Source organism: Rhizobiaceae bacterium (assembly GCA_023953835.1).
Classification (GTDB): Bacteria; Pseudomonadota; Alphaproteobacteria; order Rhizobiales; family Rhizobiaceae; genus Mesorhizobium_G.
Genome location: JAMLJB010000001.1, coordinates 3,413,964 through 3,471,634, shown reverse-complemented (window position 1 = coordinate 3,471,634; position 57,671 = coordinate 3,413,964). Strand labels below are relative to the sequence as shown.

General features: G+C 61.7%; 48 protein-coding genes, 2 tRNA genes and 2 pseudogenes (2 of these 52 cut by a window edge). 37 read left to right on the top strand and 15 right to left on the bottom strand.

Features of this window, described 5'->3' with window-relative positions; all coding sequences use genetic code 11:
- The 3 genes in view from M9924_16315 to M9924_16305 are tightly spaced (at most 26 nt apart) and all read left to right on the top strand, a layout consistent with a single transcriptional unit that may run on beyond the window.
- Positions 1-746 carry the 3' portion of a glycosyltransferase family 2 protein gene (locus M9924_16315; GenBank protein ID MCO5065960.1) on the top strand. The gene continues 496 nt to the left of window position 1, outside the view, so only the last 746 of its 1,242 coding nucleotides appear in the window; its start codon lies off the left edge, out of view; its stop codon occupies positions 744-746.
- A gap of 26 nt (positions 747-772) precedes the next feature.
- On the top strand, positions 773-2,071 hold the full coding sequence (locus M9924_16310) for an O-antigen ligase family protein (protein ID MCO5065959.1): 1,299 nt from the start codon (positions 773-775) through the stop codon (positions 2,069-2,071).
- A 1-nt stretch (position 2,072) separates the two neighbouring features.
- Positions 2,073-3,089: a glycosyltransferase gene (locus tag M9924_16305; protein MCO5065958.1), complete on the top strand. Its 1,017-nt coding sequence runs from the start codon at positions 2,073-2,075 to the stop codon at positions 3,087-3,089.
- 5 nt (positions 3,090-3,094) lie between these two features.
- Here the strand turns inward: M9924_16305 and M9924_16300 are convergent, their stop codons facing one another.
- Together M9924_16300 and M9924_16295 are read right to left on the bottom strand one after the other, a co-directional pair.
- Complete coding sequence (locus M9924_16300) at positions 3,095-3,427, bottom strand: hypothetical protein (protein ID MCO5065957.1); 333 nt, start codon at positions 3,425-3,427, stop codon at positions 3,095-3,097.
- 86 nt (positions 3,428-3,513) lie between these two features.
- Positions 3,514-3,780, bottom strand: coding sequence for an exopolysaccharide production repressor exox (locus tag M9924_16295; protein MCO5065956.1), 267 nt, complete (start codon positions 3,778-3,780; stop codon positions 3,514-3,516).
- A 529-nt stretch (positions 3,781-4,309) separates the two neighbouring features.
- Between M9924_16295 and M9924_16290 the strand changes: the two genes are divergently transcribed.
- The 5 genes and pseudogenes from M9924_16290 to M9924_16270 all read left to right on the top strand — a co-directional run bounded on the left by M9924_16290 (position 4,310) and on the right by M9924_16270 (position 8,743).
- Positions 4,310-4,987, top strand: a complete 678-nt coding sequence (locus M9924_16290; protein MCO5065955.1) for a sugar transferase — start codon at positions 4,310-4,312, stop codon at positions 4,985-4,987.
- A gap of 236 nt (positions 4,988-5,223) precedes the next feature.
- Positions 5,224-5,364: pseudogene (locus M9924_16285) on the top strand (polysaccharide biosynthesis/export family protein).
- A gap of 39 nt (positions 5,365-5,403) precedes the next feature.
- A pseudogene (locus tag M9924_16280) lies at positions 5,404-5,529 on the top strand (SLBB domain-containing protein).
- Between the two features lie 874 nt (positions 5,530-6,403).
- A complete protein-coding gene (locus tag M9924_16275) occupies positions 6,404-7,222 on the top strand; it encodes a family 16 glycosylhydrolase (GenBank protein MCO5065954.1) in 819 nt (272 codons plus the stop codon).
- A 24-nt stretch (positions 7,223-7,246) separates the two neighbouring features.
- Positions 7,247-8,743, top strand: a complete 1,497-nt coding sequence (locus M9924_16270) for a lipopolysaccharide biosynthesis protein (protein MCO5065953.1) — start codon at positions 7,247-7,249, stop codon at positions 8,741-8,743.
- A gap of 207 nt (positions 8,744-8,950) precedes the next feature.
- On the opposite strand, the gene M9924_16265 is transcribed toward M9924_16270, so the two are convergent.
- The 8 genes from M9924_16265 to M9924_16230 form a co-directional block, all read right to left on the bottom strand.
- A tRNA-Leu gene (locus tag M9924_16265) sits at positions 8,951-9,036 on the bottom strand.
- Positions 9,037-9,116: 80 nt separating this feature from the next.
- Entirely contained in the window at positions 9,117-10,625 is a 1,509-nt protein-coding gene (locus tag M9924_16260) for a tripartite tricarboxylate transporter permease (GenBank protein ID MCO5065952.1), read from the bottom strand.
- 9 nt (positions 10,626-10,634) lie between these two features.
- Complete coding sequence (locus M9924_16255) at positions 10,635-11,096, bottom strand: tripartite tricarboxylate transporter TctB family protein (GenBank protein MCO5065951.1); 462 nt, start codon at positions 11,094-11,096, stop codon at positions 10,635-10,637.
- Between the two features lie 85 nt (positions 11,097-11,181).
- Positions 11,182-12,159 carry a tripartite tricarboxylate transporter substrate-binding protein gene (locus M9924_16250; GenBank protein MCO5065950.1) on the bottom strand — a complete coding sequence of 326 codons (978 nt, stop codon included), beginning with the start codon at positions 12,157-12,159 and terminating at the stop codon, positions 11,182-11,184.
- A 180-nt stretch (positions 12,160-12,339) separates the two neighbouring features.
- Positions 12,340-13,704, bottom strand: coding sequence for a sigma-54 dependent transcriptional regulator (locus M9924_16245; GenBank protein ID MCO5065949.1), 1,365 nt, complete (start codon positions 13,702-13,704; stop codon positions 12,340-12,342).
- Complete coding sequence (locus M9924_16240; GenBank protein MCO5065948.1) at positions 13,701-15,515, bottom strand: ATP-binding protein; 1,815 nt, start codon at positions 15,513-15,515, stop codon at positions 13,701-13,703. The genes M9924_16245 and M9924_16240 overlap by 4 nt, the downstream gene beginning before the upstream one ends.
- Positions 15,516-15,615: 100 nt before the next feature.
- Positions 15,616-16,377 carry an SDR family oxidoreductase gene (locus M9924_16235; protein MCO5065947.1) on the bottom strand — a complete coding sequence of 254 codons (762 nt, stop codon included), beginning with the start codon at positions 16,375-16,377 and terminating at the stop codon, positions 15,616-15,618.
- Between the two features lie 30 nt (positions 16,378-16,407).
- A complete protein-coding gene (locus M9924_16230) occupies positions 16,408-17,391 on the bottom strand; it encodes a dipeptide epimerase (GenBank protein ID MCO5065946.1) in 984 nt (327 codons plus the stop codon).
- A 77-nt stretch (positions 17,392-17,468) separates the two neighbouring features.
- Here M9924_16230 and M9924_16225 point away from each other — a divergent pair, with 77 nt between their 5' ends.
- From M9924_16225 to M9924_16210, 4 genes are all read left to right on the top strand, one after another.
- Positions 17,469-18,644: an ABC transporter permease gene (locus tag M9924_16225; protein MCO5065945.1), complete on the top strand. Its 1,176-nt coding sequence runs from the start codon at positions 17,469-17,471 to the stop codon at positions 18,642-18,644.
- Positions 18,645-18,652: 8 nt separating this feature from the next.
- Positions 18,653-19,468 carry an ABC transporter ATP-binding protein gene (locus M9924_16220; GenBank protein ID MCO5065944.1) on the top strand — a complete coding sequence of 272 codons (816 nt, stop codon included), beginning with the start codon at positions 18,653-18,655 and terminating at the stop codon, positions 19,466-19,468.
- A gap of 9 nt (positions 19,469-19,477) precedes the next feature.
- Positions 19,478-20,563, top strand: coding sequence for an MCE family protein (locus M9924_16215; protein ID MCO5065943.1), 1,086 nt, complete (start codon positions 19,478-19,480; stop codon positions 20,561-20,563).
- A gap of 66 nt (positions 20,564-20,629) precedes the next feature.
- Complete coding sequence (locus tag M9924_16210; GenBank protein MCO5065942.1) at positions 20,630-21,229, top strand: ABC-type transport auxiliary lipoprotein family protein; 600 nt, start codon at positions 20,630-20,632, stop codon at positions 21,227-21,229.
- Positions 21,230-21,281: 52 nt separating this feature from the next.
- On the opposite strand, the gene M9924_16205 is transcribed toward M9924_16210, so the two are convergent.
- Positions 21,282-28,967: a hypothetical protein gene (locus tag M9924_16205; GenBank protein ID MCO5065941.1), complete on the bottom strand. Its 7,686-nt coding sequence runs from the start codon at positions 28,965-28,967 to the stop codon at positions 21,282-21,284.
- 283 nt (positions 28,968-29,250) lie between these two features.
- On the opposite strand from M9924_16205, the gene M9924_16200 reads away from it, so the two are divergent.
- The 3 genes from M9924_16200 to M9924_16190 all read left to right on the top strand — a co-directional run bounded on the left by M9924_16200 (position 29,251) and on the right by M9924_16190 (position 30,687).
- A complete protein-coding gene (locus M9924_16200) occupies positions 29,251-29,616 on the top strand; it encodes an Hpt domain-containing protein (GenBank protein MCO5065940.1) in 366 nt (121 codons plus the stop codon).
- A gap of 106 nt (positions 29,617-29,722) precedes the next feature.
- Positions 29,723-30,043: a (2Fe-2S)-binding protein gene (locus tag M9924_16195; GenBank protein ID MCO5065939.1), complete on the top strand. Its 321-nt coding sequence runs from the start codon at positions 29,723-29,725 to the stop codon at positions 30,041-30,043.
- Entirely contained in the window at positions 30,040-30,687 is a 648-nt protein-coding gene (locus M9924_16190) for an NAD(P)-binding protein (protein MCO5065938.1), read from the top strand. The genes M9924_16195 and M9924_16190 overlap by 4 nt, the downstream gene beginning before the upstream one ends.
- Here the strand turns inward: M9924_16190 and M9924_16185 are convergent.
- Entirely contained in the window at positions 30,677-31,300 is a 624-nt protein-coding gene (locus M9924_16185; GenBank protein MCO5065937.1) for a DUF922 domain-containing protein, read from the bottom strand. The two genes, M9924_16190 and M9924_16185, sit on opposite strands and share 11 nt — an antisense overlap.
- On the opposite strand from M9924_16185, the gene folP reads away from it, so the two are divergent.
- The 8 genes from folP to hflX all read left to right on the top strand — a co-directional run bounded on the left by folP (position 31,299) and on the right by hflX (position 40,431).
- A complete protein-coding gene (gene folP, locus M9924_16180) occupies positions 31,299-32,138 on the top strand; it encodes a dihydropteroate synthase (GenBank protein MCO5065936.1) in 840 nt (279 codons plus the stop codon). The genes M9924_16185 and folP overlap by 2 nt on opposite strands.
- 23 nt (positions 32,139-32,161) lie before the next feature.
- Positions 32,162-32,695, top strand: a complete 534-nt coding sequence (gene folK / locus M9924_16175; protein MCO5065935.1) for a 2-amino-4-hydroxy-6-hydroxymethyldihydropteridine diphosphokinase — start codon at positions 32,162-32,164, stop codon at positions 32,693-32,695.
- Positions 32,696-32,779: 84 nt separating this feature from the next.
- A complete protein-coding gene (locus M9924_16170; GenBank protein ID MCO5065934.1) occupies positions 32,780-35,065 on the top strand; it encodes a PAS domain-containing sensor histidine kinase in 2,286 nt (761 codons plus the stop codon).
- Positions 35,055-36,416 (top strand): sigma-54 dependent transcriptional regulator, encoded by a 1,362-nt coding sequence (locus M9924_16165; protein MCO5065933.1) that lies wholly within the window; start codon positions 35,055-35,057, stop codon positions 36,414-36,416. Before M9924_16170 ends, M9924_16165 begins: the two co-directional genes overlap by 11 nt.
- 27 nt (positions 36,417-36,443) lie before the next feature.
- On the top strand, positions 36,444-37,820 hold the full coding sequence (trkA, locus tag M9924_16160) for a Trk system potassium transporter TrkA (protein MCO5065932.1): 1,377 nt from the start codon (positions 36,444-36,446) through the stop codon (positions 37,818-37,820).
- A gap of 9 nt (positions 37,821-37,829) precedes the next feature.
- Positions 37,830-38,693, top strand: coding sequence for a D-amino-acid transaminase (locus M9924_16155; protein ID MCO5065931.1), 864 nt, complete (start codon positions 37,830-37,832; stop codon positions 38,691-38,693).
- A gap of 114 nt (positions 38,694-38,807) precedes the next feature.
- Positions 38,808-39,056: an RNA chaperone Hfq gene (gene hfq / locus M9924_16150; GenBank protein MCO5065930.1), complete on the top strand. Its 249-nt coding sequence runs from the start codon at positions 38,808-38,810 to the stop codon at positions 39,054-39,056.
- Positions 39,057-39,087: 31 nt separating this feature from the next.
- Positions 39,088-40,431 (top strand): GTPase HflX, encoded by a 1,344-nt coding sequence (gene hflX / locus M9924_16145; protein MCO5065929.1) that lies wholly within the window; start codon positions 39,088-39,090, stop codon positions 40,429-40,431.
- Positions 40,432-40,696: 265 nt separating this feature from the next.
- Here the strand turns inward: hflX and mazG are convergent, their stop codons facing one another.
- Positions 40,697-41,518 (bottom strand): nucleoside triphosphate pyrophosphohydrolase, encoded by an 822-nt coding sequence (gene mazG / locus M9924_16140; protein ID MCO5065928.1) that lies wholly within the window; start codon positions 41,516-41,518, stop codon positions 40,697-40,699.
- 316 nt (positions 41,519-41,834) lie between these two features.
- Here mazG and M9924_16135 point away from each other — a divergent pair, with 316 nt between their 5' ends.
- The 5 genes from M9924_16135 (at position 41,835) to M9924_16115 (ending at position 46,482) form a co-directional block, all read left to right on the top strand.
- The gene (locus M9924_16135) at positions 41,835-43,184 is read left to right on the top strand and encodes a hypothetical protein (GenBank protein MCO5065927.1); all 1,350 of its coding nucleotides are present in this window, start codon (positions 41,835-41,837) and stop codon (positions 43,182-43,184) included.
- Positions 43,181-44,458 carry a glycosyltransferase gene (locus M9924_16130; protein MCO5065926.1) on the top strand — a complete coding sequence of 426 codons (1,278 nt, stop codon included), beginning with the start codon at positions 43,181-43,183 and terminating at the stop codon, positions 44,456-44,458. The genes M9924_16135 and M9924_16130 overlap by 4 nt, the downstream gene beginning before the upstream one ends.
- 4 nt (positions 44,459-44,462) lie before the next feature.
- Complete coding sequence (locus M9924_16125; protein MCO5065925.1) at positions 44,463-45,473, top strand: efflux RND transporter periplasmic adaptor subunit; 1,011 nt, start codon at positions 44,463-44,465, stop codon at positions 45,471-45,473.
- 118 nt (positions 45,474-45,591) lie between these two features.
- Positions 45,592-46,038: a MarR family transcriptional regulator gene (locus M9924_16120; GenBank protein MCO5065924.1), complete on the top strand. Its 447-nt coding sequence runs from the start codon at positions 45,592-45,594 to the stop codon at positions 46,036-46,038.
- Positions 46,039-46,080: 42 nt separating this feature from the next.
- Complete coding sequence (locus tag M9924_16115) at positions 46,081-46,482, top strand: DUF1398 domain-containing protein (GenBank protein MCO5065923.1); 402 nt, start codon at positions 46,081-46,083, stop codon at positions 46,480-46,482.
- A 523-nt stretch (positions 46,483-47,005) separates the two neighbouring features.
- On the opposite strand, the gene M9924_16110 is transcribed toward M9924_16115, so the two are convergent.
- Complete coding sequence (locus M9924_16110) at positions 47,006-47,548, bottom strand: hypothetical protein (GenBank protein ID MCO5065922.1); 543 nt, start codon at positions 47,546-47,548, stop codon at positions 47,006-47,008.
- 663 nt (positions 47,549-48,211) lie between these two features.
- Positions 48,212-48,301, bottom strand: a tRNA-Ser gene (locus M9924_16105).
- Positions 48,302-48,450: 149 nt separating this feature from the next.
- On the opposite strand from M9924_16105, the gene M9924_16100 reads away from it, so the two are divergent.
- From M9924_16100 to M9924_16060, 9 genes are all read left to right on the top strand, one after another.
- Entirely contained in the window at positions 48,451-49,914 is a 1,464-nt protein-coding gene (locus tag M9924_16100) for an amidohydrolase family protein (GenBank protein MCO5065921.1), read from the top strand.
- 62 nt (positions 49,915-49,976) lie between these two features.
- Complete coding sequence (locus M9924_16095; protein MCO5065920.1) at positions 49,977-50,750, top strand: hypothetical protein; 774 nt, start codon at positions 49,977-49,979, stop codon at positions 50,748-50,750.
- Between the two features lie 186 nt (positions 50,751-50,936).
- The gene (locus M9924_16090; protein ID MCO5065919.1) at positions 50,937-52,154 is read left to right on the top strand and encodes a septal ring lytic transglycosylase RlpA family protein; all 1,218 of its coding nucleotides are present in this window, start codon (positions 50,937-50,939) and stop codon (positions 52,152-52,154) included.
- Positions 52,155-52,173: 19 nt separating this feature from the next.
- Positions 52,174-53,337, top strand: coding sequence for a D-alanyl-D-alanine carboxypeptidase (locus M9924_16085; GenBank protein MCO5065918.1), 1,164 nt, complete (start codon positions 52,174-52,176; stop codon positions 53,335-53,337).
- A gap of 67 nt (positions 53,338-53,404) precedes the next feature.
- Positions 53,405-54,073, top strand: coding sequence for a dTMP kinase (gene tmk / locus M9924_16080; GenBank protein MCO5065917.1), 669 nt, complete (start codon positions 53,405-53,407; stop codon positions 54,071-54,073).
- 8 nt (positions 54,074-54,081) lie between these two features.
- On the top strand, positions 54,082-55,140 hold the full coding sequence (locus M9924_16075) for a DNA polymerase III subunit delta' (GenBank protein MCO5065916.1): 1,059 nt from the start codon (positions 54,082-54,084) through the stop codon (positions 55,138-55,140).
- A gap of 78 nt (positions 55,141-55,218) precedes the next feature.
- On the top strand, positions 55,219-56,763 hold the full coding sequence (gene metG, locus M9924_16070) for a methionine--tRNA ligase (GenBank protein MCO5065915.1): 1,545 nt from the start codon (positions 55,219-55,221) through the stop codon (positions 56,761-56,763).
- A 2-nt stretch (positions 56,764-56,765) separates the two neighbouring features.
- Positions 56,766-57,557: a TatD family hydrolase gene (locus M9924_16065; GenBank protein ID MCO5065914.1), complete on the top strand. Its 792-nt coding sequence runs from the start codon at positions 56,766-56,768 to the stop codon at positions 57,555-57,557.
- Positions 57,554-57,671: the 5' end (the start) of an MBL fold metallo-hydrolase gene (locus M9924_16060; protein ID MCO5065913.1), read on the top strand. 701 nt of this gene lie beyond the right edge of the window; only the first 118 of its 819 coding nucleotides appear in the window; the start codon lies at positions 57,554-57,556; its stop codon lies beyond the right edge, outside the window. Before M9924_16065 ends, M9924_16060 begins: the two co-directional genes overlap by 4 nt.

Genomic DNA, 57,671 nt, shown 5'->3' with positions numbered 1-57,671 from the left:
TCGGATATTTGAAACCCTTCATCCGCACCGCGCGGCTGGGTGGGCTGCGCTATGACGAGCGCCTGAAGATCGGTGAAGACTATGATTTCATGCTTCGGTTGCTGCTGAAGGGCGCGAAATTCCTGATCGTGCCGGAGCCGACCTATCTGTACCGCCGGCATTCCACTTCGACTTCGCACCGGCTTTCCGTGAAGGCGGTCGAAGAGCAGATCGAGGGTCAATTGCGGCTGGAATCGGAACTGACATCCGCCGAACCCGCGCTGAAGGCGGAACTCGCCGCGCGAATGGCAGCCCTTCAACGCGGCCTGCGCTTCGAGAAACTCGTTGCGGCGATCAAGGACAAGCGCTTCGTCGACGCGACTGGATTGCTGGCGCGCGATCCGGCACTGTCGTCAATGCTGTTCAACTCGCTGCGTGAGCGGACCGCACGGCGCATGATGACCGACAGGTCACGGAGCAGTGTGCAGGCGGTTCGGTCGCCACTCACCGTGGTGCTGACCGACGCAGAAGGGCCTCGCGAGACGGGCGAGGGCCAGGTCGAGGCGGTCCCCGCCTATTTGCCCGCCGACCAGGTGGAACCGAGCCGGGCGCTTGTGCTGCGCGCTGCGATCCGGCTCGTGGAATTGTGCCGGACCTCAAAGGTGACGCTGGTCAGCGAAGGCAGGGCAGGGCGCTATGCGGCTGGCTTCGTCCCGTTCGACCATGAGGCGGTTGAAATCCCTACACCTGCGGGCGCGAGCGGATAAGGTCGGTGATGGTTGCCCCGGCGCACATGCCACTCGCTACCCGACGCAAGGGCATTCGGGTCAATCTCAACGTGGTGCTCGCATTCGGCGCGCTCGCCGTTCTGGTTCTCACGCCGCTGTTCCGGTCCTATGCTGCGCTGTGCTTCCTGCTGTTCGGAGGCGCACTCATTGCGTTGCGACCGCACCAAAGCATGAGCGCCATCCTGCGATACTGGTACATCCTGATACTTCCGGCATTCTGCCTGTTTTCGACCCTTTGGTCGCAGTTCCCCGCGAATACGCTCCGCTATTCGATCCAGCTCGCGATTACGTTCGCCATCGCGATTGTCATCGCGCGCCGTATTTCGCCAACCGTACTGGCGCGGTGCTTTTTCGGCATCTATGGCGTCGGCATCGTTGGCAGCATCCTGTTCGGCCATGTGCGCGACGATATCGGCGCGTGGATCGGCATATTCGACAGCAAGAACGCGTTCGCGGCGGTCATATCCGGCTTTTCGATAGCTGCGCTTGCGGTCTTGCTCGACCGGCTTGCACCAAAAATGATGCGCCTTGCCGCACTGGTTGGCCTTGCGGTGTCCGGTCCGCTGATTGTGCTTGCCCAGTCGACGGGCGCTATCGCCACGCTGATGCCCGCGCTTGCCCTTGCGCTTCTGGTGCATTTCAGCGGGCGCTTCAGCCGGGCACAGAAACTGTTCCTTGGCACGCTGATCGTTCTCGGCGGCGCTGCACTCGTCATGCTGCTGGTGGCCAACGCCGACGCCCTTTTCGGCGGGCTGCTCAGCTATTTCGGGAAGGACACGACGCTGACCGGGCGAACGGAACTGTGGGCTTTCGGGTGGCACATGATCCACCAGAATCCGTTGTTCGGCGTTGGCTATCAGGCATTCTGGGTGCAGGGCTATGGCCCCGCCGAGGTGCTCTGGGCGGCATTCGGCATCAAGGCAAGGGCCGGGTTCAACTTCCACAACACTTATATCTCCAACATGGTGGAGATCGGCCTCGTGGGCGTGCTCATTCAGATGGCCATTCTCTACGGGGCGTTGCTCAATTGCCTGCTCTGGGCGTTTCGCCGGCCGTCGCCGGCCGCCGGTTTCTTCTGCTCGTTCACCGCGATGATCGTGGCTTCCACCTATCTGGAGGTGCCGGTGTTCTTCCAGTTCAGCATCACGTCAGTGCTCGTGGTGTGCGCTCTTGTGTACGGCATCGAGGAACGGCTTGCGTGGAAAGCACATCAGGTCCGCAGGATCGCCGCGCCCCCGCTGTTTCCCGCCATGCCCGCGACAGCAACGCTGAGCCCGGGCCAAAACCCGTTGTTGGAGAGGTGAGATGACCGAAGGGCTGGTTCATGTTCGCACGCCGACCTACAGACGACCCGACGCATTGGCGCGCTGCCTGCGGAAATTGCAGGCGCAGACCTGGGACAACTGGATTTGCACTGTCTACGACGACGATGCCGGACGCTCGGCCGAAGCGGTCTGCCGTGACCTCAACGATCCGCGCATCGAATATGTCCACAACGATCCGCAGAAATTTGCATCGAAGAACATCGACTATTGCTTCACCGCCGACAATCCGCACGGGGCCGGCTATTTTTGCGTGGCGGAGGACGACAATTACCTGCTGCCCTCCTTCATGGAGGAAAACATTGCGATCATCCGCAAGACCGGCGCGCAGGTGGTCCTGCGCAACCAGTTGGTCGAACATGCCGCAGGAACCCCGGACGCCAGGGTTGGGACTGTCGGTGTGCTCGACGGCCTTTTCCGCGAGGGGCCATACGATGCCGAAAGCTTTCGCCTTGTGCTGATGATGGGGATAGGGGTGTCGAATGGCGGCCTCTTCTGGTCCGGCGAGGCAAGCAGCGATCTGGAGATCGGCCATCCCTGCACGGCGACATTGCAGGAATATCTGCGCACCTTCGCGATAAACGAGCCGATCTATGTGGCGATGGAGCCGCTCGCCGTCTGGGCCGAAAACGCCGAACAGACGACCAGAAATGCCGAACTGCGCAGCGGCTATATCAGACGCGAACTCAACCTCAAGAAGTCGATACAGAAGCTGCAACGAATTGTCTGGTGCGACGCACTGCCGACTGCCCGGCGCAATTATCTCACCAATCCGTTGTTCATGCCGAGCATTGAGGAACGGGCAAGATCGATCGCAAAGGCAATCCCGCTGCACCGGCATGGCCGCAATCTTCCCTTGCTCGACCGGATAGAACTGACGGCGCGCGGCTGGGCCATTCGAATGCTCGGGAAAACGACGGGTGAATTCGACAGGTTCGTGGCCGAACGCAAGGCACGGCAGCGTCTGGCAAGTCACCCCAGCGTGAGCGATGCCCGATAGCCGGTTCAGGTCAGGGTTTGCGCAAGCCGCTTCATATCTTCAAGAACGTCGAGCTGGCGCGCGAGCGAGCCCGTTCGTTGCCGATAGCGTTCCATCGTTTCAATCATTTCATCGACCGAAGCGGCCTTGCTTTCAGGTTCTTCGCCATCCTCGATCGCTTCATTCAGGAACGCGGCATTTGCGGCAGTCGCTTCATACCGCGCTTCGAGCCCGTGCAGTTCGGTGGCAACCGATGCGCTCGTCTCATCGATGGCCTTGATGAGCCGATCAAGTCTTGCGGCGTCCGTTTGCCGGTCGCGGTCGGGACTGCGCGTTCTGAATGGCCAGGCGAGAGCCATGGGGGGTCCGCTTCCTGTTCGTCGTGCCCCACTATACGTGAGTCCCGCGCCAAGGTCGTGCCCTCAAAAAACGGAAGAACAGACCCTCAGCCGGAGGTCCTGTGCGTGGTCAACGAATCAGCGTCCTTGGGCACGGGCGCTTGCGACCCGGCTCCGTTGTTTCGCTCCGCCGTCGGTTTGGGAGCGGCGCGCACCATTGCCAATACGATCAGGAAATATCCGACCTGGAGAATCACTGCACATGCGACGATTCGCAATGCGATGATGCCGACCGATGCCGAATCAAGGTATGACCAGACAGCTACGATGCAGATGACGGCAAGCATCCCGATGAGGAATTTGGGAAATGTCATTTGCCCGATAATCGCCCGCTGACGCTCACTGCCCTATGGCAGTAATCCCTGAAAAATGCTGGTCAGCCGAACTTTGACCGCTTGCGGCCAACCAAAACCTGCCCCGATCGTTCATCATATCGCAAATTTCGCGGGGAATGCAAGGAGCGCCAGCGTGCGACAATTGGCTGTGTGCGATGCACCCGACAATATATTCATCATGGTTTAATACCACTAAGCACGAAGTATATAATTTTCTACTTACTACAGATAAAGATATAGCATTATATTTCGCGATTTATAATCTCGCTTAATATCAGAGAAATATTGATAAATCCGAATAAAATATTCAGAATAAATTTTGCTAAATATCTACATTAATCAATTCGGATGGTAAATATATCCTTAAGCGTCAAAAAAATGCCAGAGTTGTGTTTTGCCCTACGCCTCGGGGGCGACCTTTTGACATGGGTGCTATGCAAAAAAATTATGTTGCAATGCACCAAAGAAGGAGGCACGCTATGACACTTGCTAACATCTGGAGTTTTCAATGAAGGATTTAGCTAAGTCGCTAGATGCAGGCCTGGCCAAAATCGAACGTCCGGTATCGCCAGCGGTTGGCGGCTTTACGAAGCGTGGCATGGACATAGCGGGGTCCGCGCTCGGGTTGATCCTGATCGCTCCGCTCTTTCTCCTGCTCGTCGCCCTCGTGAAATTGTCGGACGGCGGTCCGGCCTTTTATGCGCACCGCCGCATCGGGCGGGGAGGGCGGGTCTTCAACTGCCTGAAGTTCAGAACCATGGTTCCGAACGGTGACGAGGTGCTCGCGAACTATCTGCGCGAGAACCCGGCAGCGCATGAAGAGTGGAGGCGCGACCGCAAGCTCAAGGACGATCCGCGCGTCACCCCGGTCGGTATCGTGCTGCGAAAATTGAGCCTCGACGAACTGCCCCAGATCATCAACATCCTGCGTGGCGACATGAGCATTGTCGGGCCGCGACCCGTGGTCCTTGACGAGCTTGAGAAATACGGCCCTGCCGCCGCGCACTATCTGAGCACGCGCCCTGGCCTGACGGGCCTCTGGCAGGTCAGCGGCAGGAACAACATCTCCTATGACGCCCGCGTCCAGTTCGACCGGCATTATGTCGAGAACTGGTCCGTGGCCTCGGACGTGATCATCATCTTCAAGACGATCCCGGCGGTCTGGCTGGCGCGCGGCAGCTATTGAGGCAGCCGCCCTCGGGCGACGCAGCAACCGCCGCAAAATGCGAACACTTCGGAACCCGACAAAGGACCACTCCGGTGCATAGCAACTCCCACTTAGTTCCAGCACGTTTCCTGCGCGGCGCTGTCGCCGGCCTGTCAATGGCAGGCGCACTGCTCGCCTGGGCACCCGCCTTCGCCGACCAGCCGACGACATCGGTCGATTCCCAGGACAAGCTGATGATCCGGTTTGTCGAATGGATGACCGTCGAGGGCGAATTTCGCGACTGGTCCAACCTGACCGGCGAATACACAGTCGGTGCAGCCGGGACGGTTTCGGTCCCGCTGATCGGCGAGGTGGAGGCGCGGGGCCACTCGACATCGGAAATCTCCGAGGCGATCGCCGATGCTTTCCAGAAAAAACTCGGGCTTTCCGACAAGCCCGGTGTTTCCGTGGAGCTTATGACCTATCGTCCGTTCTACGTGGCCGGGCAGGTCAATTCACCGGGCGCCTATCCCTATGTTCCGGACCTCACCGTGCTGAAGGCAATCAGCCTTGCGGGAGGCGATCCCCGCGTTGGCGATGTCCAGCGGGTGGAGCGCGACATGCTCAACGCCAAGGGCGATCTCGACGTGCTGGCCGATGAACATCTGCGCCTTGTGATCCGGCTTGCCCGGATCGTCGCGGAAGGTCAGGGCAAGGAAAAATTCGACTTGCCCGCAAATGTCGCCTCAGGCCCGTTGGTGGATGGAATCGTGGCCGATGAACAGGCGGTCCTCACATCGCGCCAGCGTGGCGTAAGCCTGCAACTGAGCACACTGAACGACCTCAAGGGACTTCTGGAAAAGGAAATCGACTCGCTGGAGCAGAAGATAAAATCGCAACAGCGCCAGATCGACCTTGCCCGCAAGGAGTTGGAAGGGCTGGGCTCGCTTGCCGACAAGGGATTGGTCGTCAACACGCGCGTGCTTGGCTCCGAACGCTCAGTCTCGGACATGGAAAGCAAGCTGCTCGACTACCAGACCGAAATATTGCGCGCCAGGCAGGACATCAACAAGGCCACCCTTGATTCGAATGCGATCACCAACAAGGCCGCGTCCGACCTCGCAGCGGAACGGCAGGAAGTAGAGGCGGCGCTCAGCAAGGCGAAGCTGAAACTCGATACGCAGAAAAGCCTCGTCGCGGAAACGCAACGTGCCGCGAGCGACTTTGCCGCGATGGGTCTGCCGACATTCAAGGTGACTTACACCGTGCTGCGGCAGGCCAACGGCAAGGCCGAGGAGTTCGAGGCGTCGGAGAGCACGCCCGTCCTGCCGGGAGACGTGGTGAAGGTGACCCGATCCGTCGAGACGGATGACCCGCCGGCCGTGCGCTAACGCAGATCGAGATCGGAAGCACAGCCCTGCGCTGCCGATGTGTTCGAAGAGTGGAGGTCCATCGATGTCAGTTCAGAAAAGGTGGGGCCGCCGGGCTCAGGTCTTGAGTGCGCGCAATGCCGGGGTATCGGCGGCGCTTGCTTTCGCGCTCGTCGCGGGATTGCAGGTGCCCGTCGCGGCGCAGGAAACGGCAAAATCCTTCGTCGATGATTTCTCGAACTTCCAGCGATCCCGCTGGTATGTCTCCGACGGTTGGTCGAACGGCGACTACCAGAACTGCACATGGTCATCGAAAATGATAAAGATCGCCGATGGCGTACTGACTCTTTCGTTTGACGAGCGACCATACAAGGAGAGGAACTTTTCCTGCGCCGAGGTCCAGACGAAGCAGCTCTTTTCCTACGGCACTTTTGAAGCCCGGCTCAAGACCGACAGCGGCGCGGGGCTCAACAACGCCTTTTTCACCTTCATAGGCCCGCAGAACGGCAAGCCGCACGACGAGATCGATTTCGAGGCGATCACCAAGGACACGTCCCGCATCGAAGTGAATACCTATGTCGACGGCAAGCCGCACCATGGCGGCAAGATCGATGTACCCGGCGGCACCGACAAGGAGTTCAACGACTATGCCATCGTCTGGGAACCCGACCAGATACGCTGGTTCGTCAATGGCCAACTGGTGAAAACCGCTGCCAGCGACATCCTTCCCAAGGAGCCCCAGAAGATATTCTTCAGCATCTGGGGATCGGATACGATGAAGGACTGGATGGGGGATTTCAGCTTTCCGGGCCGCAGGTTGAACATGCTCGTTGATCGCGTTGCCTACACGGAACTTGGTGCGGATTGCCAGTTTCCCGAATCCGTCGCCTGCAAGTTGAAATGAGCGCTATGGCAGGAATGAACCCCATTGCTTGACCGGCCAGCCGAAGGCGCGCAGGACAAGGCGGCACCGTCGCTTGAGCACATGCAGAGCGGGCGCGCCCGCGCCGCCGTCGCCGGATCCTTCTGGTCGACCGTGAATTTTCTCGTGCCTGCGCTTGTTGCGGCGGTGGTTTTCGCGATCACGTCGCGGCATCTTTCGCCGACCGACTTCGGCCTTGTTTCCTTCGCCGCCACGATCACGATGATCGGCTCGGCGCTCGGGCCGGGCGGCCTCGGCGAGGCGCTGATCCAGCGAAAGGCGATCGACGACCGGCACCTGAACGCCGTGTTCTGGGCCTGCGTGGCCAGCGGCGCACTATTGACCGTAGCGATTGTCCTCGCAGCGCCTTTGATCGCCTCTGCTTTCGCCGATGAGCGGCTGACCGGGCTGACGGCGCTGCTTGCGCTGCGCATCCTGTTCGATATGGCAGCCATCGTGCCGAACGCCTTGCTGGTGCGGCAGATGTCGTTTGGGCGGCTGGCGCTGCGCACCACTTTGGCGTCGCTGATCTCGGGCGGCGTCTGCCTTGCGCTGCTGTTTGCCGGATATGGGCTTTGGGCGCTTGCCGTCTCCCAGCTTGCCACCTCCGTCAGTATCGCGGCAGGCTCCATATTGTCGGTGAAATGGCGACCCGGATTGAGTTTCGACCGCATCGCACTCCGCGACGTGCAGGGCTATGGCCTGTTCGCCACCGGCCAGCGGATCGTGCAGATGATCAATTTCGACCAGTTGCTGATCGGTGCGCTGGCCGGCACCTATGCGCTCGGCATTTTCAGCTTCGCCAAGCGCATTCATCTTCTGTTGAGCGACATGATCGGCGGCGGGCTGCGGCTTGTTTCCTTTTCCGTGCTGTCGTCGATGCAATCGGAGCCGGAAAAGCTCAGGCAGGCCTATCTTTTCGCGACATTCCTTTCCTCCGCCGTGTCCTTTCCATTGTTTTGCGGGCTTGCGGCCATCGCAAACGACGCAATCCCGCTCGTTTTCGGGGCGCACTGGCTCGAAGCCGTGCCAACCCTGCAAGCCTTCTGCCTTCTCGGTCTGGTCGCAAGCATTGGTTTGCTCCAGTCGGCGCTGATAAACAGTCAGGGCAATGCCGCCTGGTGGTTCTACTATCAGGTGGTCCAGCAGGCGCTGACCGTGCTGACCGTGCTCGTGACCTTTCCATTCGGAATCACGACCGTCACCGTAGCGCTGGTCGCCAAGACCCTGATCCTGTGGCCGGTGACCGTCGCCAAGACGCTGCGGCTGCTGGACATGAAGGCAGGGACCTACGCGAAGTCGTTTTTGTGGCCGACTGTCGCCTCTGCCATCATGGTGCTCGTCGTATTCTACGTCAGAAATGCGCTCCCCGGCGATGCGCCGGTTGCGCGGCTACTCGTTGAGATCGCAGCGGGCGCGGCAAGCTATCTCGCCATTCTCTGCATTCTTGAACTCGGGCGTCTCAGGCAATTTGCGGGGATGGTCATCACTCGAAAGAGTTGAAACCAACGGCTGTCTGTTTGCCGGAAAAGTTAAAGCCCGCCGAGGGAGGAGGTTCGGCGGGCTTATCTCACATGACGCTAAAGGGAGGAGGAAGCGTCAGTAGGCATAATCTACGGCGTGCCGTTTTCTTGTTCAACAATAAAAATTGCATAAGTTCTATGCAGTTTTGCATTGCACGTTTGCCGTCTATCTTCCACCAGGCCGAGTTGGTGGCCGCTGTGGGAATCGAACCCACACGGGCAAAGCCCGAGAGATTTTAAGTCTCTTCCGTCTACCAGTTCCGGCAAGCGGCCGAAGCGACGAAGCTTCGCAGCTGTTCCTATACAGAAATTCGCCTGCTGTCAGCGTCGTTGGCAAGCAGGCGCAAGCCAGATCAGTCTTCGTCCACAAAGACCTCGTCGCGCTTCTTCCGCACGCTTGGCAGCAGCACCACCACCAGCACCACAACCGCAATCGCCAGCAGGATGGCGCTGATCGGCCGCGTTACGAAAGTGGACGGATCCCCGCGCGAAAGGATCATTGCGCGGCGCAGGTTTTCTTCCAACAGCGGGCCGAGAACGAAGCCCAAAAGCAACGGGGCGGGTTCACAGCGCATTTTCTGGAGGACGTAGCCGAGCAGTCCGAAAAACGCGACGGCGAAGAGGTCGTAGATGTTTGAATTCACGCTGTACACGCCGATCGAGCAGAACGCCATGATGATCGGGAACAGCACGTAGTATGGAACGGTAAGCAGTTTGACCCAGAGGCCGATGAGCGGCAGGTTCAGCACGATCAGCATCAGATTGCCGATCCACATCGAGGCGATGATGCCCCAGAACAGAGCCGGCTGCTCGGTCGCGACATTGGGACCGGGGACTATGCCCTGGATAATCATCGCGCCGATCATCAGCGCCATCACAGGATTTGCCGGAATCCCCAGTGTGAGCATGGGAATGAAGGATGTCTGCGCCCCGGCATTGTTGGCCGATTCAGGCCCGGCAACGCCTGCGATTGCGCCGTGTCCAAATTCCTGAGGCTCACGGGAAACGCGCTTTTCGACTGTGTATGAAGCAAAAGAGGCGAGGATCGCGCCGCCTCCCGGCAGGATGCCCAGAGCCGAGCCGATTGCGGTGCCGCGAAGAATCGGGGCCGCCATGCGCCTGAAATCGTCGCCGGACGGCATCAGGCCAGTGACCTTGCTGATGAGCACTTCGCGCGACCGCTCGTTTTCAAGATTGCGCAGGATTTCCGCGATGCCGAACACGCCAACGGCCAGCGCGACGAAATTGAGGCCGTCCGCATATTCCCGGATGCCGAGCGTGAAGCGGGGCGTGCCGGAGATCACATCGGTTCCAACGAGCCCGAGCAGCAGGCCGAGCGCCACCATGGCGAGCGCCTTGACGATGGAGCCGCTGGCAAGCGCGATGGAGGAGACGAGGCCGACGATCATCAGCGAGAAATATTCCGCCGCGCCGAATTGCAGGGCAATGGAAGTCAGCGGAGGCGCGAAGATCGCGACCAGAAATGTCGAGACGGTGCCCGCGAAGAACGAGCCTATGGCAGCCACAGCGAGCGCCACGCCCGCGCGGCCCTTGCGTGCCATCTGGTAGCCGTCAATGGCGGTCACGGCAGATGAGGACTCACCCGGCATATTGATGAGAATGGCCGTCGTGGAGCCGCCATACTGGGCACCGTAGTAGATGCCAGCGAGCATGATGAGCGAGGACACCGGGTCGCCAATCTGGAAGGTGATCGGCAGCAGCATGGCGATGGTCGCGGTCGCTCCGATGCCGGGCAGCACGCCGATCAGCGTGCCGAGCAACACGCCGATGAGGCAGAAGCCCAGATTGTAAAGCGTGCTCGCGGTGGCGAAGCCGAGTGCGAGATTGTTGAACAGTTCCATGTCTGACCTCTACATGCCGAGCCATGGACCGAAGGTCCGGAAGGGCAGGCTGAGGCCCCATGAGAAAACCACATAGGAAAACGCGGTGACGCAGACCGAGAGGACGAGCGCGGCAATCGGCGTCATCTTGTGGCTTGCGAAGGATGCGACAAGCGTGGTGACGAACAGCGCAGGCAAAAATCCCAGGCCGCGAACGGTCAGACCGAATATGATCGGCGCCGGCAGAATGAAGAACATCCCGCGCCAGGCAATCGCGCCGAGCGGCTCCCCCTCGACCCGTGTGGCCTGAACGAAAATGATCGCGCCGAGCACGATGAGGATTGCCGAAAGCGCCAACGGAAAAAATCCCGGACCCATCCTGAACGTGGTTCCGATCTCCATCGAAAGCGCTTGAATGCCGAAATAAAGCCCGACGGCGATCAGCAGCGCGCCGCAGGCGAGATTGGTCTTGTCAAATGAGAACGAATTCATGGCATCCCACCTTGTGCGGCTCTGGAAAAGCGTTGCGCATTTATGGCGAGGAAAGAAGGGGCGCATTGCGCGCCCCTTTTCAGCGTCAGTCGGCGTATTGGCCGGCAGCGTCGATGATCGGCTTCCAGCGCGCGATCTCGCTTTCCAGCTTGGCCTTGAGCGCCGCGGGCGTCGCATCGGCTTCGGACGAGGGCTGGGTGCCAAGCTCAGCGAAGCGTGCGACGACGTTCGGGTCTTTCAGAGCGCCTTGCAGCGACTTGGAAAGACGCTCGTTCACCTCGGCGGGCGTACCCTTGGGCGTATAGATGCCGTGCCAGATCGCGACCTCCATGCCGGGCAGACCGGCTTCATCGGTCGTCGGCACGTCGGGCAGCACGTCGAGGCGCTTCGGCGTCGTCACCGCATAGGCCTTGATGGTGCCGCCGAGGATCTGCTTGGTGGTGTTCGTCGTCTGGTCGCACATGATGTCGACCTGTCCGCCGAGCAGGTCGGTCATTGCAGGGCCGGTTCCCTTGTAGGGAACGGTGACCAACGGAGTTCCGATAGCGCTCATGAAGAGCATGCCGCACAGGTGCGACGCCGCGCCGACGCCCGCATTGGCGACCGTCACCGTGTCCTTGTTGGCCTTGGCGTATTCGACCAGACCCTTGAGGTCCGTCGGTTCAAGGTCTTTGCGCGCGACGATGGTCATCGGCACTTCGGTGACGAGCCCGACATATTCGAATGCGTTCAGCGTATCATAGGCGAGCTTCCGGTATAGCGTCGCGCTGGTGGCCATGCCGATATGGTGCAGCAGCATCGTGTAGCCGTCCGGATCAGAGCTTGCGACGCGGCCCGCGCCGAGCGTGCCGCCCGCGCCGCCGACATTTTCGACCACGATCTGCTGGCCGAGATCCTTGGACATGGATTCGGCGACAAGGCGCGCGACCGTGTCCGTGGGGCCGCCGGCGGCAAAGGGCACCACCATCGTCAGGGTGCGGTTCGGATAGTCCTGCGCCTGCGCGCCGAAGGTCGCCATGGCGACGGTCGCCGCAAGGCCAAGAGATGCGAGAATCTTTTTCATGAATTCCTCCCGAGAGTCTGCATTCCACACGCAGCCTCCCGACTGCGCGATGTGACGCAAGCTATTTCCCCTGCTCGCGCCGGAAACAACAGTATTTCCTCAAATTCCCGTTTCCGGGGCACGAATTTGCGCCAAAATGGGTGGATTCGGTAACATCAGCATGTCTGCATGTGCAAAATGCTACCCATTTTCGGCGTAGCTGGATGCGCCGCTCGACCGGGCCTCCAGCTCGTACTTCACCATTTTCTCATAGAGCGTCTTGCGGGAAATGCCGAGCGCTTCATAGACATTCTTGAGCTTGCCGCCCTGTCGCGACAGTTCCTGCGCGATGATGTGGCGTTCAAATGCCGCGACCCGCTCGGCCAGGTTGCCGGACGGCGCGTGGGACGACGGATGGGCGGCGCTTTCCAGCCGGTCCAGTCCGAGCAGGTGGCGGTCCGCCGCATTGCGAAGCTCGCGAACATTGCCCGGCCATTCGCGCCGGATGAGCGCCGCCAGCAGGGCATGCGGAACATCCGGCTCTTCCCGCCTGTAGCGCGCGGCGGCCTCACGCAGCAATTGAAGGAAGAGCAGGGGAACGTCCTCCCGGCGCGCCGCAAGCGGCGGCACGCGAAGCGTGATCACGTTCAGCCGGTAGAGCAGGTCGGCCCGAAACCTGCCGGCCTCCGCCTCCTTTTCGAGATCGACTTTGCTGAGCGCGATGAACCTTGCGTCGAGCGGGATCGGCTCGTTCGAGCCGAGCCGCGTGATGATCCGCTCCTGGATCACCCTCAGAAGCTTGGCTTGCAGCGCGAGCGGCATGGAGCCGATCTCGTCGAGCAGGATCGTGCCGCCGCGCGCATGTTCGAACTTGCCGTAGCGCGGCCTGAGCGCGCCGGGGAAAGCACCGGCCTCATGTCCGAACAGTTCGCTTTCGATCAGTTCGCCGGGCAGGGCGGCGCAGTTGATCGCCACAAATGGACGCGCGGCGCGACCGCTCAAATCGTGCACGGCGCGCGCCACGACCTCCTTGCCCACACCCGTTTCGCCGACGATCAGCATGTCGGTATCCGTGCCCGCCGTGGCGCGGATCGTATAGCGCAGGTCGATCATCGCGGGAGTGCGGCCCGGCAGCCGCGTTTCGAGGTCGTCATGCTGCCCGGCGGCGGCCCTTAGTTTTCTGTTTTCGAGCACCAGCTTGCGCCGGTCGATGGCGCGCGCCGACATTTCGGCCAGATGGCGCGTGTTGAACGGCTTCTCGATGAAATCATACGCGCCCTCGCGCATGGCGCGGACGGCAAGCTGCACATCGCCATGGCCCGTCACGAGAATCACCGGAATGTCCGGGTCGATGTCGCGCACGCGCTCCATCAGGGTCATTCCGTCCATGCCGGGCATGCGGATGTCGGAAATGACGACGCCGCTGAAGCCGGGCGTCACGAAATCCAGCGCTTCCTCGGCGCTGGCGCATTCCTCGACCTGCAGGCCCTCGAGGTCGAGCGACTGGCGGGTCGAGCGCCGCAGCTCTTCCTCGTCGTCCACCAGAAGCACGAAAGAGGGGGTCATTCGGCGGCCTCCTTGTGCGGCATGCGTGCGGCGTCCAGCTCTAGTGTGAAAAGCGCACCACCGCCCGGATGATTCTCTACTGCAATCTGTCCACCGAAGTCCTTGACAATATTGTATGAAATGGAAAGGCCGAGGCCAAGTCCCTTGCCCACTCCCTTGGTCGAATAGAACGGATCGAAAATGCGCTCGCGGATCGCCTCTGGCACGCCCGGGCCGTTGTCGCGCACGGTGATGAAAACCTTCGGGCCCTTTCGTTCTGCGGTCAGCACGATGCGGCGGTCGCTTCGGTCTTCAAGGGCATCGGCGGCATTGGAAATAAGGTTCACGAGAACCTGTTGCAGACGCACGCTTCCGCCGTGAACGGCGAGGGATGGCGGATTGATGTGCGTTTCCAGAGCCACGCCCGCTGATTTCAGGCGCGGCGTCACGATCTCCACCGTTTCATGGATCACATCGGCGAGGCCGACCGCGCCGAGCTTCTGGTTCGGCTCGCGCGCGAAATTGCGCAGGTGCCGGCTGATCGTCGCCATCCGGTCCGCAAGGCTGGATATGCGCACGAGGTTGTCGCGCGCATCGGGGATGCGGTCGCGGTCAATCAAGGTCGCGCCGTTTTCCGCATAGGCTTTGACGGCTGCGAGCGGCTGGTTGAATTCATGCGACAGCGCAGCCGACATCTGGCCGAGCGCGGCCAGCTTTCCGGCGCGCACCAGATCCGATTGTGTCTGCCGCAACTGCACTTCGGTTGCGCGGCGCTCAGTCACTTCCGTTTCGAGCTGCTGGTTAACAGCGGCAAGATCGGCCGTGCGCTCCTCCACGCGCCGCTCAAGTTCCTCCTGCGCGGCGCGCTGGATGCGCAGCCGTTCGGCAAGCTGTGCGCGCCGCTGCATGACGATCACGGTGGCGAGGCCGACAAGGAACACCAGCAGCACGGCGGCAATCGCACCGGTCAGCGCCTGGGCGCGCGCGGCGCGGGTGTCCATCAGCACGTTGACGGTCCATCCGGCCTCCGGCATTTCCTTGGACTCGACCAGAAATTCGCGCTCACCACCCGCCATCGAAACCTTGATGACATCGTGTCCCTCCGCGCCCGATTTCAGGGTAATCGGCAGTTCACGCAAAGTGGTATCCGCATAGCGCCGCCATGCGCGCATCTGCGCGAGACGGCCTTCGGTCAGCGGCAGCATGCCGGCATATTGCCATTCGCGCCGGCTGGTCATGAACACGACGCCCTGCGGATCGGTTACCGTAATTTCATAGTCGCCGCTCGCCCACGAAGCCTCGATGCCGTCGAGATCGACCTTGAAGACGACAACGCCGCGAATGGCACCGCCATCGCGCACCGGGGCGGAGAAATAATAGCCGCGCTTGAGCGAAGTGGTCCCAAGCGCGAAGAAGCGCCCGGGCTCGCCCTTCATTGCCTGCTGGAAATAGGGGCGATAGCTGAAGTTTTCGCCGACGAAGCTCAACTCACTCTCAAAGTTGCTGGCAACGACGGTGGTACCGTCAGGCGTCATCACATAGATGTCGGACGAGTTTAGCAGCGCATTGATTTTCTTGAGATATTCGTCCGCATCGTTCCGCAGCTCCGCATCCTGCGGATTGCGCAGCAGTTCGCGTATCATCTCGTGGTCGGCGATCAGCGCAGGCAACGGTTCGAACCGGCTGAGATGTCCCTGCAGGGCCGCTACTGCAAGGCCGAGTGTGGTCTGGCCGCGCTGCGCCGTCTGCGCGAGATAGGTGCGCGTCGCAAAGGCGCTGCCGTAAAACGCAATCGCAAGGGCGGCGGCTGCAAAGAAAAGCGCCGCCCACAGCCAGCCCGGCCGCCCGGAGGGTGTCTTTGCCGAAATCTCAATTCCTCCCGAAACGCAAACCAAACGACAATCTGCAACCGCAAGCCCCGTGCCGCAAGTCTCAGAAGGCGCTCACATAAAGCCCGCCGTCGACCGGAATGTTCTGGCCCGTCATATATCCCGCATGAACGGAGCACAGGAAGGCGCAGACCTGTCCGAATTCCTCCGGCGTTCCAAGGCGCTTTGCTGGAACGTCTGCGGCGAGGCGGGCTTTCTGTTCAGCTTCGCTTTCGTCGGCGCTGAACGCGCCTCGCAGCCTGTCGGTATCCAGCTTTCCGGGCAAAAGGTTGTTGATGGTGACATTGCGGTGCGCGACTGTCCTCGCCACGCCTGAAAGGAATGAGGTCAGCCCGGCGCGCGCGCCGGAGGACAGGTCCAGCCCTGAAATTGGAACATACACCGACAGGGAGGTGATGTTGACGATCCGACCGAAGCCGCGCTCCGCCATTCCGTCGACCACGGCCTGAATCAGTTCGATGGGCGTGATCATGTTCTGCACCACGCCGCGAACAATCGCCTCGCGGTCCAGCTCCCGGAAATCGCGACGCGGCGGCCCGCCATTGTTGTTGACCAGAATGTCCGGCGCGGGGCAGGCGGCGAGCAGTTCCTTCTGGCAGCCGGGGTCGGAAACGTCACCGGCAATTTCCACCACCGCGCCTCCCAGCGCGCGCAACTGCCGGGCCGTTTCGCCAAGCACGGTGGCGTTGCGACCGTTGACGACCAGATCGCAGCCCGCTTCCGCAAGAGCCATCGCGCACCCCTTTCCCAGCCCCTTGCTGGAAGCGCAGACGATCGCCTTGCGGCCACGAATACCCAGATCCATGTTTTGCTTCTCCAATCGGATACAGGTGAGCTATCCCCAAAGACGCGGCTCGGGCGGCGAAACCGTCGAGCCATCATAGCGCAGCGCCGGCTCGCGGTCTCGCGCTAGCAGCAGAGGGCCGTCGAGGTCCACGAAATCCGCGCCTTGCGCCAAAAGCACAGCGGGCGCCATGGCGAGCGAAGAGCCGACCATGCAACCGACCATGATCGAAAAGCCCTGCGCCGCCGCCCGGTCCCGCAGACGCAGCGCTTCCGTCAGCCCGCCTGCCTTGTCGAGCTTGATGTTGACCGCCTCATACAGCCCTGCGAGCTTTTCCAGATCCTCCGTCACATGAAGGCTTTCGTCGGCGCAGACCGGCACGGCGCGCGGGATGCCCGCCAGCATCGCATCCTGCCCGGCGGGCAGCGGCTGCTCGACCAGCACGACGCCGCACTCGGCGGCAAGCTCCAGATGCTTCTGGAGATTGCCCTGCGTCCATCCTTCATTCGCATCCACGATCAACTTCGCATCGGGCGCGGCGCTTGCCACCGCCCGCAGCCGCGCCTCGTCGTCATCCGTGCCGAGCTTGATCTTGAGAAGCGGACGGTGGGCGTTTCGAGCCGCCTGTTCGCCCATGCTCTCAGGGCTGCCGAGCGACAATGTATAGGCGGTCACCAGCGCCAGCGGGGCGGCAAGGCCGAGCATCGACGCAACTGTGCGCCCCGCCACCTTTGCTTCCAGGTCCCAGAGCGCGCAATCGACCGCGTTGCGTGCTCCGCCTGCGGGCAACGCGGCCAGAAGTGCGGCCCGCGAAATCCCGTTGCCGACTGCAGGTGCAATCTGCAACATCTGATTGCGAACCGATTCGAGCGTCTCGCCATATCGTCGATAGGGAACGCACTCGCCCCTTCCAGCGTATCCGTTTTCCGAAATGGTGCAGACCAGCACCTCGGCCTCGGTCCTGGAACCGCGCGAAATGGTGAAGGTCCCCGCGATCGGGAATGTTTCAGCCGTGACGGAAAGGACACGCACCATGAATTTGCGCTCTGCGAATCGCCTGTTGTCTCGGCTGCAAAGTGACATGCCGCAATCGGCTGGTTAAGAGGTTGGCAATGTTGACGAAGCGTCGCACCAATGCTGTCGGACGGACGGAAGACGGGCCGGTCGTCGCCTCCCGGCAGGAGGGTGGCGTTCTTTTCGTCGAACTGTCCGGAATCTGGTCGACGCGGCGGGTCAGCAAGGTGGATGCCGACATGCGCGCGCTGGAATCCGCGCCGGGCGTCGACCGCGTCGAGATCGACATCGGCGGCATAGGTCGGATGGACACGGCGGGCGCATGGATCCTCGAGCGCCTGTCCCAGGCCTACAAGGACCGCAAGGTCGAGGTTGTCATCACCGGGGCCGACAAGGCCGATACCATTCTGATGGACGCCGTGGAGCCGGCAACCGAAACGCGGGACGACGAGCGCGCACAGCCGCGCCCCTTCATCCTGATACGCATGCTCGAAAGCATCGGCAGGGCTGTCTACAACACGAAGAACGACGTCACCGCCTCGCTCTATATATTGGGCGCGACCATTCGCGGCGGCCAGATGAAGGCGGGGCGGGGCCAATCGATCAACTTCACCGCGATCGTGCACCAGATCGACCGCATGGGCGTCGGCGCCATACCCGTGGTGGTGCTGATGTCGGGCATTGTCGGCGCCATCGTGGCGCAGCAGGGCGCGTTCCAGTTGCGGTATTTCGGCGCGGACATCTTCGTGGTGGACCTTGTCGGCATTCTCGTGCTGCGCGAACTCGGCGTGCTGATGACGGCGATCATGGTGGCTGGCCGCTCGGGCAGCGCGATCACCGCCGAGATCGGCTCCATGAAAATGCGCGAGGAGATCGACGCGTTGACGGTCATTGGCCTCAACCCAGTCGGCGTGCTCGTCTTTCCCCGGCTGGTAGCGCTTGTCATCGCGCTGCCGCTCTTGACCGTCATCGCCAATTTCGCCGCGCTTGGGGGCGCGATCTTCGTGGGCTGGGCCTATGTGGACATTCCGCCGACCGCCTTCATCGACCGGCTGCGCACGGCAATCGATGTCTCGACCATCGCGGTCGGTCTCATCAAGGCGCCGTTCATGGCCATCATCATCGGCATACTTGCCTCGGTGGAGGGCCTGAAAGTCGGCGGCAGCGCGGAATCGCTTGGCCGGCAGGTGACCAGTTCGGTCGTCAAGGCCATCTTCGTGGTCGTCATCATGGACGGCCTGTTCGCCATGTTCTTCGCGACCATCGACTTCTAGGGCGACCCATGAACGAGGCAGCCGAAGCGGAGGAGATTGACGAGAAGCCGGATGACCACGAGGTCATTCTGTCCGCGCGCGGCATCACCGTCGCGTTTGGCGACAATGTCGTCCTCAAGGACCTTTCGCTCGACATCTACCGTGGCGAAATCCTCGGCTTCGTCGGCGGTTCGGGCACCGGCAAGTCGGTCTTGATGCGCGCGATCCTCGGGCTCAACCGCAAGCAGGCGGGCACGGTGAAAGTGTTCGGCATCGATGTCGACCGCGCCACGCCGGAACAGAAGCTCGCCATAGACATGCGCATGGGCGTGCTGTTCCAGCACGGCGCACTTTTTTCGGCACTTACCGTGCTTGAAAACGTTCAGGTGCCGATGCGCGAATATCTGGACCTGCCCCGGCAGTTGATGGACGAACTGGCCATGCTGAAGATCGAGCTGGTCGGTCTGCCACGCGACGCGGGGCCGAAATATCCGTCGGAGCTTTCGGGCGGCATGGTGAAGCGTGCGGCACTTGCTCGTGCGCTGGCGCTCGACCCGGACCTCGTATTCCTCGACGAGCCCACCTCCGGCCTTGATCCGATCGGCGCGGCGGAGTTCGACGAACTTGTCATAAAGTTGCGCGACACACTCGGCCTGACCGTCTATATGGTGACGCATGACCTCGACAGCCTGTTCACGGCATGCGATCGCATCGCGGTCCTCGGAAACAAGCGTGTCCTCGTGCAAGGCACGATAGAGGACATGCTGAAAAGTGAAGAACCGTGGGTGAAATCCTACTTTCGCGGCAAGCGGGCACGACAGCTCGACTTGCAGGCCAGAGCATAGAAACCGCCGATGGAAACGAGAGCAAACTACGTCATTGTCGGTCTGTTCACCGTGCTTGCCGTGCTCGGCGCGTTCCTGTTCGTCTACTGGACGGCGGCGGTCAGCGACAAGGGCGAGCTGACGCTCCTGCGCTTTCGCATTCCCGGTTCCGCTTCGGGGCTCGGGCGCGGTAGTGCGGTGCTTTTCAACGGCGTGCGCGTGGGTGAGGTGCAGAGCGTCTATATCGACCGCTCCAACCCGTCCGCAGCCATTGCCGACGCCATGGTGGACCAGCGAACGCCGGTGACCCGCTCGACGCAGGCCGTCATCGGGCTTGCCGGGCTGACCGGGCAGGCCAATATCGAGATGAAGGGCGGCAGTCTGCAGGAGCCGAACCTCTTCACCGAGGCGGAAGAGCAGGGCAAGGTTCCCGAAGTGATCGCCAGCCCTTCCGCGGTGACCAACCTGTTGCAAACCGCGCAGGAAATCCTGACGCGCACCGACAAGGTGCTGGTGCAGCTTGAAGGGTTTGCCACCGACGTGCGGCCCGAACTCCAGAAAACCGCCGAGAACGCGCGCAAATTCTCCGATGCGCTGGCTAACAATTCGGAGGGTGTGGACAAGTTTCTCAGCAGCGTATCCGACCTGGCGGGTGAGTTGTCGGGCGTCTCGCAGAAACTTGACGGCACGCTGCGCGCCGCGGAGCAGATCGTGAAATCCATCGACAGCAACAAGGTGTCCGAGATTGTCACGAATGTCGACGTTTTCACCAGGAACCTGACGGAAACCGGCAAAAAATTCGATACAGTCGTGAACAAGGTCGATAACCTGCTGGGTTCGGGCGACGCGCAGGGTGTCATGGTGCAGATCAACGATACGCTGAAAGCCTATCGGCAGGTGGCGGATACACTCAATGCGAAGCTCGGGACGATCACGGACGGTCTGGCGCGGTTCTCGGGGCAGGGGCTCCGCGATGCCGAGGCGCTGATCAACGATGCGAGGCGGTCGGTCAACCGCATCGAGCAGGCGATCACCGATCTCGAACGCAATCCCCAGCGTATTCTTGGCAGTGGCGATGGCGAAGTGCGCAGGTATAACGGAAGGACCCGGCGCTGAGGCACGCGCCGGTAGTGGGAGCGCGGTGTAGAGGGCACCGCCGGAAAATCGGGGACCGAACTGAGTATGAGAACATCGATCCTGTCCGTTGCGTTGGCCGCTGCGATGTCACTGTCCGTTTCGGGCTGCGCATTGCTGGGCGGCAAGGCCAAGCCCCTCGACACCTATGAGCTGACCGCGCCCGGGATCGACAAGGGGCGCGCGCGGCGCGGCGTACAGATACTGGTGACGGAACCCTCGGCGCTGAAGGCGCTCGACAGCCAGAACATCGTCATCAAGCCGCAACCCGGCTCCATCGAATATCTTTCGGGCGCTCAATGGGCCGACAGGCTGCCACGCGTCATCCAGGCCCGCCTTGGTGAGACCTTCCAGAAATCGGGGCGTTTCGCAGGCGTCGGCAGGCCGGGCGAGGGGCTGGCGATCGACTACCAGATCGTCACCGAGATACGCGCCTTCGAAGTGCGGCTCGACGGCGCGGCGCGCGCGCATGTCACGCTGTTCGTGCGCATCCTGAATGACCGCAACGGCGTGGTGCGCGCCGCGCGAACCTTCGAGGCGGATGCGCCGGTTGGCGGAGCGGGCAACAGCGCCTATATCGCGGCGCTCGATGCAGCTTTCGGGAAGGCTGCGACCGACATCGTGAACTGGTCGGCGTCGGCAATCTAGCTCATGGAGCCAAGGGGGAGGCGACCTGCTCCGGTAGCCTCCCGTCGTGGATTCATGCGAGCCTGCCGGACGCGTGCGCGAGCATGATGTAGGCCTTGCCCGTGTCCGACATTTCGTAGTTGCGGACCTTCATCTTGCCGCCCTCGGTACGGCTCACGCGGTCGAGCAGGCGTTCAAAGTCGTCGCAATAGCGGTCCACGGCGGTGCGGAATGCATCGTCCCCGCGATATTTCCCGCTCACCTCGTCGAATATCTGCTGGCCTCGCAAGGTGTAGAGCCTGCGCGAAACGTCGAGCGAGCGGCCATTGTCGCGGCGTTCCCAGATTTCGCTCAGCGTTTCCGTGTCGATGGACTTTGCAATGTCTTTCGCCAGCGAGCCGAGCGTGTTGTCGAGGCGCGTTGGGGCAGGCGCCATCTCGATGCGCTGCACCGTCGCGACGTTGCCGCTCGGCCTTTCGGGTTCAGGCACGGGTGCCGGCGCGGGTGTGGGCGCAGCCTTCGGCTTCGCAAGTGGCGGCTCGCTGATCGTTGCGCGAAGTGGCAGCTTCACCTCTTCCGGTTGCTGCGGCGCTGCGAAGCGTTCTGCAAGCCTCGTTTCGCTGTTCGAGACAGGGCGACGGATGACCGACCGTTCCGGATCTCCCACATCGATGGTGCGGCCGGACTGGACGACGATTGCCGACAGCTCCTTCAGCGCATTGATTTGCTCGGTCACGGCGCGGCGGATTGCACTGGTCGATTCCTGCGCTTCCACCGGCATGTCGACAATGCCCTTCTTGAGGGCGCTGCGCGTGTCGTCCAGCTCGCTGCGGATCGTTTCCGCCGTCTTGCGCAGATCGACGGTCGCGTCGGCGAAGCGTTGCGTCGCCCCGTCGATGACCGAAGCGAGGGTCTTGCGGATTGTCTCCGTCGTATCCTGCGCGCGCGACTCCGCATTCGCGAAGGAGTGCGACACGAGGTTTTCGAAGGACCGCATGATCTTCTCGACATCCTCGGACTTCCGCACCAGTTCGACCGCGAGGTCCTCGAGCGCGCTTTGCCGGTCGCCAAGCGTCGTCACGAGATTGGTCTGCGCCGAACCGAGCAACTCGCTTGCGCTGGTCAACAGCTTGCTGTGCTCCTCGAACCGGCTGGCAATGCTGGCGACCGCTTTCAGAGTCTCCGACGTCATATGGGTCAGGCGCGTCGTGTTCGAATCGAGCAACCGCGCAGAGCTTGCGAAAGTCTGGGCAGCGCGCTCCGTCGAGGCTGCGAAGGCCTGCGTCGTCTCGTTGAGACGCCGGTCGACCGTGTCGAGGCTCTGTTCCGCGAGACCCGCGAGTTCGGAAAGCTGGCGGTTCGAGTCGGTCACCTTCGCAACCGTCTGGTCGATGGACTGTGCAATCGTCGCGCGAGCCTGTGTCGCCGCAGCCAGCGCCTGCGTGGCTTGTGTCTCCAGCGCTTCCACGAAGCCGGCGTTCTCGGTGCGCAGCCGCTCGGTGGCTTTTTCCGCCGCCGATTCGATGCTGCGTTCGAGTTCGCTGCCGCCCGCGGTGAAGCGTTCGGCAAGCGGGCGCGCCGTCTCGTCCAGGATGCGGATCATCTCGGTCGAGCGCGTTTCGAGCAGTTCGTTCAACTCGCGCGTATTGTTGCCGAGCGCGCGGGCCGCATCGTTGGTGCTTTCCGTGATGTGCTTGCCCACGGCGGAGAATGTGTCGGCAATGACGTTCGCGCGTTGGGCGAGCTTGGCTTCACTCTTGGCAAATTCGTCGTCGATGGTCGTGCGCACGCCGCTCGCGGCCTCGGCGAGGCGGGCCTCCGCCTGCGCGACATCTTCCGAGATGCGGATGATCGCGCGATCCGAGCTTTGCGCGAGGCGTTCCTCGGCGCTGGCAAGTGTTTCGCCGATGGCGCGGGTGCGCCGCTCGAATTCCTGCGCTGTTTCATCGGTGCGCCGGCCGAGCTTGCTGTCGGCCTGCTCGAAAAGTTCGCCGAACCGCGCGGAGCGCTCGTCGAGGGCGGCGGCAAGTGCATCGGCGCGTTCACCGATGCGGCGATCCGTCTCCTCGAACAGCCTGGCGACTTCACCCGCCTTCGATCCCAGCTCAGCAGCCGTCTGGCCGGTGCGGGAAAGGATGCGGTTTTCCGCCTGTTCGAGGATCTTGGAGATGTCCTCGGTTTTCTGGCTGAGCTCCGCGGAGGTCTGGTGAGTGCGCGCGATGATGCGCTGTTCGGTTTCGTAAAACACGTCCGCAACACCGGCGGCGCGCGTGGAAAGCTGGTCCGCGCCGGCTGCGATATTCGACGCGATCGCCGCATCGGCGCGCTCGAACATGGCTTTCAGCTCGTCCGCGCGTGCCGAAAGGGCGTCCGCCGAAGCGCTGACCCGCTCGGAAATCTTGCCGTCCGCGTTCTCGAACATCTGCACGATCTCGATTGCACGCTGGGCAAGTGCGCTCGCATTTTCAATCGCGCGCGCGGCAAGCTTGCGGTCGCCTTCGTCGAACAGGCGCTCGATCTCGGTCATGCGGGCCTGCGCGTCGCGTGCCGTTTCCTCGGTGCGCGCGGCAAACTGCTCGTCGGCGCGTTCGAAGGTTTCCCCGATCCGCGCCGCGCGATCCTCCAGCGCATCCGCGGATTGTTCCGCGCGTACCGTGAGGCTTTCGAGCGTCTGCACGGCACGTTCGGCAAGGCGCCTGTCGGCAACGTCGAAGGTCTGGGAAATTTCCTCGGTGCGGGTGGCCAGGATCGTCGCGGTCTCCTGGGCGCGCTCGGCAATCTGGCGGTCGGCGTCGGTGAACACCTTGCCTGCCTCGCCGGTCAGCATGGCGGTCAGTTCCAGAACCTTGTCGCGCAGCTCGCCCGCCGCGTTGACGGCGCTGCGCTCCAGCACGATGCGGACATTCTCCACGCCTGTCGCGAGCGCGTTCTCCACGGCGCTCGCACGGTCGCTGATCGTGTCGGCGTGCCGCTGGAATGCGGCGTCGATTTTCTCGACATCGTCGGCCAGCGCGCTTGAGATTTCCTGCCTTCGGTCCGCGAAAACCTTGATGTGCTCGGCTGCCTGGGCATCGAGCACCGTGCGCGCCTCGTCGAGGCGCAACAAGTCCGCCTCAAGGGCTTCGGTGAGCTTGTCGCGTCCGTGGCCGATGCCCTCGATGTGGTTGCTGAGCGCAACCTGAAGATTGTCGCGCGCCGCGTCCACGGCGGCAAGGTCGGCCTCCAGCGCGCGCCGCAATATGTTGCGTCCCTCAGCCAGCTTTTCAACCTGTGCGGAGACGAGACTGTCGATGCTCGCCCTGCTGTCGGCGAGCTTTTCAAGATCGGCTTCAAGCGCGTAGCTGAGTTGCCCACGGCGTTCCTCGAATACGGAATTATGCGCTTCGAGCATCTTGACCAGCGCCGCATCCAGTTCGACCCGGCTTTCGCCGAGCTTGATGAGGTCGGCTTCAAGCGCGCGCCTGAGAATGTTGCGCCCTTCGGACAGCTTCTCCACCTGACCGGCGACGAGCCCGTCGATGTCGGCGCGGGATTCCGCAAGCTTGCGCAGGTCGTCTTCCAACGCCTTTGAAAGGACGTTCCTGCCTTGCGCGAGGCCCTGTTCCTGTTCCTGCGCAACACGCTGCATCAGGCTTTCCAGCTCGGCGCGGCTGTCGCCAATGCGGGCGAGGTCGGCTTCAAGCGCGCGCACAAGCATGTTGCGGCCTTCCGACAGCTTTTCGAACTGCGAGGCGACAAGGCTGTCTATGCTGTCCCTGCTTTCGGCAAGCTTGCCGAGGTCGTCTTCCAAAGCGCGTGTGAGGGCGGCGCGTCCTTCGTTGAAATTGTCGCTGTAGCTGTTGATGAGCTGGACCACGCCGCCGTCGAATTCCGACTTTGCGTCGTCAAGACGCTTCAGATCGGTCTCAAGCGCGCGGACAAGAAGGTTGCGGCCTTCGGCAAGCTTCGAAATCTGGCTCGAAATCATGTCGTCGATCTGGGCGCGCGTTTCGGCCAGCTTTTGCAGGTCGTCCTCGACCGCCGAGACGAGGGCGTCGCGGCCCTGTCCGAAGCTGCTGTTGAGGTGGGACACGATCTCGCCGAGCGTGTTGTCCAGTTCCTTGCGGCTTTCCGCCAGCTTCCCGAGATCGCCCTCAAGGGCGCGGATGAGGATGTTGCGGCCATGCGCCAGCTTCTCGACCTGTGCGGAGACAAGGCCGTCGATGCTGTTGCGGCTTTCGGACAGTTTCGCCAGATCGTCCTCCAATGCGGAGGACAGCGCGGCCCGGCCTTCCTCGAAAGCCTGCTTCTGGCGCTCCACGACGGATTTCAACGATCCATCGAGGTCAATGCGCCGCCTGTCGAACTCGGCAAGGTCCGATTCAAGCGAACGGTTGAGCAGGGCGCGGCCTTCCGCCAGCTTCTCGATCTGGCCGGTAATCAGTTCGTCCACTCCGGTGCGGCTGTCCGCGAGGCGCGAAAGGTCCGCCGAAATCGTGTCGGTCAGCACCTTGCTGCCTTCCTCGAACCCGCGGTTCAGTTCGCCGAGCATGCGGGCGATGGAGGAGTCTAGCCCCTCGCGCTTGAGGTTCAGGATTTCGAGATCGGCTTCCAGCGCGCGATTGAGCAGGTTGCGGCCCTCGGCCAGCTTCTCGACCTGACCGGCCACCAGCGTATCGATTGCCGCGCGGCTGTCCGCCAGCTTTTCGAGGTCGTCCGAAACGGTCTGCGAAATGGCGCGCCGACCTTCCTCGAAGGTCCTGTTGAGGTCCGACATCATGCCGTTCAGGCGGTTGTCGAGTTCGGACCGGCTTTCGGACATGCGGGTGATGTCGTCTGAAACGGTCTGGTTGATGACCTTCCGTCCGGCCTCGAAGGTGCGGCCGAGGTCGGCCACGATGGTCGCCACCTGGCTGCCAAGTTCGGCATGGGTGTCGTTGATCTTTTCGAGATCGGCGTCCAGCGCGCGCCGCAGGATGCTTCTGCCTTCCGCCAGCTTCTCGACCTGCCGACCGACCATGCTGTCCAGCGCGACCCGTTCGTCGCCGAGACGCGCAAGGTCCTCCTGCAACGCTTCGGACAGCACCTTGCGTCCGTGTTCCAGACCTTCCGACTGGCTGGCGATTGCACCGCGCAGGGCTTCTCCAAGGTCCTTGCCGCCGGAGGTGAGGCGATGCAGGTCCTCTTCCAGCGCCTTGGCCATCTCGTCGCGATGGTCGGCAAGGCTTTCGAGGTGCGCCTTGATCGCGGCGCTGAGCGTTTCGCGTTCCTCGCCGATCTGGTCGAGGTCGGCCCGCAAGGCTCTCTTGAGAATGTCGCGACCCTCGGAGAGGCGGCCAACCTGCGCGGCCATCAGCCCGTCAATGTCGCCGCGCGCCGCGGCCAGCTTGTCGAGGTCCTCCTGAAGCGCAAGCGCAAGCGCACGGCGGCCTTCCTCCAGACGCTCGCCCTGCGAGACGACGAGCTTGTTGATCGTCGCGTCAAGCTCGGTGCGGCTGTCGGCGACCTTGGACAGGTCGGACTCCAGCGCACGCCGCAGGATGTCGCGGCCTTCGGCCAGCTTCTCGACCTGGCGCGCAACGAGGCCGTCGATGCTGGAACGGCTGACCGCCAGCTTGTCGAGGTCTTCCCGCAGCGCATCGGTGAGCGCCTTGCGCCCTTCCTCGAAACGGTCTGATTGCTCCGAAACGAGCCGCGCGAATGTCTGGTCCAGTTCCTGCCGGCTTTCGGTGACGCGGGCGAGGTCGGCGTCTAGCGCACGCTTGAGCAGGTCGCGGCCTTCACCCAGCTTGCCGACATGGTTGCGTACAGATTCGTCTATGGCGACACGGGCCTCGTCGAGCATGGCGAGGTCGTCCTTGAGCGTCTGCGCAAGAGCGTCACGGCCATCGCTCAGGCTGCGCGCATGCTCTCCAAGCGAAACGTCGATCATCCGGCGGGATTCCTCGACCTTCCGCAGATCCTGCGCCAGCGCCGCACCGGTTGCCGCGCGGCTTTCCTCCATGCGCGCGACATGACCCGCGACTTCCTCGACAAACTGGGCGCGGCTGCGGTCGAACTGGCCCAGTTCACCGTGCAGATCGTCGATCATACGGGCGCGGCTCTCGGAAAGCTGGCGCATCTCGTCGGCTGCCGCCGCATCGATTTCGGCGCGGGCCTGAGACAATTGTTCCAGATCCTGGTCGAGCGCGCGGGAAAGGCGGCTGCGGCCGGATTCGAGGCGGTCGATGAATTCTTCCGCGTGCTGCTCCAGCGCTGCCGATGCTGTTTCGACCAGCGCCGACATTTCGGCGTCGATGCGCTTCTGGTTTTCCTCGATGAGGCGGGCGAGGTCTTCCTTGCCGTTTGCAAAGCTGCCGGCGATTTCGCGCGTGCGCTCCACCAGCGTCTCGTTGATCTGGCGGGCGCGCGCCTCGAGCGCGGTGTTGAGGCGCTCGGTGCCGAGGTCGAGCGCATCGGCGCGCGACTGGAACTCTCCGAGAAGCGACTGGCCGCGCTCGACAAGCGTGCTCTCTATATCGTGCAGGCGCTTGTTGAACTCCTCGTTCAGCGACTCCGTTGCCGAGCCGAGCAGCGAGATCATGCTGGTCGCGCGCTCTTCCAGAACGCGGGAAAGCGATTGGGCGGCGTCGACCGTGCCCTGCGTGAGATTGGCGATGCGGGAATCCAGCATCGTGCCGATGGAGTTGCCGGATTCGGTGATGCGATCCGACAGCGCCCCGAACTTCTGGTCGATCTCGTTGAACACCTCAGCGCCATTGTCGTTGAAGCGCTCGATCATCGCGGTCCCGGACTCGCGGATGGTCGTCGTGAGGTTTTCGGATGCGCTCATTATGTTCTGGCGGATAAGGTCGCTGGCAGCGCCCAACTCGTCCCGCAGCGTTTCGTGCGCACCGGCAATGGACGCCCTGACGCGCTCGGCGTGGCTGACCACCGCCTCGCGCTCGCTTCCGAGCCCGTCGACGAGGCGGCGAATGCGCGCTTCGTTGTCGGTGTAGGAGCGTTCGAGCTGGTTGACCTCGGTCTGGACGAGCGTTTCGAGTTCGACGGCGCGCGCCAGCGTGCGCTCGATGCCCTCGTTGAGCGCGGCCACCTCGCGCCTGACTGCGTGGCCGACCGTCTGGATGCGCCCATGAGCGGAAGCCTCCGGCTCGACAAGGCGGAATGCAAGCTCCGTCATCGACTGGGCCGCCATGCGCATGTCATGCGCGCGCCGCACCATCGCGGCAAAGGCCCAGAACATCATGATCGGCAGCAGGGTGAGTGCTGCCATGAATACGGCGGAGCGATCCTGGATGATCTCCTCGATGCGCGTCGCATCCCAGATTTCGGCGGGCAGGGTGCGCACGGCGACCGCATAGCAGATGAAGGCCCAGATGATGCTGAGCAGCGCAGCGATCACATAGGGCACGCGCGATCCGCCACGCCCGTAGCGCTCGGCGAAGCTGCGGCGGTCCGCCAGCCGGTCGTCATTTGCAGGGGCGAATTCGACGGGCGGGTTGGCAGCCTGCGGCGCGCTCGGCGCACTTTGGGCCGACGTGTCGGCAACGGCAGGGCTTGTCGACGGGTCGCCGCGCCCGGCGCGGGCAAGTTCATCGGCGGCCTTCGAGATTTGCACCTCGAGATCCTTCAGCGTTATCCCGCCCGACGGCGCATCTGACGCAGCAGGTTTTTCGGGCGAATCGCCATCGACTGGCGCGAAACTCGTGTCAAGCGCTTGTTCAAGCTGTTTCGCGACGTCGCGGTCGAGCGCCTTGCTCGAAATGGATTTTTTCGCCATGCCGCTAGGACCCTATCCTGAATTCACAAACGCGGGCTGCATTTTCTATGCGCGCAAGGCGCGAGTATGGCAGCCCACTCCATCGTAGTTGCGAGGGGGGTGAAAGGAAACCTTCAAACGCGGAAATGCGTAAAAGTTTAAATATACGGTTAACGCACCGCATTTTCCCCCGGTTCACGCTTCGTTTCCTGATGTGTAGCTTAGGCTTTGAAGATTAATGTCTTTTCTATTTCCATCATTCAAGTTCTAATTGGATTGTTAACAGGCCGTCAGGAGATATTAATTGTCGTTGAAGCGTGATGTGGGGCAGGCAGGTGCGGATTCAGGTGGCGGTATGGAGCCGGACTGCCCGATCGATCTGGCTCATCTTGCCCGCCAGACGATGGACGATGCCGATTTGCAGCGCGAAGTTCTGGCGATTTTTGCCCGACAGGCAGGGACCGTGCAGCAGGAACTGGAAGCCGCCGAGGGCGAGGACCGCAAGCGCATCGCGCATAAATTGAAGGGCGCGGCGCAGGCTGTCGGCGCTTTCGCGATTGCCGACTGCGCGATCAGGCTGATGGACGATCCCACCGACGCCGAGGCGCTGGAGCGCATTCCCGGTCTGGTCGAGGCGGTCAGGCGGTTCGCCGCCGATTTCGACGCCTGACGCCCGTTGCGTCCGGCGACGGCTGTTTCAACGGCCGGTTGACTTGTGACGACAACGCATTATCTCGGCGCTTGCCAACACGTTTCGCACCCGCACGGACATATCCATGACAAAGATCAACTACATCGCCTTCGACGGCACGGAATTCAACGTCGAAGCCGAAAACGGCTCCACGGTCATGGAAAATGCGATCCGCAACGCGGTGCCAGGCATCGAGGCCGAATGCGGCGGTGCATGCGCGTGCGCGACCTGCCATGTCTACGTGGATGAGGCGTGGACGGAAAAGGTCGGCGAACCGGAGGCGATGGAGGAGGACATGCTGGACTTTGCCTATGATGTTCGCCCGAACTCGCGCCTGTCCTGCCAGATCCGGGTGCGCGACGAACTTGATGGCCTCATCGTTCGCGTTCCAGAGCGCCAGGGTTGAGCACTGAGGTCATCGTCGTCGGCGCCGGTCCAGTCGGGCTATTTGCCGCATTCCAGCTTGGTATTTTCGGATTCACGAGCCGCGTCATCGATGCGCTCGACGGACCCGGTGGCCAGTGCATCGAATATTATGCGGACAAGACAATCTATGACATCCCGGCCTGCAAGGCGATTACCGGGCAGGAGCTTGTGGATCGGCTCATGGAACAGCTCGAACCTTTCGATCCGAAATTCAGCTTCGGCACGGTTGCGCGATCGCTAGTGGATACGGGGCGCGGCACCTATCGCGTCGGCCTGTCCGACCAGAGCGAGCTTGAAAGCTCGGCCATCATCATCGCGGGGGGCTGGGGCATTATCGGGAAGCGCGGCGGCGGCGAGAATCCGGTTGCTTCGTGGGACGTCGGCATGTCCGACAACATCGTTCCCGTCGATACCGAGCGTTTTGGCTCAGCGCTGCCGGGCGTCCACGTCATAGGCGATATGTGCTTTTATCTTGGTAAGTTACGCCTGATTTTGAGTGGATTCCATGAAGCGGCGCTGGCTGTGCAGTCGATCCGCAAGTGCATCAACACCCAAGACGTATCTTCTCCAAGGGAACCGGGAAAGAAGCGGGGCGGTAGACCAAGATCGCTGCTCAGTCCGTAGCGATCCTGCGCTCGAACTGCATCTTGAGCTTGTTCACAAGGCGCTTTTCCAGCGATTTGCCTTCGATCAGGTCGAAGCGGCGCTGGTCGCTGTCATGTTGCGCCATGACCTTTTCCTTCAGTTTCTCTGCCTCCTTTGCGAGCGTGTCGCAGTCCTTTTCGGGTCTGAGCGCGCGTAATTGCCGCTCAAGGCTGCGCGCATGATTGCGGGCGATCACCAGATGGCTTTCCTCATGCCTGACGATGTCGGCTGAAAGCACATCCCAGAATATTCTCGTTCCTTCGTCGGCGCCGCGCGGGCGCTTCCAGCGGGGAAGTATGACCTTCACCTTGATCGCGACCTGCGCGGAAACGATGCTGCACCGCGCCTCCTCCTTGCGGTATCCGATGCGGCTGGAAAACTCCATCCGCGTCGCGCCGGGATGGCGATATGCGCTGCCCTTGATCTCCGGTCCGTGCTTCGCCATCTCGTCCTCCATCTCGGTCGGCGTTGCGCCCCCTATTGTGAAATAGGAGTAACTGAGCGAAAGCGTTTCCGCAGACGCCGTGTTGGCAGGCACGATCCCGGCCGCGACGAGCAGCAAGAGCCGGGAAATGGAGAGCAGGTTTTCCATGAAGCCGATTAGATGGCATTTGGCACATGACCGCTACCTCGATCTTGGATCGCACGCTCAAATTATGGGCATCTTGAACGTCACGCCTGACAGTTTCTCCGATGGCGGACGCTTTGCCGCATTGGATGACGCCATCCGGCAGGCCGAGCGCATGGTCGAGGAGGGGGCGGCAATCGTCGATGTCGGTGGAGAATCGACCCGCCCCGGCGCAACGCCGGTCAGCGCCGAGGAGGAACAGGCCCGCATCCTGCCGGTCATCGCCGAGCTGGTGCGCCATCTGCCGGTGCTGGTGTCGGTCGATACCTACCGCAGCGAAACCGCTCGCCGCGCGGTGGAAGCCGGCGCACATATCGTCAACGACGTCTGGGGTCTCCAGCGTGATCCGGCCATCGCGCACCTCGCGCGCGAGAGCGGCGCGGGCCTCGTGCTCATGCACAACAGCCGCGAACGCGAAAACCGGGCCGCGCCGCTTCGGGACCAGCATGATTTTCTCGGCAGATCGCTGGAGATTGCCGAAAGCGCGGGCGTGGAGCGCAACCGCATCGTGCTCGATCCGGGTTTTGGATTCGGCAAGGATGCGGTGGAGAACCTCCAGATCATGGCCGGCTTCGAAAAGCTCGCCTCGCTTGGCCTTCCCTGGCTGGTCGGCACCTCGCGCAAGCGGCTGCTTGGGTCGCTGACCGGACGGGAGCCACAGGATCGCGACATCGCAACGGCGGCAACCAGCGTCGTGCTTCGGCTCAAGGGAGCGGCCATTTTCCGTGTCCACAATGTCGGCGCAAACCGCGATGCGCTTGCCGTTGCCGATGCGGTCCTCGCATCGGGTTCCGGTACTTGAATATATACGGATAAACATTTGCAATGAAAATGCTTTCAGCATTCATCGGGCTTGGCGGAAACATCGGCGATCCGCAGGAATCGATGGCAAACGCGCTCAAGCTCCTCGACACGTCGCCTGGCGCGTCGGTCGGGATCGTCTCATCGCTCTACCGAACGCCGCCATGGGGCAAGACCGATCAGCCGGATTTTCTCAATGCCGCCGCTGAAATCGTGACGAGCCTTTCGCCGCGCGAACTGCTGGACCTGTGCCTCGAAACGGAGCGGCAATTGAAGCGGGTCCGTTCCGAACGGTGGGGACCTCGCACGGTCGACATCGATATATTGAAATACGGGGAGCGGAGCGTTTCAGAGGAAGGGCTGGAGATTCCGCATCCGCGCATGCTCGACCGTGCCTTCGTGCTGCTGCCGCTGGCAGAGATCGCGCCGCAACTCGATCTGGCCGGCGAGAGCGCCTCTTCACGCGCCCGCAAGGCCGACAGCAAAGGCATCGTGATGCAGCCGGGCGGCGGTGGCTGGTGGCGTGGAAGTGGCGCCGAAACCCCGAAATCCAGTTGAAACAAACTGTGGCATATTTGCCCTCTTGTTGCAGAATCGCCACAATGCGTTGCATAGGTGGGTCGATTTTCTAACGGCGAGCGCATGGCAATCCAGTCGACGGCTTCCGTAAAACCTCTCTTTGCCGCCGCCGGAGCGGGCGACGGCGCTCGCCGTCTTTTGGCATTGCCCGGCATCATCGTGATTGTCGGCGCACTGGTCGCGGCGGGCGTCTCCTTTGCAATTCTGGTCGGCAGCACGCGCATCGTTCCCGATGCGCGCACGACGCTCATTCTGGCGATCGTCAACGGGTTTTTCATCCTGCTGCTGATTGCGCTGATCGTGCGCGAGGTGCGCCGCATCGTCCTCGCGCGGCGGCGGGGCAGGGCCGCTTCCCGCCTGCATGTGCGCATTGTCACCATGTTTGCGCTGGTCGCCGCGATCCCGGCGATCATCGTCGCGATCATCGCCGCGCTGTCTCTGAACATCGGCCTCGACCGCTGGTTTGAAATCCGCACCAAGACGATCATTTCGTCCTCATTGTCGATTGCGGACGCCTATGTGCAGGAAAATGCGCGGAACCTGCTCGGCACCACCATGTCGATGGCCTACGACCTCGACAACCAGCGCCAGCTCTATGGGCTGGATCGAACAGGTTTCATCGATCTGATGAGCAGGCAGGCGGTGGGCCGAGCACTGGCGCATGCCGCCTTGATCCGCGCCGACGGCGAATTTGTCATGCGCGCCAAGACCAGCGCGGATTTCGAGATGCCCGAGCCGCCGGAAGGGGCTGCCGAGGCCGCGCAGGACGGACAGCCGCTGCTGATCGAGCCGCGCACACGCAACATCATCGGCGCGATCATCAAGCTTAAGGAGATCGAGGGTCTTTATCTCTACACCATCCGGCTGGTCGATCCGGAGGTGATCCGCGCGCGCGAGATCGTGCGCGCCAATACGGATGAGTATCGCGGGTTGGAGGAAAATCGCGGGCGATTCCAGGCGGCCTTTGCGCTGCCCTATGTCACGCTGGCATTGATCGTGGTGCTTTCCGCGATCTGGACCGGTATCGCAGTCGCGGACCGTCTTGTACGTCCGATCCGCCAGTTGATCGGCGCAGCCGACGAGGTGGCGACCGGCAATCTCGAAGTGGAGGTACCCGTCCGCCATTCGGACGGCGACGTCGCTTCGCTTGGCGACACCTTCAACAAGATGATCCTGGAGCTGAAATCGCAGCGCAACGAACTGATTGGAGCGCGCGACACCATCGACGAGCGGCGGCGCTTCTCCGAGGCCGTTCTGGCGGGCGTCACGGCGGGCGTCATCGGCGTCGACCCCGACGGCATCGTCACCATCGTCAACCCGTCCGCAGAGGCGATGCTTGCAATTTCCTCAGAAGCCGCCGTCGGGCGAAAGCTGTCGGAACTGCTGCCGCATGTCGGGCAGGTGTTCGAGATCGGGCGCAAATCCGACAAGCCCGCCTATCGCGAGCAGGTCACGTTCTTCCGGGCGGGGTCCGAGCGCACCTTCAACGTGCAGATCACCGTCGAGGGCGCGGACAGCCCCGACGGCAGCGATTTCGACCGTTCCTATGTTGTGACGATCGACGATATCACCGATCTGGTGCAGGCGCAGCGCAGCTCCGCCTGGGCCGATGTGGCGCGGCGCATCGCGCATGAGATCAAGAACCCGCTCACCCCGATCCAGCTTTCCGCCGAGCGCATCCGCCGCCGCTATGGCAAGGTCATCCACGAGGACCGCGAGGTGTTCGACCAGTGCACGGACACCATCATCCGGCAGGTCGAGGATATAGGGCGCATGGTGGACGAATTCTCGGCCTTTGCGCGCATGCCCAAGCCCGAGATGAAGATGCTCGACCTGCGCGAGCCGCTGCGCGAAGCCTCCTTCCTTGTCGAGGTCAGCCGCTCCGATATCCGCTTCGAGCGCGATTTCGGTGACGAGCCGCTGCTGGGCACATTCGACAGCCGCCTGCTTTCGCAGGCCTTCGGCAACATCATCAAGAACGCCTCCGAAGCCATCGACGGACGGCAGGGAGGCGAGCCCGGCGCAATCCGCATCAGGGCGCGCCGCGCCGGCGCGGATGTGCGCATCGACGTGATGGACAACGGGAAGGGCCTGCCGCGCGAAAACCGCCAGCGGCTGCTCGAACCCTACATGACGACCCGCGAGAAGGGCACTGGCCTCGGTCTCGCGATTGTCAAGAAAATCATCGAGGACCATGGCGGACGCCTGGAACTCAATGACGCGCCGGATGATTTCCATGGAGGGCGGGGCGCCATGGTGAGCATCATTCTTCCGGCTGCCGCCACCGGTGTGTCGCCGGGCGCTCCATCGGACGAAGAGATTGAAAAGAAGGTCGCAAATGGCGTCTGATATTCTGATCATTGACGACGAAGCCGATATCCGAGAACTCGTGGCGGGAATCTTGAGCGACGAGGGGCATGAAACGCGCACGGCGCACGACGCCGACAGTGCGCTTGCGGCGATTGCCGACCGCGTGCCGCGCCTCATTTTCCTGGACATCTGGATGCAGGGGTCTCGGCTCGACGGGCTGGCGCTGCTGGACCAGATCAAGACCATGCATCCCGGCCTGCCGGTGGTGATGATCTCCGGCCACGGCAATATCGAGACGGCGGTTTCGGCTATCCGGCGCGGCGCCTATGATTTCATCGAAAAGCCCTTCAAGGCCGACCGGCTCATTCTAGTCGCAGAACGCGCGCTGGAAACCTCCAAGCTCAAGCGCGAGGTGTCGGAGTTGAAGCTGCGCAGCGGCGAGAGCGCCGACCTTATCGGCATGTCGTCCAGCATGGTGCAGTTGCGCCAGACCATCGACCGCGTCTCGCCGACCAACAGCCGCGTGATGATTATCGGGCCGTCCGGTTCCGGCAAGGAACTGGTGGCGCGCGCGATCCACGCGCATTCGGCGCGCAAGACCGGGCCGTTCGTGACGCTCAACGCGGCGGCGATCACGCCGGAGCGCATGGAAATCGAGCTGTTCGGCACCGAGTCGAACGGCGGCGAGCGCAAGGTTGGCGCGCTGGAAGAGGCGCATCGAGGCATACTCTACCTCGATGAAGTGGCCGACATGCCGCGCGAGACACAGAACAAGATCCTGCGCGTGCTCGTGGACCAGCAGTTCGAGCGCGTGGGCGGCACCAAGCGCGTCAAGGTCGATGTGCGCATCATATCCTCGACCGCCCAGAACCTCGAAGGCATGATTGCCGAAGGCCGGTTCCGCGAAGACTTGTACCATCGGCTGGCGGTCGTCCCGGTCCTCGTCCCGGCGCTGGCCGAGCGGCGCGAGGACATTCCCTATCTGGTAGATCACTTCATGAACCAGATCGCGCGGCAGGCGGGCATCCGCCCCCGCCGCATCGCCGACGATGCCATGGCCGTGCTCCAGGCGCACAACTGGCCCGGAAACGTGCGCCAGCTTCGCAACAACATCGAGCGGCTTATGATCCTGATCCGCGAGGACGATGCGTCCGCGCCGATCACGGCGGACCTGCTGCCGTCGGAAATCGGCGACGTCATGCCCCGCACCCCGACCCAGTCGGACCAGCACATCATGGCGCTGCCGCTGCGCGAGGCCCGCGAAATGTTTGAAAAGGAATATCTGATTGCCCAGATCAACCGCTTCGGCGGCAATATCTCTCGCACTGCCGAGTTCATCGGCATGGAGCGCTCCGCGCTTCACCGCAAGCTGAAGTCCCTTGGGGTCTGAGATGTCGACTGAAGGCGGACGCCAGTCATGCGCGTCATAATCTGCGGCGCGGGACAGGTCGGCTACGGCATCGCCGAACGACTGGCTGCTGAAAAGAACGACGTATCGATCATCGATACCGCGCCCGAACTGATCCACCGGGTGCGCGACAGCCTCGACGTGCGCGGCTTCGTCGGCCATGGCGCGCATCCGGACGTGCTGGAATCGGCCGGTGCACAGGAAGCGGACATGATTATCGCGGTCACGCTGTTCGACGAGGTCAACATCGTTGCCTGCGAAGTGGCGCATGCCCTGTTCGGCGTACCGGTGAAGATTGCGCGCATACGGTCGCAATCCTACCTGCAACCGCATTTCGCGGACCTGTTCTCGCGGGACCACGTGCCGATCGATGTCATCATCTCGCCGGAAATCGAAGCAGGCGAAATGGTGCTGCGCCGCATTGCCCTGCCGGGCGCCGACGATGTCGTGCGCTTCGCGGATGGCAAGATCATCATGGTCGCCATCGAGTGCCTTGAAGACTGTCCCGTGGTGAACACGCCGCTGTCGCAGCTTTCGGCGCTTTTCCCGGACCTGCCGTCCACCGTGGTGGGGGTCAATCGCTCGGGCAAGCTGTTCATCCCGCATTCCGCCGACCAGCTGGAGGTCGGGGACCGCGCCTATGTCGTCACGACCAAGGATCAGGTCAAGCGAACGCTCGGCCTGTTCGGCCATGAGGAAAAGGAAGCCTCGCGAATGGTCATTGCGGGCGGCGGCAACATAGGTCTCTACGTTGCGCGGACCATCGAGCAGCGGCGCGGCCGGGTGCGCGTCAAGCTGATCGAGTCCAGCCGCGAACGCGCCGAAAAGATCGCCGACGAACTGCACGACACCGTCGTACTGGCCGGCAGCGCGCTCGATGAAAAGCTGCTGCTCGAAGCGGAAGTGCAGGACGCGGACCTGATGGTCACGCTCACCAACTCGGACCAGGTCAACATCCTGTCCAGCGTGATGGCGAAACGGCTGGGCTGCAAATCCAACCTCGCGCTCATCAACAACCCCGCCTATATCGACCTGTCGCGTTCGGTCGGCATAGATGCGCAGGTTAACCCCGGCACCGTCACCATTTCGCGGGTGCTGCAGCATGTTCGCCGTGGCCGCATCCGCGCCGTCCACAGCGTCGACAAGGGCGCCGCCGAGATTATCGAGGCCGAAGCGCTCGACACGTCTCCGCTCGTCGGCTCTCCGCTTGCCGAACTGGACCTGCCGGAGGGAATGCGCATCGGCGCAATCTACCGCGACGGCAGCGTTCTGAAGCCGAACGGGTCGCTGCGCATCAAGGCGAAGGATCGCGTCGTCATTTTCTGTCTGGCGAAAGCGGTGAAGGATGTCGAACAACTATTCCGTGTCAGCCTGGAATTTTTCTGAGGGACGAAAATGCCGCGTATTGCTTATGTGAACGGGCGCTATGTGCGCCATGCCGATGCTGCCGTGCATGTCGAGGATCGCGGATATCAGTTCGCGGATGGCGTCTACGAGGTCTGCGAAGTGGCGCGCGGCTACATCATCGACATGACAGGCCATCTCGACCGGCTCGACCGCTCGCTGCGGGAATTGTCGATTGCATGGCCGGTCAGCCGCGCCGTGCTCAAGAAGCTGATGGCCGAGGTGGTTCGTCGCAACCTCGTGAAGAACGGGCTTGTCTACCTGCAAATCACGCGTGGCGTCGCGCCGCGCGACCATATTTTCCCCGGTCCGGGCACGCGACCGGCTCTGGTCATAACCGCGAAGCGGAGCAGTCCCGAAGCCGCCGCCAAACGCGCCGAGACGGGAATCAAGGTCATTACCGTACCGGAGAATCGATGGGACCGCGTGGACATCAAGAGCGTGGGCCTGCTGCCCAATGTGCTGGCGCGGCAGAAGGCGAAAGAAGCGGGCGCGCAGGAAGCCTGGTTCGTGGACGCTGACGGCACGGTCAAAGAGGGGGCCGCGACCAACGCATGGATCGTCACCTCAGATGGCACGCTGGTCACGCGCCCGGCGGAGCATGGCATCCTGCGCGGGATCACGCGCACGACCGTGATGAAGATCGCGGAAAAGCTCAACCTCAAGGTGGAAGAACGCGGGTTTTCCGTGGAGGAGGCAAAGAAGGCGCGCGAATCCTTCATCACGGCTGCCACGACGCTCGTCATGCCGGTCGTGGAGATCGACGGCGAGCCGGTGGCCAACGGCCATCCGGGCAGTGTCGCAACTTCACTGCGCCAGGCCTTTTTTGACGTTGCGGAAAAAACAGTTGCCTGATAACGCGTTATACAGGCACCGGTACAAAGAACGGATCGCGCCAAGCCCTTGACAGATGATGTCTATTTTGGCGCATTGCGAAAAAACAGACGGGGACCGGCGAAAGAATAAAAAATGGCGGACCGCACGCAAAACCTTCAGGATCTCTTCCTCAATTCAGTACGCAAGAGCAAGAATCCTCTCACGATTTTTCTCATCAACGGCGTCAAGCTGACGGGCGTCGTGACTTCGTTCGACAATTTCTGCGTGCTGCTGCGCAGGGATGGGCATTCGCAGCTTGTCTACAAGCATGCGATCTCGACCATCATGCCCAGCCAGCCTGTGCAGATGTTTGAGGGTGAGGAAGGCGGCCGGGAAGGTTGATCCTTTCGGGCGTTCGCCTCAATCTGCCGTCATGACGGATACACCGGAACGGACAGCAGGCACGCGCGCCATCGTCGTCGTGCCCGTGCTGAAGCGACCGCAAGCGGACGATCGCAGCGAGGGGGCCGCTCCACGCCTCACGCGCACGCCCGAGGCGCGGCTCGAGGAAGCCGTCGGCCTGACACAGGCCATAGAGCTTGATCCGGTCAAGGCTGAAATCGTTGTCGTGAACGATCCGCGTCCGGCCACGCTGCTGGGCACGGGCAAGGTCGAGGAAATCGCCGCGGCGGTGAAGGACGACGATGCGGAACTGGTCATTGTCGACCATGCCCTCACGCCCGTGCAGCAGCGCAACCTCGAAAAGGCGTTCAACGCCAAGGTGCTCGACCGAACCGGCCTGATCCTCGAAATCTTCGGCGAGCGCGCCCGCACCAAGGAGGGTGTGTTGCAGGTCGAACTTGCCCATCTGAACTATCAAAAGGGGCGGCTGGTGCGAAGCTGGACCCACCTTGAACGCCAGCGCGGCGGCGCGGGTTTTCTCGGCGGTCCCGGCGAAACGCAGATCGAGGCCGACCGCCGGATACTTCAGGAAAAGATCATCCGCCTCAAGCGCGAACTGGAAACCGTGCGCCGCACCCGCGACCTGCATCGCGCCAAGCGCCGCAAGGTTCCCTTTCCGGTTGTCGCCATCGTCGGCTACACCAATGCGGGCAAATCGACGCTTTTCAACAGGCTGACCGGCTCAGGCGTGCTTGCCGAGGACATGCTGTTCGCAACGCTCGACCCGACCTTGCGGCGATTGCGCCTGCCGCATGGCACGACGGTGATATTGTCCGATACGGTCGGCTTTATCTCCGACCTGCCGACGCACCTCATCGCGGCCTTCCGCGCCACGCTGGAAGAAGTTGTCGAGGCCGACCTCATCATTCACCTGCGCGACATCGCGGACCCCGACACCGGGGTGCAGGCCGACGATGTGGAGCACATATTGCGCGACCTTGGCGTCGATCCGAAAGACACGGACCGGGTGATCGAAGTCTGGAACAAGGTGGACCTGATCGATCCTTCGGATCGCGAGCGTCTGCTTTCACGCAGTCGCGTGGACCGTCCCGCGCCTGCAATCGCGATTTCCGCAGAAACAGGGGAGGGCCTTGCCGCGCTGCTGGCGCGCATCGAGGAATTGCTTTCCGGCGTCTCCGGCGATTTCGAGCTTGTCCTGCGGCCCGACCAGATGGGCCTGATCGACTGGATCTACCGAAACGGCGATGTCACGGGACGGCATGACGAAGATGACGGCAGCGTCAAGCTGACGATCCACACGACCCGCGATGCGCGCCGGGCAATCGAAGATCGCCTCGCTCCGAAAGCGCCCTAGAGCGTTTCGCAGTTAGTTTGAAGCATTCTGCCGGCGATGGTTTGCGACAAGGCCAAGGGGTTTGGCGCAGGTCGGGCTGGTGGCCCGGACAAGACAAAGACCGAAGGATTTGGCGCAAACCGGCCCGGCCCTTCGGGTTTGCGTTTGGCGGGCACCCACTTCGTCATGCCGCTCGACCGGGCAACCAGCCCGTTCTTCGCGACCTTCCTTGTGGATCGCCTCGCCAAACGACAAACAGAATGATTCAAACTAACTGTGAAACGCTCTAGGCGCCTTTCGCCTCCTGCCAGAGCGCTTCCATCTCTTCAAGTGAAGCCTGTTCGAGGCTGCTGCCGCTCTCGTTCAGCCGCCGCTCGATAAAATGGAAGCGCGTGCGGAACTTCTCATTGGTGCCCGCCAGCGCGCTTTCGGCATCGACATGCAGGTGTCGCCCGAGATTGACCAGAGCGAAAAGGACGTCGCCGAACTCGTCCTTTGCCGCCGCGACATCTCCTGATGCCAGCGCCTGCCGCAATTCGCCGATCTCTTCCTCGATCTTTTCGAGCACAGGGCCGGGCGCACCCCAGTCGAAGCCGACCCGCGCCGCCCGTTCCTGAAGTTTCAGCGAGCGTGTCAAAGCGGGCAGGGCGACCGGCACGCCGTCGAGATAGCCGCTTCCATGGTCCTCGGGGTCGAGCCCGCGCGCGATCCGCGCCGCGCGCTTCTCCGCCTTTTCCTCGGCCTTGATCTTTTCCCAAACGCCCTTGGCCATGCCTGCGCTGCGCGCGGCCTCGTCGCCGAAAACATGCGGATGCCGGCGGATCATCTTGGTGGTGATAGCCATCACCACATCCTCGAAGCGGAAATCGCCGGCCTCTTCCGCCATCCGCGCATGATAGACAACCTGCAACAAAAGGTCGCCCAGTTCGTCGCGCAGGTCGTCCATGTCGCCGCGTGCTATGGCGTCCGCCACTTCATAGGCTTCTTCGATTGTGTAGGGCGCTATGCTCGCGAAATCCTGTTCGATGTCCCACGGGCATCCGGTTTCGGGGTCGCGCAGGGCGGCCATGATTTCGATAAGGCGGGCGATGTCTTTGGAAGGTTTCATGAAGCGACGTTAGCTCAACGCCACCTTCCTTCCCACACCATCACAAGGGGCCGCAAAAGCTTTCCACAGGTCCCGGACGGTCTCGTTTTCTCGAACACGCAGTGCTGTTGCGTGCGCGCCGCAGGACCAGGAAAATAAGCGTGACGAGAACGTCTTCTTACGTACCGCCCATGTAATTATATAAAATGAAATGCATTAACCATACAATACTATATATAGATCATTCGATCTACGTCGGATAAGATGTTTTCTTAAGTATCGTGTGTGTAATAAGTACATATAGGTAAGAAAAAACAGAAGAAACTAGGGGGTTGAAATGGTGGTGGGTGTGGCCGCGGCGGCGGGGCTGTCCACTGCTGTTCCAGTTGTTGGGCAAGAAGATATTACCCAGCATATCTGCGAGTTCTGGCAGTCCTTCGGCCTGTTCGAAAGGCCAAGGGTGGAATGGTATCCGAGGACCAATCTGGCAATACAGCCGCTTCTTGAGCAGATCTTCGACGTCTCGCACGACGGCAAGATCGATGGCGTCATCCTGGCCGGCGGCGCCGGTGGCGATCTGCACAAGCTGCGCGACGCGATCGGCGTCAATCTGGTGCCTGTGATCGAAGTGGGGACCGGCGCAGGCGATTTCGCGGATGTTCGGTTTGATCCGCTCGACCGCGAGACGTGGGTAAAGACGGCCAACTGCATCCTTGATTTTCGCCAGCGCAGGCAGCGGATCGAACTCGCTTTGCGGGAGGATCACGGGCCTGAAATCGAACTCATAGCGCACATGTTCGTTTCCGGGCGTTCTCTTACGGCGCACCGGTTGGTCTCGACTTCAGAGGCTGTCTGCTATCCGGGCTTTCCCTCGGCTCCCGTGACGGTGCCGATGGCCGAGGCGATGGCGCGACGCGGCCTGCTTCAGCGTGTCTTTTTCGACCGCATGCACGAATGCGGAACATGCAAATCGCGCCGGCTGTCCGTGCGCGAGGAATGTCCGAAATGCCGCTCGGCAAATTTGCGCGAAGTTTCCCTGGTGCATCACTATCGCTGCGCGGCTCTGGAACCGGAAGACGCCTTCCGACAAGGCAGCGCATTGGTATGCCCGAAATGCAGCGGCCAACTTCGAAACTATGGCAAGGATTACGACAAGCCGGGGCAGGTCCAGCTTTGCCAGTCATGCTCCAGCACGACCTCTGAACCCGAAATCGGCTTCATCTGCCTGGATTGCGATGGACGCACGGATGGCGCGAGCATCGGTCGTTTCGACATCTATTCCTACACGTTGACGGAGGCTGCCATCGTAATGCTGAACCGGCGCGTTCAAAGGACGATGGCAGCGCATTTTCCTGCATCTCTCACGAGCGAAATCGAGCGCAGGCACGAGTCACGGCCCACAATCGTGCAAGTCACGTACCGCAATCGGGACGAGTTGATCGGGAATGGCGGCACACTGCACTTCGAGAAGCTGCGCACGCTGTTTCTGGAATGCCTGTCCAACGGATTGGGCCAGCTTGCCAGCGTACATATCGGGGAGCGCGACGACTACCTGCTGCTGAACCGTCGCGACCGGCAAATGGCCGATGTCTTGAAGCAGGAGATCAGGGCGGCAGAAGCAATTCTTTCGGATTTGCTTGGCCCAGCGCTGCAACTGGTCGGCACCAACGGGCGGACCCAAGATTGAACGATATCGAGCTGGGATTTGCTTTTCTCTTCGCCCAGACCACTTCGAGTTTGGTGGTAATCTTCTGGTATACGGTGATATTCGAGATCCCGCGCTATATCCTGCCATTCGTTGCGGCGGCGTTGACGATGCGCGACCGGCCCGAGGAAGAAGAGCAAAAGGCAAAGATCCTCAGGGCATTTCCCTCAGTCAGCATCATTCTGATCGGTCATAACGAAGAGGATGCGCTGGAAGCCTGTGTGCGCTCGCTCGGTGAGCAATCCTTCAGCCGGTTCGAAATCGTGATTGTCAGCGACGGGTCGACCGACCGTATGTCGAGCGTAGCGCGATCGCTGGTGGCCCGTGGACTGGCGACGAAAATTGTCACCACGGATCTGCGCGGCGGCAAGTCGAGCGGAATCAATCTGGCCTGCAAGTCGGCGAATGGTGAAATCCTCATCAATGTCGATTGCGACTGTTCCTTCGACCGCTATGCGGTGGAGCGCTTGCTCGAACCGTTCGATGACCCAAGCGTTGCAGCGGTATGTGGGGACATAGCCCCGCGAAACGGCAATGCGAGCTTGATCTCGCAGATACAGGAAATCGAATACCTCCAGTCGATCTCGGTCGGCAAGCGCATCGCCAATGCGGTCGATCAGGTGGTGTGCGCGTCAGGTGCGTTCAGCGCTTTCCGTCGCACTGCGCTTGAATCCGTGCGCGGCTTCGATGTGGGCGGCGGCGAGGACCTCGATACGACCATACGCCTGCGCTGCAAGGGATGGCGCATTGTCTATGCGCCGGGGGCGATCTGCTATACCGACGTGCCGACATCGGCGTTCCAGTACATCCGGCAGCGCCTGCGCTGGGAGCGCGACGCGGTCTGGATCAGGTTCCGCAAGCACAGGCGGCTGCTCAATCCGTTCAATTCCGGCTACCGGGCATCGGAAGTGATCCATCAGTGGGATTTCCTGCTGTTCAACGTAGTGGGCGCGATATTTTTCCCGCTCTATGTTCTCTGGCTCTTCCTTTCCTTCGGTTCGTTTGCCGTCGCCATTCTGATAGGCATGCAGATTGGTCTGCTGGCGCTCGACGTCGCAGTTCTCGCCATTGGCGCCTGGACCACGGGGCGGCCTGTATTCTGGCGAAATCTGCCGTTCCTGCCGGGCTATGCCGCGTTCATGAGCTTTGTGATGCGACCTGTTCGGTTGCTGGCCTATATCGATGAATGGGCGCTGCGCGGTTCGCATCGTGACAATTACACTCCGTCGAAAGTTCGGCTGGAGCGCCCCTGGTGACACCATGAAAAAGCTTCGCAGCGCCCCGCGCGCAGACAATCTCGGCAAGCAGCAGCGCGCAGCTTCAGCGAAGTGGGGCCGCCTGGTCTATCTCGGCATGATCGGGGCGTTCTGTGCCTCGCTCCTTTACTACCTGTTCGGCGCGATTTTCGTCCTTTCGGCAGATGGCATCGTGCTGACAGGAATGAGGGCGGTTGACGCAAGCTATACGGGCAAGATCGTCGAGGTTTATGTGCAGGAAGGAGATCACGTTGAGGAGGGGACGCCGCTCCTCAAGCTCGAATCCTTCGAGATGGTGAAGGAAATTGCCGAGCTTGCGCTTCGTGACGGTGAGCTTGCGGTGCGCGAAAGCCAGTTGCGCGGCCAGTTGGACGTTGTCGATGCGATAGCGCCGCTGGCGGAGCGCAATGCGAAGGAATCGACGAAGACTGTCACGAGTTTCGACAAGGTATCGAGTCGCGGGGTGATCTCAGTCCTTTCACGCGACAGCGCGCTTCAGAGCAGCTTCGCCGCCGCGCAGAAGATGGCGGAACTGACAGCACAGAAAGCGTCGGCACAGGATGAGCTGGCGCAGGTCGCAAAATCGCGTGACACTTCTCGAGAGGCGATGGAAAGGCTGGAGGCGATTTTCGATGACGGCAACATCCGTGCCAGCGGCGCAGGCGTGATTGGCGTGAAGGTGCCCGTACCGGGGCAGGTGGTGCAACCGGGCGACGAACTGCTGCAGATCAATGGCGGCAATATCTACATTCTGGCCTACCTGCCGGACGAATACATGTTTCCCATCCGCAAAGGCATGGTGGTGAACCTGCGCAGCGGTGGAGAGACCGCCAAAGGCTACATCGACAGCGTGCTTGCCGTCGCGGACGCACTGCCGGCGGAGTTTCAAAACCTTTTCCGCCCGCGCGACCGCTCGCGTCTCTTCCGTGTCGTGCTGTCTTCGCCAAACCCGTTTGCAGTGACCCAGAAAGTCACGGTCACGGGTTGCGCTTTCGGGTTTTGCTGGGCGGGGTAGTGCAGGGCACTACGTCATAAGAGACCGGCTTCGATCTGAGCGTAAAATCACCAGAACCTGAATGCAGTTGACTAGGAAACCAGATTGATGTAGTTTCCTAGTGAACGAAAGGATAGCCATGGCCTCCGGTCTGACCGATCACACAGGTTTCTGGATGCGCATGGTGTCGAATGCCGTGTCGCAGGAATTTGCCAGAAAGGTCATGGCCGAAGGGGTCACCGTGGCGGAATGGTCGTTCATGCGGGTGCTTTACGATATGGACTCCACACCTCCGTCCGTTCTGGCTGACAAGATGGGCATGACAAAGGGGGCAATCAGCAAGCTTGCGGACAGACTGCTGGCAAAGCGTTTGATTGAGAAGTCAGGAAATCCGCAGGACAAGCGTGCGCACAGCCTGTCCCTGACGGAGGAGGGGCGGTCCAAGGTTCCGGCGCTTGCTTTGCTTGCCGATGAAAATGATGCCGAGTTCTTCGGCGTGCTGACGAAGGATGAGCGCGAAGCGCTCGATCTTATCCTGAAGGCGCTTGCCGAACGGCGCGGGCTCAAGACGACCCCGGTGGACTGAACCCGCCGGTTCAATTCAAAATCAACCTGAAAGGAAACCGCTATGGACGCGGAACGCATTTCTATTGCCGAAACTTGCCTGAATGGCGCCCATGACGGCAGCCTGAGCTTTCCGCAGATTGTCGGCAAGCTGATCGCCGCCGGCTTCGAGGGTTACGCCGTCGACTATCGCTGCAACGCCCAGACCTACTATCTGCCGGATGGCGACAGCATTGTGCTGAACATGAAGCCATCCGCCGGCAGCGTTGCCGCCGCCTTCGACGCTGGAGAAATCGAGCGTCTGGTGCGATGGGCGCAAGCGAATCCGGCAGACTACAGCTACATCGCCTTCAGCGAGAAGGCGAAGCTCGCCGGTTGCGCCGGATACATCGTCTCGTTTCTCGGCCGCCGCGTCGTCTATTTCGGCCGCACCGCGGAAACCCACGTTGAATACTTCCCGAAGTAGAGGGCCCCGCGCGGTAATAGTGAAACCGATATTCGGATCTGGCCTGCCGGCTGGAACGGCGAGGCGGTAGCACGCTGTAGCCGACCGGTGCTATAGAAACGTCAATTGAGATCCTCTTCATGTCGCGCAGCGCTCTCCGACTTAGGATCAAGTAATATTCTTGCGTGCGCGACAGTTTTCCAGCGGCCGCCGGCAGCTTTGAACTTAATATTAAGTGTTCCGGGTTTCTCGATGTTAAGAACGGGTAAAAGCAATGGGGCGAATGCAGCTCCTATTCCACTTGGACTCAGAGTGCCTTGTGCTTCAAATTTCTCTGAATTAAAAGATCCTCTGAGTTCAAAGGCGCACGCGGATTTATCCGTATTTCGGACCTGAAGAACTAGGGTAAATCTGACTTGTGATGGAAAAGTCCGAACGTGAATAACTTCATTATATGCCCCCACAAAGATGTACTTTCCATTGTCTTCCTGTCTAACTAGGTCGCAAAGGAAGCCGAATTCTGCGTTATATGAAGGTTTGGGTATCATGCAGGCTCCTTAAGCCGCACGGTTACAGGTAAGCCGGTGCTAGTTGGGGAATCGAACTTGGAAACGATGTCTATGCCAGCCGGCTTCGGCTTAGTGACAATGGGAACGTCGAGGTAGTGCGGGCGAGTATCGTTCCTTCGTGCTTTCTTCAATGGATAGTCAAGGGTGTACGCCAACCGCGCTCCCGAGGTGGCCCATAATAGTTCGGCAACTGTATCAAGCGTCCAGTTTCCAGGCGCTCCGAGCAGCTTTGAAAGGCGTCCTTGATCCATATCGTTGAGCTTCATAGCCAATTGCTTTTGGCTAAGTCCGCTCTTTCTAAATTCAGTGTGCACAGCATTGAAAGCTGAAAGGCGATTTCGTGTCTTGATGTACGAAAGATCTACTCCACTGATCATGTCGACTTTAGTCGGATCAGACAACGGAATACGGTTCTGAAAGGTAATCTTTAAGTTCGATTCCTTTAACTGGGAGGTATTTCCCAAAGATCCTTTGCCACTCTGATATACATTCTTGGATTTTTTCGGACCACTGCTCATCAAAATTCTCCCTGAAGTCCCATGTGAGCGCGATGAATACATCTTTCTCGGCAAACGCTCCTAGAACCCGTGCACCTGGTTTTGGGTCTAAGCATCTCATATCCCAAATGTCATACTGCGGATCCGAACTGTCGACGCGCGCCATTCTGCATGAACTCGACTTGCTATAAGGGTCCATCCCAACCGTAATGACTCCGCCTTCTATAAAGTCATCGAGTATTGCGGCAGCAACACTGCCTAAACGCGCCAGATGTGAATCACCCACATTCCCGAACGCAAATTCGGCAACTTCTCTTGAAACATATGCAAATCTGGGGGTTTCTTCTCCAAAAAAAGGCCGATTCAACGACGAACAGTTCGCGCTTTAGGTTTCGAAGTATCACATCGTGAATTGACATATAAGTCAACTCACGAGTTAATCAATGAGTTAAGAAATATTGATTCCATGTCTTACATCATGTCGCGTCGAGGAGCCGTGCGCCAGTTCCATCTATGGCTATGGCTAGTCCGAAATCCGCGGGCGAATGATTATTCCCCCGAATGCCGCGTGCCGCCTTGCGCCCTCCTGCCCTCTCGTGCGCTGTCGTGCGAGGGATGGCGTTAGGAGCGAGGACTTACAAAACCAAATTCGTTTATGTATTTCAATCTGTTATCTCTGATAGCTGGCGGAAGAGGTGGGATTCGAACCCACGGTGAACTTGCGCCCACGCCGGTTTTCAAGACCGGTGCCTTAAACCGCTCGGCCACTCTTCCAACTGATGGGTTGGCTGCTCGAACGCCGCTTATAGGCGGTTGCGGCGCGGCGTCAACATGCAGTTGTTCTGAAGCAAAAAGAGATCGACAGAAGGCAGGCCAGCTTGCATATCGTGGCTGCGATAGCGGCTGCCAGGAGAGGAACCACGATGTTTGAATGTGCCGAGACAGGTTCCGACAAGCAAGCCGCGCCCACATGCCTTTGCCACAGCCCCGCCTTCGCCCGGCTGAATTCCTTCATCGAGCGGAAATTCTCGCGGCGGTCGTTTCTCACAGGCGCGACATCCGTGCTTGCCGGCGCGGCGCTTTGGCCGGCAAGCGCGACTGCCGCCATTCCGGATGCGCCCGCCACGCCGGTCGCCTTCACCAACATCCGGCTTTTCGACGGCAAGTCGGGCAAGCTGGTGGATGGGCGGCGCGTTGTGGTGGAGGGCCGCAAGATCAAGGCGGTCGAGCCGGATGCGCAGCCGCTCGCGGCTGGCGTCCATGTCATCGACGGCGGGGGCCGCACTCTGATGCCCGGCCTGATCGACGCGCATTGGCACGCGATGATGGCGGCCATGCCGATGCTCGACCTGATGACCGCCGACATCGGATACATAAATCTCGCGGCGGCGGAGGAGGCGCGCAAGACGCTGATGCGCGGGTTCACCAGCATTCGCGATCTTGCCGGTCCCGCATTCGGCCTGAAACGCGCCATCGACAGCGGGTTGACGCCGGGTCCGCGCATCTTGCCCTCGGGCGCAATGATTTCGCAGACCAGCGGGCACGGCGACTTCCGCCTGCCTTACGAGGTTCCTGCCCAGCCGGACGCGCCGCTGAGCCGTGGCGAGACCGCGGGGGCGGGCATGATCGCGGACGGTCCCGACCAGGTCATGAAGCGCGTGCGCGAGCAGCTCATGCTCGGGGCCAGCCAGGTCAAGCTCGCCGCCGGGGGAGGGGTGGCGTCAAGCTACGATCCCATCGATGTCAGCCAGTACACAGAGGGCGAGTTTCGCGCCGCAGTCGATTGCGCGGAAAACTGGGGAACCTATGTCACCGTCCACGCCTATACTTCGCGCGCCATTCAGATCGCCATTCGCGGCGGCGTCCGGTGCATCGAGCACGGCCAGCTCATGGACGAGGAAACGGCGAAGATCATGGCCGACAAGGGCATCTGGTTTTCCTCGCAGGCGTTCATCGACAACCAATATGCGAACACCTATCCCGAAGGCTCCGAAAACCGCGCCAAGCAGAGGATCATGTTTGCCGGAACGGACACGGCATTCGGGCTTGCGAAGAAATACAATCTGAAAACCGCATGGGGCACCGATATCCTCTTTGCGCCCGCCATGACGCGCAACCAGAACGCCATCCTGACCGAGATGACGCGCTGGTATGCCAATGATGAAGTGCTCATCATGGCGACCGGCACGAATGCCGAGCTTCTGGCGATGTCCGGCCCGCGCAATCCCTATCAGGGCAAGGTTGGTGTCATCGAAGCGGATGCGTTCGCCGATATCCTCATTGTCGACGGCGACCCGCTCGCCGATCTCAAGCTGATTGCCGACCCTGAGAAGAACCTGAAACTTATCATGAAGGACGGTCGCATCTACAAGGACACGCTGGCGTGACCGCCGTCAACGCAACCGACCGGAGGGACGGAACCGTGACAAGATATCTTGCTGCCATCGCCCTGTTCCTCTGTACGGCGCATCCGGCACGCGCGGCTGACCCGACTGCGGCCCCGCCCGCCGAGGCCGAGCGCGCGACATGGGCGTTGCAGGTCACGCCCTATATGTGGGCAACGGGCATCAAGGGCGACATCTCGCCCTTTCAGCGCGCGCCCACCATCGGCACCGAGAAGTCCTTTTCCGATATCATGGACGATCTCAATTTCGGCGGCTTCCTGAACATCTGGGGCCGCTATGACCGTTTCGTGTTCTCGGGCGACGTGATGTATGTCGACACGACCGACAGCAAGGTTTTCGGCCTGCCGCCTGTTCCCTTTCCGGTGCCGCCCGGCGCGCGGATCAATGCAGCCGTCGACACCACGCAGTTTACGGCGACGCTTCAGGCGGGTTACCGCCTGCTGGATACGGAACAGTTCACATTCGACCTGCTCGGCGGCGCGCGCTTCTGGCATATCTCCAACGATGTGACGGTGAGCGCCCTGGGCAGGTCGGCCAGCTATGGCGAGAGCTTCGGCTGGACCGATCCGCTGATCGGTGCGCGAGCCTTCGTCGGCCTGACGGAGCATCTTTCGCTACAGGCGCAGGCCGATGTCGGCGGGTTCGGAGCGGGTTCGGACCTCACATGGTCAGTGCTCGGAACCGTGAACTACACCTTCACCGACCATCTGTCGCTTTCTGCCGGATACAAGGTGCTCGATGTCGACTATGACGACGACGGCTACGTGTTCGACACGCGCATGAGCGGCCCGGTGCTCGGCATGACATATCGCTTCTAGACCGAGCGGCATTTGTCCACAGAGCCGCGAAGAAGGCAATTTGCCACAATCTTGCCCATTTCCGGACATAATCGATTAAACGGCCGCTAATTAAATCTGGATAAACAGATGGAGCGGCGTCGAGGGGCTGCGTTCTTTCCGGGGCGTTCGTCCTGTCCGATCAATGACGCAGGGGATGCGCCAACGATGCCTTACCAGACGCGGCTTCGCCACGCCTCAGTCATCGCCGTCATAACCGCCTCCGCTGCGCTGCTCGCAGCCTGCACGAGTTCCGATACGACTGTCCGTTCAGCGGTCGCGAAGAAGCCCACCAAGGAATATTTCTCCGAAGCCGAATATGGCGTGAAGGCCAGTCCGCTCGTTTCGACGGACCGGACGCGCCTTAAACGCGGCGGTGGTCGCGATCAGGTCGGAAAACCCTATCAGATCAAGGGGAAGTGGTATTATCCTAAAGACGTCAACAGCTACAGCAAGCTGGGCGCGGCTTCCTGGTACGGGGATGCATTTCACGGACGCCTGACCGCCAATGGCGAAATCTACGACATGACGCATCTGACCGCCGCGCATCCGACGCTGCCGCTTCCGAGCTATGCGCGCGTCACCAACACGAAGAACGGCGCGTCGGTGATCGTCAGGGTCAACGATCGTGGGCCATATGCCAATAACCGCATCATCGACATGTCGCGCCGCGCCGCCGAAATGCTCGACTATGTGCATTCCGGCACGGCCAGCGTGAAGGTCGAATATATCGGCCGCGCTCCGCTCGACGGCAATGACGACGCGTTCCTGATGGCCTCCTATCGTCCGGGCAACAAGGCTCCCGATCCGTCCGACGGCCTTCCGACCGGCGTGATGATTGCCATGAACGGAACGACGCCATCCGGCGCTGCCGCTGCGCCATTCCCCGGCGTGCTGGCGAATGCCCAACCCGAACCCCCATTGCCCATCATCACCACCGCTTCCATGGACGGCTTCGACACCGGCGCGCCCGCAGCGCTCCAGCTCGCTCTGCCTGAGCTTGGCCCGATCGTCACCAATCGCCCGGACGAGGGCACGGTTACGGTAGCGGCACTTTCACTTTCCTATGCTTCGGGCGACGACCGCGCGAATGCCCCGATAGCGGCGGCTTTCGGAACGGCAAACGGAGCCTGGAAGTCTGGCGCGGCTGCCGACAGCGACGTTGACTATGTGATGGTCGGCTCGTTCCATGACGAGGCCGAGGCACGGCGTCTCGAAAAGGCGCTTTCGGCCTATGGGCGCACGGAGATGCACTCCACCGTCGACGAAACAGGCGTGCGCTGGTTCGCGCTCGACCTCTATCCAGATGGCCGCGCCGCGCCGGACGCCATGCTTGAGGCCGCCTGGTCGCTCGGCGCAGAAGACGCGATGACCGTTCGGTTCTGACGCGGGCGCGGATTTCCACATGCGAAGCAGAAGCATCGTCAGTGCCGCGCTGGTCTTGCTGCTTGCGCTGGCCTTTCCGGCCTATGCCCAGCTTTTCGAGACCAAGGCCCAGCAGGCGTTCATGATCGACGCCGAGTCCGGCACGGTGCTGATCTCGAAAAACGCGGACCAGCCCGCGCCGCCCGCCTCGCTTGCGAAGCTGATGACCATGGAGGTGGTTTTCGATGCCATCGCCAACGGCAAGGCGACGCTGAACAACACCTACAAGGTCAGCGAATATGCATGGCGTACGGGCGGCGCGCCCTCGCGCACCTCGACCATGTTCGCTGCTCTGAAGTCGGAGATTCGGCTCGAGGATTTGATACAGGGCGTCATTGTGCAGTCCGCCAATGACGGCTGCATCATCATCGCGGAAGGCATGGCGGGGTCCGAACCCGCCTTTGTCACGCGCATGAACGAACGGGCAAGGGCGCTCGGCATGTCCCGTTCGGTGTTCGTGAACTCCACCGGCCTTCCGGCTGAGGGGCAGGTCGTCACCATGCGGGAACTCGTCCTGCTGGCCAGCCATATCTGGCGCGATTATCCGCAATTCTACAAATATTACAGCCAGCCGGAATTCACCTGGAACAAGATCACCCAGCGCAACCGCAATCCGCTGCTTGCGCTTGGCATCGGCGCGGACGGGCTCGGCACCGGCTACACCGAAGAATCGGGCTATGCCTTTGTCGGTTCGGCACAGCGCGACGGGCGGCGACTGTTCGTTGCGCTCGGCGGCCTTGCTTCCGAAAAGGAGCGCGCGGAGGAAGCGCGCCGGATCGTCGAATGGGGCATGAGCGCCTTCGACCGCGCCCCGCTTTTCGCCGCAGATGCGGTGGTGGGGCAAGCCAAGGTGTTCGGCGGCGACAAAGCCACCGTGCCATTAAAGGCCAAGGGCGCAATCTCGATCTTCCTGCCGCAGGAAAATCGCGGCAAGGTGATTGCGCGTGTCGTGTATCACGGCCCGATAAAGGCGCCGATTGCCAAGGGGACGCCTGTCGGTTCGCTGAAAGTCTGGATCGGCAATGAAGTCGCGCAGGAAACGCCGCTGTTTGCCGGGGAGGACGTGGGCAAGGGCACATTGAGCCAGCGCGCCCGCAGCGCCGTCGAAGAGCTTGCCGTGGGCTGGCTGCGCGATTTCCTGTGACGCTTTTCATTGTGCATGCGCCGCGCCCGCTCTAAGTAAGGCTTCACTGGAAGCTTTGGATAAGGCATTGGCGCGCGGTTTCTTCATCACATTCGAGGGCGGCGAAGGCGCGGGCAAATCCACCCAGATCGAGCGCCTTGCCGGGAAACTGCGCGAAAAGGGCTACCGGGTTCTCGTGACGCGCGAGCCGGGCGGCTCGCCGGGAGCGGAGGCGGTACGGCATGTGCTGCTTTCCGGCGCGGCGGAGGAGTTCGGGCCGGAAATGGAGGCGCTGCTGTTCGCGGCGGCGCGGTCCGACCATGTCGAACAGGTGATCCGGCCTGCGGTCGAAAGCGGCATGATCGTGCTGTGCGACCGCTTTATCGATTCCTCGCGCGTCTATCAGGGCGTCACCGGCAATATCGAACCGGGCCTGATGGATGCAATCGAACGCGTCGCCATCAACGGCATGATGCCGGACCTTTCCCTGTTTCTCGATCTCGACGCCGAAACCGGGTTGCGCCGCGCCGCATCGCGCCGTGCCGAAGGGGAGGGGGCCGACCGTTTCGAAAAGGAAAACGTCGCAATTCACGAGCAGCGCAGGCACGCCTATCTCGACATCGCCGCGGCTGAACCGGAGCGCTGCAAGGTGATCGATGCGGGCAAGAACGCCGATGAGGTCGAGCTTGAGATTGCATCGCAGGTGTTCGAAGCGCTTGAAACGCACTTTGCGCCGCAGCCGACCGAGCAGGCATGAAGGCCGCCATGGAAGAACGCCTCGCCCCCGAACAGCACGACACGCTCAGCGGCATTCCCGAGCCGTCCGAGACCGCGAACCTCGTCGGCCATGTCGAGGCGCAGCACATGCTGCTTGCCGCGCAAAGGGCAGGGCGGTTGCCGCACGCGATCCTGCTCGCCGGACCGCAAGGCATAGGCAAGGCGACCTTTGCCTTCGCCTTCGCCCGCCATCTGCTTTCGCCCGCCGCGCCGCCCGACAACGGCCTGTTCAATACGGTCGGGCCTGAAACGCCCTTGTTCCGCCAGATCGCGAGCGGCGCGCATCCGGCGGTGCTGCATCTGACGCGACCGGCCAATGATCGCACCAAGGGGTTCAAGACCGTACTGTCGGTCGACGAGATACGCCGCATCGGGCGCTTCCTTTCCCTGACATCGGGCGACGGCTCATGGCGCATCGTCATTGTCGATCCGGCGGACGACATGCGCGCCGCCGCCGCGAACGCGCTCCTGAAGAATCTCGAAGAACCTCCGGCGCGCACGATCTTCATCCTGATTGCGCACTCGCCGGGTGCGCTCTTGCCGACCATCCGTTCGCGCTGCCAGGTGTTGCGGCTGTCGCCGCTGGACGACGGCGCGTTGCGGCAGGTTCTCGGCAATGTCGGCGAACTGCCCGACGAGGAGCCGGTGCGCGCCGCGCTCGTCGCGCGTGCGGGCGGCAGCGCGCGCTCGGCAATAGTCCTCCAGCAATATGGCGGCGTGGAAATAGCCACGGCGCTCGACCGATTGGCGACCGGCCCGACCGACATCGCCGCCTCGCATCGTCTGGCCGATGCGGTCAGCGGTCGCGACAACGCGATCCAGCTCGACGTTTTCAACGAGCGCGCGCTGGAGCTTTTGGCGGGCGCTGCCTCGGACGCGGCTCAGGCGGGCGACACGGGCCGCGCAAAAAAGCTGTCAGACGCTTGGCATCTGGCGCGGATAGCTATATCCGAGACGGCAACCTATAATCTCGACCAGAAGCAGCACGCGTTGACCATGATCAGCCGCCTCAACAACGTCCTCAGGCCGCAAATTGGCCGAATGTGACGCTGGCCCCGCGCCGGTTCCCGCCTGCGCGCTGAGAAAAGTCAATCCGAAAAGACATTCCTGAGAGTTGACCGCGCCATGTCACGCGAGACATTTTACATAACCACGCCGATTTTCTATCCCAACGGCAGGCCGCATATCGGCCACGCCTATACGGACATCGCCACCGATGTGCTTGCCCGTTTCCAGCGCCTTGACGGAAAGGACGTGTTCTTCCTGAGCGGCACGGACGAGCACGGCCTCAAGATGAAGCAGAATGCGGATGCGCTCGGCATCACGCCGCGCGAGCTTGCCGACCGCAACTCCGCGATCTTCAAGGACATGCTGGTCAAACTCGGCTGTTCCAACGACCAGTTCATCCGCACCACCGAGCCGCGCCATTATCGCTCCTGCCAGGCGATCTGGGAGAAGATGGCCGCCAATGGCGACATCTATCTCGACGGCTATTCGGGCTGGTATTCGGTGCGCCAGGAAGCCTATTTCGACGAGAAGGAAACCACGGTCGGTGAGGACGGCGTGCGCCGCGAGCCGCTTGGTTCGCCCGTCGAATGGAACGAGGAACAGACCTATTTCTTCCGCCTGTCGGCCTATCAGGACAGATTGCTGGCCTATTACGACGCCCATCCGGACTTCATCGGTCCTGCCGAGCGCCGCAACGAGATCATCAGCTTCGTCAGATCGGGTTTGCGTGACCTGTCCATCTCCCGCTCGACCTTCGACTGGGGCGTGCCGGTGCCGGGCGATCCAAAGCATGTCATGTATGTCTGGGTCGACGCGCTAACCAACTACATCACCGGGGCGGGCTACCCGGACACGGACAGTTCGCAATGGCGCTACTGGCCAGCGCTGCACATTGTCGGCAAGGACATCGTGCGCTTCCACGCGGTCTACTGGCCGGCATTCCTGATGTCAGCCGGCATCGAACTGCCGAAGCGCGTCTATGCGCACGGCTTCCTGTTCAATCGCGGGGAGAAAATGTCGAAATCGGTTGGCAATGTCGTCGATCCTTTCGAACTGGTGGACAAATACGGGTTGGATCAGGTCCGCTATTTCTTCATGCGCGAGGTGCCGTTCGGGCAGGACGGCAGCTACAGCCACGACGCCATCGTCAACCGCACCAATGCCGACCTCGCCAACGATCTCGGCAATCTCGCGCAGCGTTCGCTTTCGATGATCGCCAAGAATTGCAACGCAGCGGTCCCGAACAAGGGCGCATTGGCGGAGGCGGACAGGGCGATCCTCGATCAGGCAGGGGCGGCGCTGGAAAATGCGCGCCTCGCCATGCAAGACCAGTCGATCAATGTCGCACTGGCCGGCATTTTCGCCGTGGTCGCGGAGGCAAACCGCTATTTCGCCGCGCAGGAGCCATGGGCGCTGAAAAAGACCGATCCGGCCCGCATGGAAACGGTGCTCTACACCACCGCGGAGGTGCTGCGCCGCGTCGGCGTGATGTGCCAGCCGTTCATTCCGGGGTCTGCGGCCAAGCTGCTCGACCTTCTGGCGGTAGCCGGGGATGAGCGCGGCTTCGCGCATCTTTCCGACGCCCATGCGCTGAAATCGGGGACGCCGCTGCCCGCGCCGCAGCCGGTATTTCCGCGCTATGTGGAGAAGGAAGACGCCTGAGCATGCTGGTCGACAGTCATTGCCATCTGGACTTCCCGGACTTTGCCGAGGAGCGCGCGGCCATCGTTGCGCGCGCTAAGGCGGCGGGCGTGCACACGCTGGTCACGATCTCAACGCGCGTGCGCCGCTTCGACGAAATCAGGGCAATTGCCGAAGCCTTTGACGACGTGTTTTGCTCGGTCGGCACCCATCCGCACAATGCAGGCGAAGAGCGCGGCATCGGCGTGGACGAGCTGGTTCAACTGGCGGAGCATCCGAAGGTGGTCGCCATCGGCGAGGCGGGGCTGGACTACCACTACGACAAGGCGCCGCGCGCCGATCAGGCCGCAGGTTTTCGCACCCATATCGCGGCCAGCCGGATCACCGGCCTGCCGCTGGTGATCCATGCGCGCGAAGCCGACGACGACATTGCCGCCATCCTTGAGGACGAAATGGGGAAGGGTCCTTTCCCCTTCCTCCTTCATTGTTTTTCGTCGGGCAGGGCGCTTGCCCTGAAAGGCGTCGAGCTTGGCGGCTACGTCTCCTTTTCGGGGATCCTGACTTTCAGGAATTCCGGCGACATCCGCGAGATCGCGAAGGAGATCCCGCATGATCGCCTGCTGGTCGAAACGGATGCGCCCTATCTCGCCCCGCCACCCTATCGCGGCAAGCGTAACGAACCGGCTTATGTGGTGAATACAGCCGCCGTTCTCGCGGAAACGATCGGCGTCAGCGCCGAGCACGTCGCGCGGCTCACCACCGACAATTTCTTCCGGCTGTTTTCCCGCGCGGTGCGTCCGGTGGAGGTCCTGTGACCGACACTCTGCGCCTGACGATTCTGGGATGCGGGTCTTCGCCCGGCGTGCCGCGTGTCACCGGCGATTGGGGTCGATGCGATCCAGCGAATCCAAGAAATCGTCGCCGCCGCG

Coding starts and splice junctions, on each gene's coding strand:
- M9924_16310 (MCO5065959.1), top strand. CDS start 773: ATGCCACTCGCTACCCGACGCAAGGGCATTCGGGTCAATCTCAACGTG.
- M9924_16305 (MCO5065958.1), top strand. CDS start 2,073: ATGACCGAAGGGCTGGTTCATGTTCGCACGCCGACCTACAGACGACCC.
- M9924_16300 (MCO5065957.1), bottom strand. CDS start 3,427: ATGGCTCTCGCCTGGCCATTCAGAACGCGCAGTCCCGACCGCGACCGG.
- M9924_16295 (MCO5065956.1), bottom strand. CDS start 3,780: ATGACATTTCCCAAATTCCTCATCGGGATGCTTGCCGTCATCTGCATC.
- M9924_16290 (MCO5065955.1), top strand. CDS start 4,310: ATGAAGGATTTAGCTAAGTCGCTAGATGCAGGCCTGGCCAAAATCGAA.
- M9924_16275 (MCO5065954.1), top strand. CDS start 6,404: ATGTCAGTTCAGAAAAGGTGGGGCCGCCGGGCTCAGGTCTTGAGTGCG.
- M9924_16260 (MCO5065952.1), bottom strand. CDS start 10,625: ATGGAACTGTTCAACAATCTCGCACTCGGCTTCGCCACCGCGAGCACG.
- M9924_16255 (MCO5065951.1), bottom strand. CDS start 11,096: ATGAATTCGTTCTCATTTGACAAGACCAATCTCGCCTGCGGCGCGCTG.
- M9924_16250 (MCO5065950.1), bottom strand. CDS start 12,159: ATGAAAAAGATTCTCGCATCTCTTGGCCTTGCGGCGACCGTCGCCATG.
- M9924_16245 (MCO5065949.1), bottom strand. CDS start 13,704: ATGACCCCCTCTTTCGTGCTTCTGGTGGACGACGAGGAAGAGCTGCGG.
- M9924_16235 (MCO5065947.1), bottom strand. CDS start 16,377: ATGGATCTGGGTATTCGTGGCCGCAAGGCGATCGTCTGCGCTTCCAGC.
- M9924_16230 (MCO5065946.1), bottom strand. CDS start 17,391: ATGGTGCGTGTCCTTTCCGTCACGGCTGAAACATTCCCGATCGCGGGG.
- M9924_16225 (MCO5065945.1), top strand. CDS start 17,469: ATGTTGACGAAGCGTCGCACCAATGCTGTCGGACGGACGGAAGACGGG.
- M9924_16220 (MCO5065944.1), top strand. CDS start 18,653: ATGAACGAGGCAGCCGAAGCGGAGGAGATTGACGAGAAGCCGGATGAC.
- M9924_16215 (MCO5065943.1), top strand. CDS start 19,478: ATGGAAACGAGAGCAAACTACGTCATTGTCGGTCTGTTCACCGTGCTT.
- M9924_16210 (MCO5065942.1), top strand. CDS start 20,630: ATGAGAACATCGATCCTGTCCGTTGCGTTGGCCGCTGCGATGTCACTG.
- M9924_16205 (MCO5065941.1), bottom strand. CDS start 28,967: ATGGCGAAAAAATCCATTTCGAGCAAGGCGCTCGACCGCGACGTCGCG.
- M9924_16195 (MCO5065939.1), top strand. CDS start 29,723: ATGACAAAGATCAACTACATCGCCTTCGACGGCACGGAATTCAACGTC.
- folP (MCO5065936.1), top strand. CDS start 31,299: ATGAAGCCGATTAGATGGCATTTGGCACATGACCGCTACCTCGATCTT.
- M9924_16185 (MCO5065937.1), bottom strand. CDS start 31,300: ATGGAAAACCTGCTCTCCATTTCCCGGCTCTTGCTGCTCGTCGCGGCC.
- folK (MCO5065935.1), top strand. CDS start 32,162: ATGAAAATGCTTTCAGCATTCATCGGGCTTGGCGGAAACATCGGCGAT.
- M9924_16170 (MCO5065934.1), top strand. CDS start 32,780: ATGGCAATCCAGTCGACGGCTTCCGTAAAACCTCTCTTTGCCGCCGCC.
- M9924_16165 (MCO5065933.1), top strand. CDS start 35,055: ATGGCGTCTGATATTCTGATCATTGACGACGAAGCCGATATCCGAGAA.
- trkA (MCO5065932.1), top strand. CDS start 36,444: ATGCGCGTCATAATCTGCGGCGCGGGACAGGTCGGCTACGGCATCGCC.
- M9924_16155 (MCO5065931.1), top strand. CDS start 37,830: ATGCCGCGTATTGCTTATGTGAACGGGCGCTATGTGCGCCATGCCGAT.
- hfq (MCO5065930.1), top strand. CDS start 38,808: ATGGCGGACCGCACGCAAAACCTTCAGGATCTCTTCCTCAATTCAGTA.
- hflX (MCO5065929.1), top strand. CDS start 39,088: ATGACGGATACACCGGAACGGACAGCAGGCACGCGCGCCATCGTCGTC.
- mazG (MCO5065928.1), bottom strand. CDS start 41,518: ATGAAACCTTCCAAAGACATCGCCCGCCTTATCGAAATCATGGCCGCC.
- M9924_16135 (MCO5065927.1), top strand. CDS start 41,835: ATGGTGGTGGGTGTGGCCGCGGCGGCGGGGCTGTCCACTGCTGTTCCA.
- M9924_16125 (MCO5065925.1), top strand. CDS start 44,463: ATGAAAAAGCTTCGCAGCGCCCCGCGCGCAGACAATCTCGGCAAGCAG.
- M9924_16120 (MCO5065924.1), top strand. CDS start 45,592: ATGGCCTCCGGTCTGACCGATCACACAGGTTTCTGGATGCGCATGGTG.
- M9924_16115 (MCO5065923.1), top strand. CDS start 46,081: ATGGACGCGGAACGCATTTCTATTGCCGAAACTTGCCTGAATGGCGCC.
- M9924_16110 (MCO5065922.1), bottom strand. CDS start 47,548: ATGAGCAGTGGTCCGAAAAAATCCAAGAATGTATATCAGAGTGGCAAA.
- M9924_16100 (MCO5065921.1), top strand. CDS start 48,451: ATGTTTGAATGTGCCGAGACAGGTTCCGACAAGCAAGCCGCGCCCACA.
- M9924_16090 (MCO5065919.1), top strand. CDS start 50,937: ATGCCTTACCAGACGCGGCTTCGCCACGCCTCAGTCATCGCCGTCATA.
- M9924_16085 (MCO5065918.1), top strand. CDS start 52,174: ATGCGAAGCAGAAGCATCGTCAGTGCCGCGCTGGTCTTGCTGCTTGCG.
- M9924_16075 (MCO5065916.1), top strand. CDS start 54,082: ATGGAAGAACGCCTCGCCCCCGAACAGCACGACACGCTCAGCGGCATT.
- metG (MCO5065915.1), top strand. CDS start 55,219: ATGTCACGCGAGACATTTTACATAACCACGCCGATTTTCTATCCCAAC.
- M9924_16065 (MCO5065914.1), top strand. CDS start 56,766: ATGCTGGTCGACAGTCATTGCCATCTGGACTTCCCGGACTTTGCCGAG.